At 27.6% G+C, this 57,671-nt stretch carries 56 protein-coding genes and 1 tRNA gene (1 of these 57 running past the window's edge); 23 read left to right on the forward strand and 34 right to left on the reverse strand.

Features of this window, described 5'->3' with window-relative positions; genetic code table 11:
* Positions 1–325 precede the first annotated feature (325 nt).
* From rplU to selD, 6 genes are all read left to right on the forward strand, one after another.
* Positions 326–637, forward strand: a complete 312-nt coding sequence (gene rplU, locus QZ288_RS04680) for a 50S ribosomal protein L21 (protein ID WP_295155643.1) — start codon at positions 326–328, stop codon at positions 635–637.
* Complete coding sequence (locus QZ288_RS04685) at positions 637–993, forward strand: ribosomal-processing cysteine protease Prp (protein ID WP_295155646.1); 357 nt, start codon at positions 637–639, stop codon at positions 991–993. The genes rplU and QZ288_RS04685 overlap by 1 nt, the downstream gene beginning before the upstream one ends.
* The gene (gene rpmA / locus QZ288_RS04690) at positions 983–1,237 is read left to right on the forward strand and encodes a 50S ribosomal protein L27 (RefSeq protein WP_295155649.1); all 255 of its coding nucleotides are present in this window, start codon (positions 983–985) and stop codon (positions 1,235–1,237) included. The genes QZ288_RS04685 and rpmA overlap by 11 nt, the downstream gene beginning before the upstream one ends.
* A 165-nt stretch (positions 1,238–1,402) precedes the next feature.
* Positions 1,403–2,149 carry a BsaWI family type II restriction enzyme gene (locus tag QZ288_RS04695; protein ID WP_295155651.1) on the forward strand — a complete coding sequence of 249 codons (747 nt, stop codon included), beginning with the start codon at positions 1,403–1,405 and terminating at the stop codon, positions 2,147–2,149.
* A gap of 3 nt (positions 2,150–2,152) precedes the next feature.
* Positions 2,153–3,388: an adenine methyltransferase gene (locus QZ288_RS04700; RefSeq protein WP_295155653.1), complete on the forward strand. Its 1,236-nt coding sequence runs from the start codon at positions 2,153–2,155 to the stop codon at positions 3,386–3,388.
* A 59-nt stretch (positions 3,389–3,447) separates the two neighbouring features.
* Complete coding sequence (gene selD / locus QZ288_RS04705; protein ID WP_295155656.1) at positions 3,448–4,512, forward strand: selenide, water dikinase SelD; 1,065 nt, start codon at positions 3,448–3,450, stop codon at positions 4,510–4,512.
* Positions 4,513–4,588: 76 nt separating this feature from the next.
* Here selD and ppdK read toward each other — a convergent pair whose 3' ends face one another.
* Positions 4,589–7,582, reverse strand: a complete 2,994-nt coding sequence (gene ppdK, locus QZ288_RS04710; protein ID WP_295155660.1) for a pyruvate, phosphate dikinase — start codon at positions 7,580–7,582, stop codon at positions 4,589–4,591.
* 240 nt (positions 7,583–7,822) lie between these two features.
* Between ppdK and QZ288_RS04715 the strand changes: the two genes are divergently transcribed.
* Together QZ288_RS04715 and QZ288_RS04720 are read left to right on the forward strand one after the other, a co-directional pair.
* Positions 7,823–8,389: a hypothetical protein gene (locus tag QZ288_RS04715; protein ID WP_295155662.1), complete on the forward strand. Its 567-nt coding sequence runs from the start codon at positions 7,823–7,825 to the stop codon at positions 8,387–8,389.
* Between the two features lie 19 nt (positions 8,390–8,408).
* Positions 8,409–9,794 carry a sodium-dependent transporter gene (locus QZ288_RS04720; RefSeq protein ID WP_295155665.1) on the forward strand — a complete coding sequence of 462 codons (1,386 nt, stop codon included), beginning with the start codon at positions 8,409–8,411 and terminating at the stop codon, positions 9,792–9,794.
* 60 nt (positions 9,795–9,854) lie between these two features.
* On the opposite strand, the gene QZ288_RS04725 is transcribed toward QZ288_RS04720, so the two are convergent.
* Positions 9,855–11,027 carry a toxic anion resistance protein gene (locus QZ288_RS04725; protein WP_295155668.1) on the reverse strand — a complete coding sequence of 391 codons (1,173 nt, stop codon included), beginning with the start codon at positions 11,025–11,027 and terminating at the stop codon, positions 9,855–9,857.
* Between the two features lie 57 nt (positions 11,028–11,084).
* Positions 11,085–11,621 (reverse strand): 5-bromo-4-chloroindolyl phosphate hydrolysis family protein, encoded by a 537-nt coding sequence (locus QZ288_RS04730; RefSeq protein ID WP_295155671.1) that lies wholly within the window; start codon positions 11,619–11,621, stop codon positions 11,085–11,087.
* A gap of 209 nt (positions 11,622–11,830) precedes the next feature.
* Between QZ288_RS04730 and QZ288_RS04735 the strand changes: the two genes are divergently transcribed.
* Together QZ288_RS04735 and QZ288_RS04740 are read left to right on the forward strand one after the other, a co-directional pair.
* Positions 11,831–12,367 carry a hypothetical protein gene (locus QZ288_RS04735; protein ID WP_295155673.1) on the forward strand — a complete coding sequence of 179 codons (537 nt, stop codon included), beginning with the start codon at positions 11,831–11,833 and terminating at the stop codon, positions 12,365–12,367.
* Between the two features lie 67 nt (positions 12,368–12,434).
* Positions 12,435–12,507, forward strand: a tRNA-Asn gene (locus QZ288_RS04740).
* Between the two features lie 33 nt (positions 12,508–12,540).
* Here QZ288_RS04740 and QZ288_RS04745 read toward each other — a convergent pair.
* From QZ288_RS04745 to QZ288_RS04760, 4 genes are all read right to left on the reverse strand, one after another.
* Entirely contained in the window at positions 12,541–14,223 is a 1,683-nt protein-coding gene (locus QZ288_RS04745) for an AarF/ABC1/UbiB kinase family protein (protein WP_295155676.1), read from the reverse strand.
* Between the two features lie 84 nt (positions 14,224–14,307).
* On the reverse strand, positions 14,308–14,619 hold the full coding sequence (locus tag QZ288_RS04750) for a phasin family protein (RefSeq protein ID WP_295155679.1): 312 nt from the start codon (positions 14,617–14,619) through the stop codon (positions 14,308–14,310).
* A gap of 117 nt (positions 14,620–14,736) precedes the next feature.
* On the reverse strand, positions 14,737–14,952 hold the full coding sequence (locus tag QZ288_RS04755; protein ID WP_295155682.1) for a hypothetical protein: 216 nt from the start codon (positions 14,950–14,952) through the stop codon (positions 14,737–14,739).
* Positions 14,953–14,965: 13 nt separating this feature from the next.
* The gene (locus tag QZ288_RS04760) at positions 14,966–15,706 is read right to left on the reverse strand and encodes a TM2 domain-containing protein (RefSeq protein WP_295155685.1); all 741 of its coding nucleotides are present in this window, start codon (positions 15,704–15,706) and stop codon (positions 14,966–14,968) included.
* Positions 15,707–15,826: 120 nt separating this feature from the next.
* Between QZ288_RS04760 and QZ288_RS04765 the strand changes: the two genes are divergently transcribed.
* A complete protein-coding gene (locus QZ288_RS04765) occupies positions 15,827–16,567 on the forward strand; it encodes a DNA methyltransferase (RefSeq protein ID WP_295155689.1) in 741 nt (246 codons plus the stop codon).
* Positions 16,568–16,663: 96 nt separating this feature from the next.
* On the opposite strand, the gene QZ288_RS04770 is transcribed toward QZ288_RS04765, so the two are convergent.
* From QZ288_RS04770 to QZ288_RS04820, 11 genes are all read right to left on the reverse strand, one after another.
* Positions 16,664–20,143 (reverse strand): tetratricopeptide repeat protein, encoded by a 3,480-nt coding sequence (locus QZ288_RS04770; protein ID WP_295155691.1) that lies wholly within the window; start codon positions 20,141–20,143, stop codon positions 16,664–16,666.
* A 105-nt stretch (positions 20,144–20,248) separates the two neighbouring features.
* Entirely contained in the window at positions 20,249–20,671 is a 423-nt protein-coding gene (gene atpC, locus QZ288_RS04775) for an ATP synthase F1 subunit epsilon (RefSeq protein WP_295155694.1), read from the reverse strand.
* Between the two features lie 16 nt (positions 20,672–20,687).
* Positions 20,688–20,993 (reverse strand): hypothetical protein, encoded by a 306-nt coding sequence (locus tag QZ288_RS04780; protein WP_295155697.1) that lies wholly within the window; start codon positions 20,991–20,993, stop codon positions 20,688–20,690.
* A gap of 17 nt (positions 20,994–21,010) precedes the next feature.
* The gene (locus QZ288_RS04785) at positions 21,011–21,427 is read right to left on the reverse strand and encodes a thioesterase family protein (protein WP_295155700.1); all 417 of its coding nucleotides are present in this window, start codon (positions 21,425–21,427) and stop codon (positions 21,011–21,013) included.
* Between the two features lie 579 nt (positions 21,428–22,006).
* The gene (locus QZ288_RS04790) at positions 22,007–22,561 is read right to left on the reverse strand and encodes a DUF2271 domain-containing protein (protein WP_295155702.1); all 555 of its coding nucleotides are present in this window, start codon (positions 22,559–22,561) and stop codon (positions 22,007–22,009) included.
* 47 nt (positions 22,562–22,608) lie between these two features.
* On the reverse strand, positions 22,609–23,118 hold the full coding sequence (locus tag QZ288_RS04795; protein WP_295155705.1) for a nitroreductase family protein: 510 nt from the start codon (positions 23,116–23,118) through the stop codon (positions 22,609–22,611).
* Positions 23,119–23,204: 86 nt separating this feature from the next.
* The gene (locus QZ288_RS04800) at positions 23,205–23,795 is read right to left on the reverse strand and encodes a hypothetical protein (RefSeq protein ID WP_295155708.1); all 591 of its coding nucleotides are present in this window, start codon (positions 23,793–23,795) and stop codon (positions 23,205–23,207) included.
* A 17-nt stretch (positions 23,796–23,812) separates the two neighbouring features.
* The gene (locus tag QZ288_RS04805) at positions 23,813–24,469 is read right to left on the reverse strand and encodes a TIGR00730 family Rossman fold protein (RefSeq protein WP_295155710.1); all 657 of its coding nucleotides are present in this window, start codon (positions 24,467–24,469) and stop codon (positions 23,813–23,815) included.
* Between the two features lie 25 nt (positions 24,470–24,494).
* Positions 24,495–24,821 carry a YbjQ family protein gene (locus QZ288_RS04810; protein WP_295155713.1) on the reverse strand — a complete coding sequence of 109 codons (327 nt, stop codon included), beginning with the start codon at positions 24,819–24,821 and terminating at the stop codon, positions 24,495–24,497.
* 15 nt (positions 24,822–24,836) lie between these two features.
* The gene (locus tag QZ288_RS04815) at positions 24,837–25,163 is read right to left on the reverse strand and encodes a YbjQ family protein (protein WP_295155716.1); all 327 of its coding nucleotides are present in this window, start codon (positions 25,161–25,163) and stop codon (positions 24,837–24,839) included.
* Between the two features lie 109 nt (positions 25,164–25,272).
* On the reverse strand, positions 25,273–25,926 hold the full coding sequence (locus QZ288_RS04820; RefSeq protein WP_295155719.1) for a Crp/Fnr family transcriptional regulator: 654 nt from the start codon (positions 25,924–25,926) through the stop codon (positions 25,273–25,275).
* A gap of 189 nt (positions 25,927–26,115) precedes the next feature.
* Between QZ288_RS04820 and QZ288_RS04825 the strand changes: the two genes are divergently transcribed.
* From QZ288_RS04825 to QZ288_RS04840, 4 genes are read left to right on the forward strand one after another with little or no spacing between them, the layout of a single operon-like run.
* Positions 26,116–27,645 (forward strand): sodium:solute symporter, encoded by a 1,530-nt coding sequence (locus QZ288_RS04825; protein WP_295155722.1) that lies wholly within the window; start codon positions 26,116–26,118, stop codon positions 27,643–27,645.
* Positions 27,646–27,654: 9 nt separating this feature from the next.
* The gene (locus tag QZ288_RS04830; protein WP_295155725.1) at positions 27,655–28,803 is read left to right on the forward strand and encodes a cyclically-permuted mutarotase family protein; all 1,149 of its coding nucleotides are present in this window, start codon (positions 27,655–27,657) and stop codon (positions 28,801–28,803) included.
* 1 nt (position 28,804) lies between these two features.
* Positions 28,805–29,440: an SGNH/GDSL hydrolase family protein gene (locus tag QZ288_RS04835; RefSeq protein WP_295155728.1), complete on the forward strand. Its 636-nt coding sequence runs from the start codon at positions 28,805–28,807 to the stop codon at positions 29,438–29,440.
* Between the two features lie 33 nt (positions 29,441–29,473).
* The gene (locus tag QZ288_RS04840; RefSeq protein ID WP_295155731.1) at positions 29,474–30,631 is read left to right on the forward strand and encodes a cyclically-permuted mutarotase family protein; all 1,158 of its coding nucleotides are present in this window, start codon (positions 29,474–29,476) and stop codon (positions 30,629–30,631) included.
* 55 nt (positions 30,632–30,686) lie between these two features.
* On the opposite strand, the gene QZ288_RS04845 is transcribed toward QZ288_RS04840, so the two are convergent.
* From QZ288_RS04845 to QZ288_RS04880, 8 genes are all read right to left on the reverse strand, one after another.
* Entirely contained in the window at positions 30,687–30,905 is a 219-nt protein-coding gene (locus QZ288_RS04845) for a putative Se/S carrier-like protein (RefSeq protein WP_295155734.1), read from the reverse strand.
* A gap of 2 nt (positions 30,906–30,907) precedes the next feature.
* A complete protein-coding gene (locus QZ288_RS04850) occupies positions 30,908–32,023 on the reverse strand; it encodes an aminotransferase class V-fold PLP-dependent enzyme (protein ID WP_295155737.1) in 1,116 nt (371 codons plus the stop codon).
* A gap of 14 nt (positions 32,024–32,037) precedes the next feature.
* On the reverse strand, positions 32,038–32,616 hold the full coding sequence (yedF, locus tag QZ288_RS04855) for a sulfurtransferase-like selenium metabolism protein YedF (RefSeq protein WP_295155739.1): 579 nt from the start codon (positions 32,614–32,616) through the stop codon (positions 32,038–32,040).
* A gap of 96 nt (positions 32,617–32,712) precedes the next feature.
* Positions 32,713–33,204 carry a CvpA family protein gene (locus QZ288_RS04860; RefSeq protein ID WP_295155742.1) on the reverse strand — a complete coding sequence of 164 codons (492 nt, stop codon included), beginning with the start codon at positions 33,202–33,204 and terminating at the stop codon, positions 32,713–32,715.
* The gene (locus tag QZ288_RS04865) at positions 33,204–35,156 is read right to left on the reverse strand and encodes a methyl-accepting chemotaxis protein (RefSeq protein WP_295155745.1); all 1,953 of its coding nucleotides are present in this window, start codon (positions 35,154–35,156) and stop codon (positions 33,204–33,206) included. Before QZ288_RS04865 ends, QZ288_RS04860 begins: the two co-directional genes overlap by 1 nt.
* A gap of 14 nt (positions 35,157–35,170) precedes the next feature.
* Positions 35,171–37,105: a methyl-accepting chemotaxis protein gene (locus tag QZ288_RS04870; RefSeq protein WP_295155749.1), complete on the reverse strand. Its 1,935-nt coding sequence runs from the start codon at positions 37,103–37,105 to the stop codon at positions 35,171–35,173.
* A 175-nt stretch (positions 37,106–37,280) separates the two neighbouring features.
* A complete protein-coding gene (locus tag QZ288_RS04875) occupies positions 37,281–38,678 on the reverse strand; it encodes an MATE family efflux transporter (protein WP_295155751.1) in 1,398 nt (465 codons plus the stop codon).
* An 87-nt stretch (positions 38,679–38,765) separates the two neighbouring features.
* Positions 38,766–41,111, reverse strand: a complete 2,346-nt coding sequence (locus QZ288_RS04880; protein WP_295155754.1) for a chemotaxis protein CheA — start codon at positions 41,109–41,111, stop codon at positions 38,766–38,768.
* 147 nt (positions 41,112–41,258) lie between these two features.
* Between QZ288_RS04880 and QZ288_RS04885 the strand changes: the two genes are divergently transcribed.
* The 3 genes from QZ288_RS04885 to QZ288_RS04895 are packed head-to-tail and all read left to right on the forward strand — an operon-like array spanning position 41,259 to position 44,243.
* Positions 41,259–42,566 (forward strand): UDP-glucose/GDP-mannose dehydrogenase family protein, encoded by a 1,308-nt coding sequence (locus tag QZ288_RS04885; protein WP_295155756.1) that lies wholly within the window; start codon positions 41,259–41,261, stop codon positions 42,564–42,566.
* 2 nt (positions 42,567–42,568) lie between these two features.
* Positions 42,569–43,093 (forward strand): metallophosphoesterase, encoded by a 525-nt coding sequence (locus QZ288_RS04890; protein WP_295155759.1) that lies wholly within the window; start codon positions 42,569–42,571, stop codon positions 43,091–43,093.
* Entirely contained in the window at positions 43,080–44,243 is a 1,164-nt protein-coding gene (locus tag QZ288_RS04895; RefSeq protein ID WP_295155762.1) for a DUF6348 family protein, read from the forward strand. The genes QZ288_RS04890 and QZ288_RS04895 overlap by 14 nt, the downstream gene beginning before the upstream one ends.
* On the opposite strand, the gene QZ288_RS04900 is transcribed toward QZ288_RS04895, so the two are convergent.
* Positions 44,236–44,913, reverse strand: coding sequence for a hypothetical protein (locus QZ288_RS04900; protein WP_295155765.1), 678 nt, complete (start codon positions 44,911–44,913; stop codon positions 44,236–44,238). The two genes, QZ288_RS04895 and QZ288_RS04900, sit on opposite strands and share 8 nt — an antisense overlap.
* A 254-nt stretch (positions 44,914–45,167) precedes the next feature.
* On the opposite strand from QZ288_RS04900, the gene QZ288_RS04905 reads away from it, so the two are divergent.
* Both QZ288_RS04905 and QZ288_RS04910 read left to right on the forward strand, forming a co-directional pair.
* Positions 45,168–45,668: a hypothetical protein gene (locus QZ288_RS04905; RefSeq protein WP_295155768.1), complete on the forward strand. Its 501-nt coding sequence runs from the start codon at positions 45,168–45,170 to the stop codon at positions 45,666–45,668.
* A 71-nt stretch (positions 45,669–45,739) separates the two neighbouring features.
* Positions 45,740–46,090, forward strand: a complete 351-nt coding sequence (locus tag QZ288_RS04910; RefSeq protein ID WP_295155771.1) for an META domain-containing protein — start codon at positions 45,740–45,742, stop codon at positions 46,088–46,090.
* Between the two features lie 35 nt (positions 46,091–46,125).
* On the opposite strand, the gene QZ288_RS04915 is transcribed toward QZ288_RS04910, so the two are convergent.
* From QZ288_RS04915 to QZ288_RS04945, 7 genes are all read right to left on the reverse strand, one after another.
* Complete coding sequence (locus tag QZ288_RS04915) at positions 46,126–46,284, reverse strand: hypothetical protein (protein WP_295155774.1); 159 nt, start codon at positions 46,282–46,284, stop codon at positions 46,126–46,128.
* A 12-nt stretch (positions 46,285–46,296) separates the two neighbouring features.
* Positions 46,297–47,319, reverse strand: a complete 1,023-nt coding sequence (gene mglC, locus QZ288_RS04920) for a galactose/methyl galactoside ABC transporter permease MglC (protein ID WP_295155777.1) — start codon at positions 47,317–47,319, stop codon at positions 46,297–46,299.
* Between the two features lie 30 nt (positions 47,320–47,349).
* Positions 47,350–48,855, reverse strand: a complete 1,506-nt coding sequence (gene mglA / locus QZ288_RS04925) for a galactose/methyl galactoside ABC transporter ATP-binding protein MglA (RefSeq protein WP_295155780.1) — start codon at positions 48,853–48,855, stop codon at positions 47,350–47,352.
* Between the two features lie 90 nt (positions 48,856–48,945).
* Positions 48,946–49,992, reverse strand: a complete 1,047-nt coding sequence (locus QZ288_RS04930; protein ID WP_295155782.1) for a galactose ABC transporter substrate-binding protein — start codon at positions 49,990–49,992, stop codon at positions 48,946–48,948.
* 113 nt (positions 49,993–50,105) lie between these two features.
* The gene (locus QZ288_RS04935) at positions 50,106–51,110 is read right to left on the reverse strand and encodes a galactose ABC transporter substrate-binding protein (protein WP_295155785.1); all 1,005 of its coding nucleotides are present in this window, start codon (positions 51,108–51,110) and stop codon (positions 50,106–50,108) included.
* A 116-nt stretch (positions 51,111–51,226) separates the two neighbouring features.
* Positions 51,227–52,258, reverse strand: coding sequence for a galactose ABC transporter substrate-binding protein (locus QZ288_RS04940; protein WP_295155788.1), 1,032 nt, complete (start codon positions 52,256–52,258; stop codon positions 51,227–51,229).
* An 83-nt stretch (positions 52,259–52,341) separates the two neighbouring features.
* Positions 52,342–53,346 carry a galactose ABC transporter substrate-binding protein gene (locus tag QZ288_RS04945; RefSeq protein ID WP_295155791.1) on the reverse strand — a complete coding sequence of 335 codons (1,005 nt, stop codon included), beginning with the start codon at positions 53,344–53,346 and terminating at the stop codon, positions 52,342–52,344.
* Positions 53,347–53,744: 398 nt separating this feature from the next.
* Between QZ288_RS04945 and QZ288_RS04950 the strand changes: the two genes are divergently transcribed.
* The 3 genes from QZ288_RS04950 to htpG all read left to right on the forward strand — a co-directional run.
* The gene (locus tag QZ288_RS04950; protein WP_295155793.1) at positions 53,745–55,055 is read left to right on the forward strand and encodes an NCS2 family permease; all 1,311 of its coding nucleotides are present in this window, start codon (positions 53,745–53,747) and stop codon (positions 55,053–55,055) included.
* A 255-nt stretch (positions 55,056–55,310) separates the two neighbouring features.
* Positions 55,311–56,372 (forward strand): 3-dehydroquinate synthase, encoded by a 1,062-nt coding sequence (gene aroB, locus QZ288_RS04955; protein WP_295155796.1) that lies wholly within the window; start codon positions 55,311–55,313, stop codon positions 56,370–56,372.
* 225 nt (positions 56,373–56,597) lie between these two features.
* Positions 56,598–57,671, forward strand: the 5' portion of a protein-coding gene (gene htpG / locus QZ288_RS04960) for a molecular chaperone HtpG (RefSeq protein WP_295155798.1). 849 nt of this gene lie beyond the right edge of the window; 1,074 of the gene's 1,923 nt are visible here — the first part of the coding sequence; it begins with the start codon at positions 56,598–56,600; its stop codon lies off the right edge, out of view.

A 57,671-nucleotide genomic window follows, 5' to 3' on the forward strand; every position in this document is an offset into this window, starting at 1 on the left:
TGCTGTGGTTCCAGCTACAAAATGTTCTATTAATTTTAATTGTTTTTCTTTACTCAATTTACTTCGTTTCATACATAAAATATAATAATTTTATGTTATCTGGGTCAGCCCCATTTTTTATATATTAAAATTTTTATTATACGGTTATGTTTTTATATTTTTTATTATAAGTTTGTATTTTACAGCATTAAAAAAATATAATTTTTATATTGAGCAGATGATAGTTTTTTATTTTTGTACTTGACAAAATTAATTTAATGTAGTAGTATATATTACTCATAGTGTTGTAAAAAATAAAATATATATAGATTGGAGATAATTGATAATGTATGCAATTGTAGAAGTAAAAGGAAAGCAATACAAGGTAGAAAAAGGTCAGGATATTTTAATAGAATATCTGGGAGATGAAGCTAAAGATGCTCCTGAAATAAAAACTCTTCTTCTTAAAAAAGATGATGAAAGCGTTTTAGTAGGCACACCTTATGTTGATGGCGTAAAAGTAAGTTCTAAAATAGTAGAAATGATGAAAGGCGATAAAGTAGTTATAGGAAAGCATAAGAGAAGAAAAGATTATAGAAGAAAAACAGGGCATAGACATAAATATCATAAAATTACTATTGAAGATATATCTGTTTGATGGCTTCTTTCGTTTCTGTAGTCTATAACAGCGAATGCGTTTTAGAATGCATAATAATAGAGGGGCATGCGGGTATTAAGAAATCTGGCGAAGGTTATGAGGTTTGTATAGCTTTGAGTGCTCTTTCTCAGGCTTTGTACAGGGCTTTAATCCATACAATAGGCGATGATTTTTTTAGAAATAAAAAGTATAATGGTTTTTTTAGTTTAGAGCTTATAAATTGGAATAAACTTGAAAGCGATAAGAAAAAAGAATATAAAATAGTTAGTAATGGATATTTGATAGGTATAAAATCTTTAATAAAAGAGTATCCTGATTTTATAAAATATAAAGAGGAGTATAAAAATGGCACATAAAAAAGGCGGCGGAAGTTCTAAAAACGGACGCGATAGTCAATCTAAACGCTTAGGCGTTAAAGTTTACGGCGGACAAAAAGTTGTATCAGGCAATATCATAGTGAGACAGAGAGGAACAAAATTTCATGCAGGGAAGAATGTTGATATAGGCCGTGATCATACTATATTTGCTACTGCTTCTGGTTATGTTAAGTTTCATACTAATAAATTCGGAAAGAAAGCCATTTCTGTTATTTCTGAATAATAAAAAATAATTTATATAAACAATTTAATATCTCATCTGATTAGTATTTTTCAGCTGAGATATTTTTTTGTATTTTTTATAATAATATTTTTATAAATTAATATTTGAATTTTTTATTTAATAGTATACTATATTGATACTAAAAAAAATTATAAGATTAAATCTATGCTTAATAAAGAAGAACTTAAAGAAATAGAAAATATAAAATCTAAATATTATATGATGCCGTTAATAAATAGGCTTAATATTTATGCTGAAAATAATAATTGGGTATCAGCTTTTAATTATTTATATAATGTTATCATAGATTCCAAAGAAGATGTTGATGAATTATTAGAAAGCAGAGTTAAAAATGGAGAAATAAAAGATAAAAGTCAGGCAAGAAAATCCATAGTTGGAAATGAATTTCAATTAATATTGATATACACATTTTTAAAATGTAAGGAAAATAATTTAATAAAAGACAATATTTTTATAACTTCTAAAAAAAATAAATTAGATTCTCTAAATGATTTATATACAATAAAAGTTGGAGAAGAAATTCAAAAACCAGATTGCGATATTATCATATATAAATTAGATGATTTTAATGATTTGAAATCATGTTTAATATTGTCATTAAAAACATCATTAAGAGAAAGAGCAGGTCAAACATATAAGTGGAAATTATTAATGGAAATAGCAATAGATGATAATAATAAAATTAAAGATAAATATGAACTAAAATATAATCCTAAAATAAAACCTTATGTAGGATTTGTTACTGTAAATTTCTATAATGAAATAAATAATCCTCAGCAAAGAGGAATGTTTAAATTTTTTGATAAAACTTTTATAGCTAAGCAGTTAGATGACTATAACTTTATATCTCCTTTATCAAGTATAGCAGATTTTATTAATGGTGATTTTTAGATAATGTATAATTCTTATTATAATAATAAATATGATTTTAAAAATATTACATATTCAAAATCATTTCCTAATTTGCATAAATATCCTGCAGCAATGCTTCCTCAAATAGGCGTAGAAATATTGAAAGAATTAAATATAAATAGCGGTAAATTATTAGACCCATATTGCGGAAGCGGTTCATCATTTATATCCGCTTTGGAATCTAATATATTTGATTTTGAGGGATATGATTACAATCCTCTAGCTATATTAATATGTAAAGTTAAATTTACTAAAGTTAATATAGATGAATTAATCAAAGAATATAATTTAATAAAAGAAAATATTTATAATGATAAATATTTTTATAGTATAAAAGATGAGTTAGAAAATTATATTCCTAAATTTAAAAATATAGATTATTGGTATTCAAAAAATATACAGATTAAATTAGCATTAATAAAATATATAATTTTTAATATAAAAAACAATGATATTAAAAACTTTGTGCTTCTTACATTTTTGGATACAGCTAGAACTTTTTCTTATACTAGAAATAATGAATTCAAATTATATAGAATTAAAATAGATGATATATTAGATTTTGATGAAGATGTTTATTCATATTTTATTAATAGACTAAGTAATAATATAGAATTCTATAAAAATTATTATTACAAATATTTTAAAAATAAGATTAATGCTTTATTTTATAATGAAGCATTTTATAAAAAAAATAAATATTTTGATGTTGTATTAACTAGCCCGCCGTATGGCGATAGCAGAACAACAGTTGCTTACGGGCAGTTTTCTTTTTTTGCTAATATATGGCTTGGAAATGATGAAGCTAGAAAAATAGATAATATGTTAATGGGCGGTAAAAATAAAAAACAATTGCTAAATGATTCTATTATAGCAGAACAAATTTATAATATTGATAAAATAGATAGTAAAAGGGCTTTTGAAGTATCATCATTTTATATAGATTTAAGAGATTCAATCAAAGCTGTTTCAAGCAGTATTAATGACGGGGGCTATGCAGTATATATAGTTGGAAATAGAATTGTAAAAAATGAATATTTGAATACAGATAAATTTATTGCTGAAAGTTTTGAAAGAGAGAATTTTAAGCATTTATTTACATATAGGAGAAATATTAAAAATAAGAGAATGCCTTTAAAAAATTCGCCTACAAATAAAAAAGGATTATTATCTAATACAATGACAGAGGAATTTATTGTTGTATTGAGAAAAACTTAATTTGACATTTTATTTATTTTAGTATAGTTTTTTATTAAATTAAAATTACAGGTATTTATATGGATAATACAAAAGAAAAAAAAGGACAAATAGAATTATTATCATGTGCTTTGGAGGGCGGATGTTCTGCTAAAATTCCTCCCGATTTGCTTGAAAAAACTCTTGCCCCTATTATGCAGATAAAAACTGATTCTAATTTACTTTCAGATATTGATATAGGAGATGATGCAGGAGTTTATAAAATATCAGATGATAATGCATTAATATTTACAGTGGATTATTTTCCTCCTGTTATAGCAGATCCTTATGAATTCGGACAAATAGCTGCATGCAATTCTATAAGCGATATATATGCTATGGGGGGAGAACCTAAATTAGCTTTGAATATTACTATGTTTCCTAAAGATGACTCTTTAAATATATTAGCTAATATGCTTAAAGGCGGGCAGCATAAAGCTTCAGAGGCAGGAGTATTAGTAGTAGGCGGGCATACCATAACCGATACAACTGTAAAATACGGAATGGCTGTTATTGGTTTTGCTGATCCTAATAAAATTACTGCCAATTCGTCTGCAAAAGAAGATGATATCATAATACTGACTAAACCGCTTGGTACAGGAGCTTGTTTGGCTGCTATGCGTCAGGGACTTATAAAAGATAATGATATAGAAGATGTTTTTTATTCTATGAAAACATTAAATAAAAAGGCATGTTCTATTATGAATAAATATAATGTGAAATGTGCTACCGATATTACAGGGTTTGGGCTTATGGGGCATACTTATAAAATGGCTAAAGCAAGCGATGTAAGTATAGAAATTCAGGCATCAGCTTTGCCTATGTTTAATAAAAGTTATGAAGTATTAGATATGGGCTGTATAACTGGTGCTGCTTTTACGAATATGCGTTATGTTGGGGATAATATAAAAACAGATGATAATGTTGATTATAATTTAAAAATGCTTTCTTTTGATCCTCAAACTTCAGGCGGACTATTAATATGTGCTGATAAAAATAATACAGAAAATATGCTTGCGGATTTATGGCGTGAAGGTGTTGACAATGCCTGCATTATAGGAAAAATAAATAAGAAAAAAGAAAAATATATATATCTGTTAAAATAAAAAAAATTATTAATAAGGGCTTACTTTTATTAAGTAAACCCTTATTAAAAATTATTTATATAAATATTTTATCAAGTTATTTTTTCTTGCCTGAAGTCTTTTTAACTGCAGCTTTTTTAACAGCGGATTTTTTTGCAGGAGCTTTCTTAATTACAGCTTTTTTAACGGCAGATTTTTTATCTGCAGCTTTTTTAGAAGCAGTTTTCTTAACAGCGGATTTTTTTGCAGCTGTTTTTTTAGCTGGTTTAGATTTTATTATGCCTTGTGCAGCAGCAAGTCTTGCTATAGGTACTCTGTAAGGAGAACAGCTTACATAATTTAATCCTATATCATAGCAGAACATAACTGTAGCAGGATCTCCTCCATGCTCGCCGCATATACCAACTATAAGTTTTTTATTAGCAGATTTTCCTTTAGAAACACCAATTCTAACAAGCTCGCCTATACCTTCCTGATCTAATGATTGGAAAGGATCTTTTTCGTATATTTCTTTATTAACATAGTCTTTTAAGAATTTGCCTGCATCATCTCTTGAGAAACCGCCGCCCATCTGAGTTAAATCATTAGTACCGAATGAGAAGAATTCTGCCTCTGCAGCAATTTTATCTGCAACTAAAGCAGCTCTAGGAACTTCTATCATAGTACCAACTTTATAATCAACTTTAGAACCGTCTTTTTCAAATACTTCTTCAGCTATCTTTACAATTCTATCTTTTATAATTTTAAACTCTTTGAAAGTGCCTACAAGAGGAATCATTATTTCAGGATGAACATCCACTCCGTTTTTCTTAACTTTAACAGCAGCTTCAATGATAGCTTTAGCCTGCATATCATAGATTTCAGGATAGCTAATACCAAGTCTGCATCCTCTATGACCAAGCATAGGGTTAAATTCATGTAAAGAATCTCTGATAGCTTTTAATTTATCAAAACTTACATTCATTTCATTAGAAAGTTCCTCTAATTGAGAATCTTCATGAGGAATGAATTCATGCAAAGGCGGATCAAGAAGTCTTACAGTTACAGGATATCCATTCATAGCGGTAAATATTCCTATAAAGTCCTCTCTTTGCATAGGAAGAATACTTTCTAAAGCATCATCATAAAGTTTTCTAGGCTCTCTATATATAGGCTCAAGTTCTTCTATAGTTTTTGTATCTCCGATTTTTTCTGCAGCTTCTAATTTTTCTTTTAATTGCTTAACTTCCTCAGCAACAAGTATAAGCTGTCTCACACTTTTGATTCTGTCAGCATTAAAGAACATATGTTCTGTACGGCATAAACCAATACCTTCAGCACCGAATTTTCTAGCAATTTCAGCATCATGAGGAGTATCGGCATTAGTATGAACTTCAAATTTCTTTTCTCTTCTTTTATCATCAGCCCATTGCATAAGTTTTTTGAAGTCTTCAGACATTTCAGAATCTTTAGTATCTACTTTTCCTAACATAACCTCGCCTGTAGAGCCGTCTATAGATATATAATCTCCTTCATTAACTATATCATCTCCTACTTTCATGCATTTATTTGAATAATCTATTTCCAAAGCACTGCAGCCTGCTACACAGCATTTACCCATACCGCGTGCAACAACAGCAGCATGCGAAGTAGAACCGCCTCTAGCAGTTAATATACCCTCAGCAGCATTCATACCTTTAATATCTTCAGGACTAGTTTCTATACGAACGAGTATAACATTCTCTCCTGCCTCTTTCATAGCTTCAGCTCTTTCAGCAGAAAATACTACCTTACCGACAGCAGCACCAGGAGAAGCATTTAATCCTTTAGCAAGTATTTTAGCTGATTTTTTAGCATTAGGGTCAAACATTGGGTGAAGTAATTGATCTAAATCAGAAGGATTAACTCTCATCAAAGCTGCTTCTTTAGAAATTATTTTAGCCTCAGCAAGTTCAACTGCTATTCTTACAGCAGCAGCAGCAGTTCTTTTGCCATTACGGGTTTGAAGCATATAAAGTTTTCCTTCCTGTATAGTAAATTCCATATCCTGCATATCGCTGTAATATTTTTCTAATTGATTTTTGTAATTAACCAGCTGCTTATATACATCAGGCATAACCTCTTCAAGAGAAGGATATTTAGATTTTCTTTCTTCTTCATCTATACCATTATTTTTAGCCCATTCCAAACTGCCTTCTAATGTAATTTCCTGAGGAGTTCTGATGCCTGCAACAACATCTTCGCCTTGTGCATTAATTAAGAACTCGCCATAAAATTTATTTTCACCAGTAGAAGGGTTACGGGAGAAACATACTCCAGTAGCAGAAGAATTACCCATATTGCCGAATACCATAGACTGAACATTTACAGCAGTACCTAAAAGATTTTTTATATCATTTAATTTTCTGTATGCTTCGGCTCTAGGATTATTCCAGCTTCTGAATACAGCATTAATAGCATGCCATAACTGTACTTTAGGCTCTTCAGGGAATTCCTCTCCTTTTTCTTCTTTATACATAGCTTTGTACTTTTCTACAACTATTTTTAATTCTTCAACATCTAAATCAGTATCTTTAACTTCTTTTTCAGGTTTTCCTACTTTATCTGCTATAGATTTTTTTCTTTCATCAAGAATCTCTTCAAATTTATCATGCTCAACACCCATAGCAACATCGCCGAACATTTGTATAAATCTTCTATAAGCGTCCCAAGCAAATCTAGGATTATTAGTTTTTTCTATAAGCCCTTCTACAACTTTTTCATTAATTCCTAAGTTAAGTATAGTATCCATCATACCCGGCATAGATATAGCTGCCCCAGAACGCACTGAAACAAGCAAAGGTTTACTAGGATTGCCGAATTCAGCATTCATAGCTTTTTCTAATTTTTTTATATTTTCTTCTACTAATTTGTCTAATCCCTTCGGATATGATTTGTTTTTTGAATAGTAATCGCAGACTTCAGTAGTTATTGTAAATCCTGCTGGTACAGGTACTTTACTTTCTGTCATTTGAGCAAGTCCTAAACCTTTACCGCCTAAAAGAGCTTTAGTTTCTTTAGCTCCTTCAGATTTACCATTACCAAAGAAGTAAACCATCTTTTTTGATGCCATAATAAACTCTCCTATTTTTAAAATATTTATATAAATTTAAAATTATTTGTATTACTATATAGTATAATGTTATTTTTTTTAATGTCAATTTTATCATAAAAATTTAATTATTTTTTTTAGTATATATGTTTTTTATAAAAAATAATATGTGATTTTTATAAATTATATAAAGCAGAAAATATTTCAATTTTTTATTTATATTGTATAATTATATATGATATGAAGAGAGGATTTTTTAGTATGATAAAAAAATTAAATATACTATTTCTAATATTAATCATAACTTTAAATGCCTATGGAGCAGTAGTAATATCAACATATAAAAAGCCTAGAGAAATTAACTATAAATATAAAATAACAGACAGAGGCAAAGTTTTAATAATGCCGGATACTATATTCTTTGATTTTAACAGCAGCGAATTAGACTTAAAAAAATATTTAAAAACTTTGAAATATATAGGAGATATAACTAAAAACACTAATATTATTAATATCATTATAGAAGGGCATATAAGCAGCGATGAGGAAAAAAGGCTTAGTAATAACCAGAGCCGTAATAAAAAAGATATATTATTTCTATATGATAGAAGAGATATTAATGATTTATCTTATACACGCTCATATAATGTATATTTAGATATAACAAATGGAAGTTTGAATAAATTAACCAATTACGGACTTCAAGATTTATTAAGCGAATATAAAGATATAGAAAAAAACAGAAGGGTTGAATTTATTTTAATAGAAAACAGCAATGATATGAATATATATACTAATTATATAAATAATTTAATAATGCTTAAATAATTTTATTTCAGGTATGACTATGCATAATAATAGAGAAAAGCTTTCAAGCAGATTAGGTTTTTTATTAGTTTCAGCAGGCTGTGCTATAGGGCTTGGCAATGTATGGAGATTTCCTTATACTGCTGGTAAATACGGCGGGGCTCTTTTTGTATTTCTTTATTTAATTGCACTTATAATATTGGGGCTTCCTATACTTATAATGGAGTTTTCTGTAGGAAGGGCTGGAAAAAGCGATTTAGCAGGATCATACAGAATGCTTCAGAAAAATGGTCATAAATGGCATATTATAGGATATGTTCAGATATTAGGATGCGTTCTTCTTATGATGTTTTATACTACTGTGGCAGGCTGGTGCTTATCATACTGTTATTTTACAGCATCAGGCAAACTATATGGGCTTAATCCTCAGCAGACAGGAGAGTTTTTTAATTCTGTTTTAGCTTCTCCTTCAACTTTAGTGTTATGGATGACTATATCTATCATAATAGCCGCTTTTGTATGTATAATGGGGCTTGAAAATGGAGTTGAAAAAGTTACTAAAGTGATGATGACTTTGCTTTTGCTTATTCTTTTTGTGCTTATAATAAGGGCTGTTACATTACCTAATGCAAAAGAGGGATTGAAATTTTATTTACTGCCTAATTTCAATAAAATGTTCAGCGGAGGAATTAAAGGATTTTTCTCTGTGGCTTATGCTGCTATAGGGCAGGCATTTTTTACTTTGAGTTTGGGTATTGGAGCTATGACTATATTCGGAAGCTATATAGATAAAAGCTATTCTCTTACGGGCGAGTCTATTATGGTGGTAGGGCTTGACACTCTGATAGCTATTTTATCAGGACTTGTTATATTTCCTACAACTTTTTCTTTTGGAATTAATCCAGGCGAGGGTGCAGGTTTGGCTTTTATAACATTGCCTAATATATTTAATTCTATGGTTTTAGGCAGGCTTTGGGGAGCATTATTCTTTTTATTTTTATCAATGGCGGCATTAACAACTATAATTGCCGTATTTGAAAATATTATTGCATTCATTATGTCAGAAACTAAAATGTCACGTAAAAAAACTACAATAATAGCTGCTGTAAGCATATTTATATTAAGTCTGCCTACTGCTTTAGGATTCAACTTATTATCATTTATAAAACCTCTTGGCGGAAACAGTACTATAGCGGACGGACTTGATTTTTTGGTGAGCAATAACTTTTTACCGCTTGGAGGAATAATAATATTAATATTTTGTACTAGAGAATTAGGGTGGGGCTGGGATAACTTTATTAAAGAGGCTGATGTAGGAAAGGGATTAAAATTTCCTAAATGGGCTAGATTTTATGTATCCTATATTCTTCCATTTATAATACTTGCTATATTTATAATCGATTATGTGAATAAATTTTTAATTTGATAATTTGCATTAATAACAAAAAATACTCATCTATATTTTTTATATACAGATGAGTATAAATTAATTTTTAGATATATTTAATATTTTTGTTTTAAGTTCATTTTCTATATTTCTAAGTTCAGCTTCTGCAGATTTTCGTTTTTCTCTGCCTTCTATTTGTATTTTCATAACTTCATCTAAAGTAGAAATTAACTGTTCATTTGTATATTTTAGAGTTTCAATATCAACTATTGAGCGTTCAGATTCTTTTGCAGTTTCTGCTGTAGAAGTTTTAAGCATATCAGCATTTTTTCTCAGCAATTCATTTGTAGTATCGGTAACAGCCCTTTGTGCTTTTGCTGCTTCATTAGAATGATGAAGTCCTATAGCAAGAACCATTTGATTTTTCCAAAGAGGTATTGTATTTGATATTGTAGATTGTATCTTTTCCGTCATTATAACATTATTATTCTGTACTAAACGAATTTGAGGTATAGTTTGTACAGAAATAGTTTTTGTAAGTTCCAAATCATGTATTCTTTTTTCAAATCTATTTGCCAAATCTTTAGTATCTCTTGCAATTTGAACATCTTGAGGCGAACTGCTTGCCATAGCCTTTGTTTCTAATATGGGTATTTCATTTGTTATTAGATTATTAAGCTTTTGCTTTCCTGCTTCTATATATATTTCTAATTCTTTGAGATATTCTAAATTGTAATTGTACATTTGATCCAAAATACTTATATCTTTAAGAAGATTTCTCTGATGAGCTTCTAAAGTTTTTACTATGCTGTCAATATTAGTTTCAACATTTGTATATTTAGTTTTTAATTTTGAAATATTATTTCCTGCTTTTTTGAAAAATCCGAATAAGCCTTTTCCTTTAGTCTCATTTTCTATATTAAATCCTTTAAGCTCTGTTATCACATCTGTAATTGCATCGCCTATCTCTCCTAAATCTTTATTCATAACATTACTCAATGTATTTTCTGAAAACTGCATCATTTTATTTTGGGCAGCCGCTCCATAAGACATTATTGAAACAGAATCCTGCAAATTAATGCTGTTTGCTACTTCATCTATTTTTTTTAATTCATCTTGAGTAAATTTATTATTTGAAATACTATTTATATGATTAAAAACTTCTTTTGCCGCATTTTGAGGCTGATTATCTATAATAGGCTCGCTTTGTATATTATTAGCTTTATTTAATTGATTATTGTTTTCTAAATTATTATTATTATTATTATCCATAAAACTGCTCCGTTATTATTATTTTGTTTTTATTATTATTTTTTATAGATATATTCATTATAAACCTTCTTTTTCAAGCATAGTTTTAAGTACATCTATATCGCTGTTTATATCTATTAATTTATTCTGATTCATATCTAAAAGCATTTTTTTTAATGCTTCATTCAATTTTATTATAACATCTTCTATTTCTAAGGCAGTTTTTTCCATATCAGCATTTTTTACAGGAAAATTGCAAAAGTCTATATATGAATTAAGCATTTTTATAGCTGTAGGAAGATGATATTCATTTATTTTTTCTAATTTTTTTTCACCTTCTTTATTGACTTTAGAATAATTTACCATTTCTCCTAATATTTCTATCATATTTTTTAAAGCAGGCGTAAGTTCTGCATCATCTATTTTTTTATAGAAATCTGTGATTTTTTCTATATTTCTTTCTGTCTCTAAAATTATTAAACTGTCTTTATTTGAATAACTATTTTTAGTTTCTTTACTATTATAATTATTATTTATATCATCTTCTCTAGGGAAATTCTTTTGTATATTTTGTCTTAGCTTTTGAAAAATTATATCATCTTCATATCCCTGCATATATACTCCAAACATATATTCTACAAGCATACAGTATAAATAATTAACATATTATTTGCAAGAGGAATATTAATTATTTGCTGTTTAATCAGTATATATATACAATTTAATTTTTTACTTTTTTAGTTTTATTAGATTTTAATTATGACGATAATAAATAAAATGTTAAATTATATTTTAGTATAGTTTTATTTTTTATAGGAGATAATATGAAATTAAAAATAATTATATTTTTATTGTTTATTTTCAATATATCAGTATTTTCACAGGAAGGAATATCTATACCTGTTGTGCCTAGTAAAGATCAGGAATTGGACAGAGTTGTGGGATATGCCAGAACATTATCAGAATTTGACGGAAGTATAAATGCATATACCAAATTAAAAGCATATTTAAATCTTTTAGATTCTAAAGGAATATCAGCATTAAAATCCCATCCTTCATATCCTATACTTGGAGATGTATATATGTATGGTGCAGCTTATCTTTCTAAAGAGTTTAAAGAAGATAAAATAATAGAACTTTATGAAAAAGCTTTAGCATTGAGGGCAGATCCGAATTCTAATTATAGGCTTGCAACAATATACAAAAAAAAATTTGATGCTGCTGTAAAGAAAAATGATATACAAAAAGAAAAAGAATACGGAAAAAAAGTATATAATCATTTAAATGCTTATATGACATTATCAGGAAATAAATCAGCAAAATATAAAGAAATTCTTCAGTATTTTAGTGCTTACAAATAAAAAATATTATTTTATATATTGACATTTTTTTTAATTATGCTATAATATTCAAACATTAAAAAAACAATCCGAGATAGCTCAGTCGGTAGAGCAGGTGACTGTTAATCACCGGGTCGCAGGTTCGAGCCCTGTTCTCGGAGCATATTTAAACTCCCTTTTATCAGGGAGTTTTTTTATTCATTATTTTTCTTAATATACTTATTCACAAATCTGCTTATAATCATTATAAAACCCATTATAGCCGATACTCCAAAACCTATCATTCCTATGACAGATGTTCCATTAAATAGGGGAGGAATATCACTTGCTATGATTAAGGCACTAGCCATAATTAATGATGCCAAAACTATAGAATAGCTTAACCTATCAGCCAATCCGTCTAAAGTATTGGATAATGATTCTAATTTCTTATGTTCGAGCTGAATTTTCATACTTCCTTTTTTTATAACAGAAACTAAATCTCCTATATCAACAGGAAGTTCTTTTAATACATTAGCATAGTCATAAACTAATTTCTTAAACTGCTTTAATAAATTATCAGGCTTCATCTGTTCTTTTATGTATCTGAAAGCAAAAGGCTTAATATGTTCTATTAGTTTTACATCTTTATCTAAATTTCTAGCAACTCCTTCAAGTACTATTAAAGATTTTATTAAAAGCATAATATTGCTTGGAAGAGTTAATTTAAACTCTCTTATTATATATATAAGCTCATTAAATACATCTTCTATATTAATATTATCTAAAGGCATATCAACATATTTACTTATTAAAATAAATATTTCCATATTAAATTCATCCATATTTTTTATTTCAGTATGATAACATAAATCAAGTATAGCTTTAGATAATTCTAAATAATCGGCTGAACTTATGCTTGTTATTATAGAAGAGAATGCCTCTTTAGAGTTTGGAGGAATAAATCCTATCATACCGAAATCCAAGAAGCATAAAACATTATTTTCTAAAGCCATTAAATTTCCGGGATGAGGATCTGCATGGAAAAATCCAAGCATAAATATTTGCTCTAATACAGAATCAATACCAATAGAAACAAGTTTTTTTCTGTCATATCTTTGATCATCTGCAGATATATCTGATATTTTTATACCATCTATATATTCCATAGTCAATATGTTTTTAGTGCTGTATTCTTCATATATTTTAGCTATTTTTATATTTTTGTTATCTTTGAAATATCTTGCAAATTTAAGAGTGTTATTTTTTTCAAAATTAAAATCTAATTCCTGCAAAAGCTGTGATTTAAAAGCTGCTATTAGTTTCTGAGGCTGCATCAAAGCAAATTCTTCATTATATTTTTCTATTATATTTGAAAGCCATGTGATAACCTCTATATCCATAAGTATATTTTCTTCTATATTCGGTCTTTTTACCTTTACAGCAGCTTTTTCGCCATTTTTTAATACAGCAGTATGAACCTGAGAAATAGATGCACTTGCTTTAGGCTTCATATCAAATGTTTCAAAAACTTCATCTATTTTTTTGCCAAGTTCCGTTTCTATTATATCTATAGCCTCATTTTCATCAAAAGGTTTTACATGATTTTGAAGTTTGCTAAGCTCATCTATTATATCTTTAGGCAGTATATCATTTCTATTCGATAATATTTGTCCTAATTTAATAAAAGTAGTGCCTAAATCTTCGCAAGCCATTCTTATCCTTTCGCCCCTGCTATATTTACGCAAATCTACGCCATTATGCTTTATATTGATTTTATTTATTGGATTTTTTATAATTTTTAATATTGGAGTTATGGCTATAATATCTCTAAATCCGTAAGCCATTATTATAGAAATTATTTCTCTAGCTCTATTTATAAATTTCATATTATTCATTTTCATTTCCTATAAAAAAAATGCATTATTAAAAGTATATGAATAATTTTAACAATGCATTTATAATTAAATTCCTATATACAGTTATTGCTGATTATTTTTCAAAGATTCTTTTAATTCATCTAATTCTTTTTTCATAGAATCATAATCTTCTTTTTTTACATATCCCATTTCATCAATTACTTTTTTTACTCTCTCATCTATAAATTGAGTTACCTCCTTTTTTGTTTCAGAAGCTTTGCTTACCATTTCTTTTACAAATTTTTCTCCCTCTTCGGCACTTATATTTTTTTCTTTAATAAACTCGCGTGCTGCTTCCTCTAATTTTTCTTTTCCCTTAAGCATCATTCCAATGCTTGAATAAAATCCTGTTTTAATATCATCTGATAATGACATAATACCCTCCTTTGTTTTTATCAGTAATTTTTATCATTATAAAAAGTCAATTTAATATATAAAACCTATTATATTCCATAATATAAAAATAATTTTATATAAAAAATAATTTGCTTTTTATTGTTTGTCTAAAGCATCAAAATAGCAAGCCATAAAATCACCATCGCCATTTTCAAAATCATTAACCATAATTGAAACCTTTTTATTAAGCTCCTTTATCATAATATATGCTATTTCCTGAGCTCTGCTTTCTGTTATATCAGAATTATTTTTTTTAATATTTTTTATAACTTTATTTATATTTACTCTTTTATATACTCCGTCGCTATCCACTTTAATCTCCTTTTTAAATATAGCCGTCTTTTTTTAAATTTGATTTAAGTACATCTATATCGCTTACAATATCTATAATATCTTCTTTCTCCATATTTTCTAATATTGTTTTTAAATATTTTATAACCTGTTCTATAGATTCTTCTATATCAGATTTTATCATATCGGATTTTACTGATTTTGAATATGATAAATCTATATAAGAACTAATAAGCTTTAATGTTGTAGGTATATTATATTCAAGCATTTTTTCCAAATGTTTTATTTTATCATCATTTAATGATTTATCAATAATGCATTTGAATATGCTGTTTAACTGTTTTACTTTAGATGAAAAATTATAATCATATATATGACAGCAGGAATCATTAATTTGATTATAATATTGAAGTGCATTTTCAATAATAATATTTTCATTTTTTTCTAAATTATCTGCTTGTAAATCATTTTCATTAACATAACTGTATTCTATATCTATAGCATCATTAAATTTATTATGTTCATTTATTTCGTTATTATTATTATTTAAAATTTCTGCATACTCTTCATTGTATATTAAATTAAAATCTTCTTCACTCATAAATATAAATTTGAGTAAATCTATAATGCAAAGCAAATATGGTATTCCAGTCCAGAAAAATAAAATATATAATATTCCTCTTTTATTCTGCCCTAAATAAAATTTTTGTATTCCTATTCCTCCGAATATTAAAGAAAGTGCAGAACATATTATAGCTTTAATTCTTTTTTTCATTTATAATGAACCTAAAATATTTATTGATATATAATATCAAAGTATTAATTTTTGACAAGTAATTTTTTATAGTTACTTGATAATAAATAATTATATTATATTATTTAAGAAAATTATAATATGAAAAAGAAATTAGAATTACAAACAACAACTTTATGGGATTATCCTTCGCAGCAGTATTTAAAAAGCGAGGAAGAAAAGCATAAGCATTATATAGGAGCCACTCCTGCATATATAATATGGAATTTGATTAATAGGTATACAAAAGAAAAAGATTTAATTGTAGACCCTATGGCTGGAAGCGGTACGGCTATTGATGTAGCAAGAGAGCTTGGAAGAAGGGCTTTAGGGTATGATATAAATCCAAAAGCATTGCAGAGAAAAGATATTTTTAAAGCTGATGCCAGAAAAATACCTATAGAAGATGAAAAAGCAGATTTCGTATTTATAGATCCTCCATATAGTACGCATATTAATTATTCTGATGAGAAAAACTGTATTGGAAAACTTACAGCAAAAGAGAATGAATATTATGAGGCTATGGAAAATGTTATCAGCGAGATATTTAGAATAATGAAAAAAGATAGGTATATGGCTTTATATGTTTCTGATTCTTATGAAAAGGGCTTTCCATTTATGCCTATTGGTTTTAAACTTTTTGAGATTATGAGCAGATATTTTATGGCTATAGATATAATATCTGTTGTTCGGCATAATAAAACTCTTAATAAGGGTAATTATCATATAGCAGCGGCAGAAAATAATTTTTATTTGAGGGGATTTAATTATCTTTTTATAATGTACAAAAAAAGCAGTAAAACTATAGATAGAAACGGAAAAGTACATCTTAGAAAATTATAATCATTTTTTTTATGTTCATTTTAATAAATAAAATAAAAAGGAATAATAAATAAAAAGGAAGGTATATTTAATATCTCCCTTTTTATTAAAATTTATTTATTTCAAATAATTCATATCTTTAGGAATATAATCATCTATTATAGTAGACTGCTTTAAATCTCTTCTTCCCTGCATAGACATTATATTATAAGCACCAGCACCTACATTTTGATTATCAAGAAGTATTGTTCTTTTTTCAATTCTTTCCAAATCTATATTAGAAGTTCTTATCTGGTCAAAATATTCACTAGCTAATACAAAATGCTTGAATGCCTCCTGTTCATTAATAATAGTATTTGTTACAGCGGAGTTATAAGCATAAGCTACGCCAATATTATTGTAAAGACTAGCTAAGTAACTTAAAAGTATAAAATCGCTTTCAGTACGCATTTCTAATCTTCCAAGTTTTTCTTTTTTTGCTAATATCTGACTTAAAGCATTTCTATAAAAACCATTAGCTAGATTCGCTTTATCCAAATGTAAAAGTGAATTTCCTAATGCATAAGATACTACGCTGTTGCTAGGATTTTTTTGAAATAATGCATTAAATCCTTCAAATGCTCTGTCATATTCGCTGTCTAAATAATACAGCCAAGATAAATTATATAAAAGTTTATCGCTTCTAAAATTAGGGGCTAAATTATTATATGCCTTTTGATAATGTTCTTTTGCTTTAGGATAATCTTCTTCTTTATAGAAGTATACATTTCCTAAATTATAATTGGCGTCAGGATATGTTTCATCTATAGCCAAAGCTTCATTAAAGTTTTTAACAGCATTTCCATATTCTCCCAAATTATAATATATCTGACCCAGCATATTATATACATATTCTTTTCCTCTGTAGAAAGGATTAGCTTCATATAAAGGCAATGCTGCTGTATTAAGTATTTCCATAGCCCTTTCATAATGTTTTAATCTTGTTTCATAATCTGCATAACCTACTATAGATTCCAAATTATTAGGATATGCAGTTAAAAGATTTTCAAATAATACTCTTGAGCCGTAAAAATCATCTTTATCAAGTAAATATTTTGCCAATTTAGGATAAACTTCATCATCAATATATCCTGACTTTAATAAGTTTATATGATTTTGAAGAGCTTTTACTTGATTATAATTATCCTGATATATTTTTATAAGCATAGCTCTTTTTCTAGGAATAACTCCGTCGCCGAAGAAATTAACCATATCTCTATAATTATTGTATGCTGTATCATAATATTCAGGCTCCCTCATATTTCTTGCTCTGCTTATCATAAGAAGCCCGCGTTCATCATATATTGTTTCTTTTTCTTTTTTCTTATCAGTATAAACAATCATATCATTATAAAGTTCTTCGCCCAAAATATAATCTTCTAAAGATAATTCCTTTTCTCCTTTTTTTCTATAGTAGAATCCGAATGTTATTCTAGTTTCAAAATCTCTAGGCTTAATATTTAAAGCCCCTTGTATTTTATTATATGCTTCATTAAATGTTTCTCTTGCAATATAGGCTCTTGCATATTTATTATACCATTTTATCTGTTTAGGTTTATATCTTTCGCCTTCAGCAAAATATCTTTCTCCTTCATGATAAGCACCTCTTGATATGCTAAGTAAACCTTCGCTATAATATTTATTTGCCATTACAGGCTTATAAATAAATTGGAAAGAAAATAATACTATAGCTATAAATAATATCAAAAATATTGCAGCAACCCTGATTATTTTAGCATAGTCTTTTAATGAATTAGGTATAGGTATTAATTCCAATACATTTTTTCTGCCTTCTTCTTTAAGACTTAATCCCAATTCTTTATTTAATAATTCAGTAATATTTTCGCTGGACTCTCCTCTTTCCAATGCATTAAGCAGAGTTTCCATAGAACTTCTGTCTAGTTTTTCATTAAGTATTGCATCCAAAACATGATATTTTGTAATAGGAGGCAGATATTTAATAGAGTTAATAACTTTATCATGATCTATATCATTATCAACATCTTCGTATTTAGAATCAGGCAATGAATTAGCAGTTTCAGGAGCAGGAAGGGTAGTGCTTCCTGCAACTATATTATTTGAAGGAGTACTGCTGTATTCTTCTGTATCATCTAAGTCTATATTATCCAAATCTAAATCATCTTCATTATTTTCTTCTTGAGTTTTCTCTTCTTCTTTCTCGTATTTAACTTCCTCTTCTTCAGTAATATCATCTAATGACAAATTATCTAAATCATCATTATTTTTTTCTTGTTCTTCGTTTTCTACTTGTTCTTCATTTTCTTCTTGAACTTTATCTTCTTCAGTTTTCTCTTCTTCTTTCTCGTTTTTAACTTCTTCCTCTTCAGTAATATCATCTAATGATAAATTATCTAAATCATCTTCATTATTTTCTTCTTGTTCTTCATTTTCTACTTGAACTTTATCTTCTTCAGTTTTCTCGTCTTCTTGAGTTTTCTCTTCTTCTTTCTCGTTTTTAACTTCTTCCTCTTCAGTAATATCATCTAATGATAAACTATCTAAATCATCTTCATTATTTTTTTCTTGTTCTTCATTTTCTACTTGAACTTTATCTTCTTCAGTTTTCTCTTCTTCTTGAGCTTTCTCTTCTTCTTTCTCGTCTTTAACTTCTTCCTCTGTCTGATTATTTTCTAGTATATCATCATCATCATTTAATATATTTTCTAAATTATCTAAACTAGAATCTTCATCTTCTAATATATCATCTAAATTATCAGATATGCCTTCAATATCTAAATCATCTGTATTAGTTTCATTATCAATATTTTCAACATCTGTGTTAGATAAATCTGCAGTATTTTCATCTGCAGCAGGCAAACTGTCAGGTAAAGGCAAATCATCTAATGCAGGTAATTTTTCTGAATGAATATCATTATGCTTTTCATTATCTTTAATATCCATTGCAATTTTATCTTCTAATTCTTTGTCTTCAGGTAAATCTAAGTCATCAATATCAGCAGATACTTTATCATCATCTAAATCTTCAGGCAGTCCCAAATCATCTATATCGGCAGATACTTTATCATCATCTAAATCTTCAGGCAGTCCCAAATCATCTATATCAGCAGATACTTTATCATCATCTAAATCTTCAGGCAGTCCCAAATCATCTATATCGGCAGATACTTTATCATCATCTAAATCTTCAGGCAGTCCCAAATCATCTATATCGGCAGATACTTTATCATCATCTAAGTCTTCAGGCAGTCCCAAATCATCTATATCGGCAGATACTTTATCATCATCTAAGTCTTCAGGCAGTCCCAAATCATCTATATCAGCAGATACTTTATCATCATCTAAACCTTCAGGCAGTTCTAAATCATCTATATCAGCATCATCTAAATCTAAACTATCCAAATTGTCAATAGAAGGCAAATCATCATCTTCTGCAGGTAAAGAATTTGCCATATGTTCATCTGTAAAAACTGACTTAAAATTATTATAGTCTTCTTGTGATATTTCTTTTGGTAATGCTTTATTTCCTATTAAGAAAGCAATACTTCCTAGTTTTTCTAAATCTTCTATTTTAGGCATATTTAATCATCTAATATAAATTTTCTAGTTAACATATTAATTATAATTAAGCTATAAAAATATGTCAACTAAATTATCGGATAATATTAAAATTACAATAGCATATTATTTAGAAGAAATTTCTATTTGTTTATTAAGTTTTGAAATTTTTTCAGCATTTCTTCTTGCTTCTTCAGCATTAATTACCATCTGTTTGGATAATCTATTTATTTCTTCTTTAATTGCTGCTAAATCTATATCTTTTGGATATAATGCTGTTTCTACTAGTATCCCTATAACATTATTAGTAACTTCAGCTATTCCATCTTCTACATACATATTAATAAGTTTATTATTTTCATTGTATATCCTAAGTTCTCCGTATCCTATACGGACAATATAAGGACAATGATCTGAATATATAGAAACAGAACCATCATGCGAAGGTATTTCTACATGATCTACATATATAGACCTTAATATAGGACCGCTTCTTGTAATTACAGAACAAGTTAAAATTTTTTTATTTTTTTTAACAGCAGCAGACATATAAAAACTCTCAAAATTAAATTATATTTTTATATTTTAAAATAAAAATTATAAATATCAATGAAATAATAAATAAAATTAAAAGTATTAATGAAATGAAAAATAAGAATCTCACAACTATTTTTAAAGAATTTATTTCTGAATATACATATTGAAATTCTTTTTTAATTTTAGATTCTATTTTTTCGTATATTTCTTTTTCTTTTTCATCTATTTTATTATATAATTTTTTTGCCCTATTTTCCATAGCCGTAGTTTTAACTAAATCTCCGACCATATTAGCAGATGATAAAACAGTCAATACAACATTAATCCAGCTCATAATTACCTCTATTATTATTAAATACCCTTACTCATTATATTATATAAATTTTCATCAGGTTTAACTATTTCGCCTCTTTTATTTACGAAAGGATGTAATGTATAGCCTTTGCTGTATATTATATTTTCATTTTCTTTACTTCTTATTTCATATTTAAGCTTTAAAGAAACATTTTTTAGTTTTTCTATACTTGTATAAACTACTATAATTTCATCATATCTTATAGAAATCTTATAATCAGCAAAAGCCTCTTTTACAGGAAGCATTATATTATATTTTTCTTCCATCTCTTTATATGAAATTCCTAATTCTCTCAAAAGTTCTGTTCTTCCTATTTCAAAATATCTAAAATAATTAGAATGATATACCACACCCATTTGATCTGTATCAGCGTATATTACTCTTATTTCTGTTTTATTAATATGATGAGCCATAAATAACTCCTAATAAATATTGTTAAATATTATAACATATAATAACACATAATAGAAAAATATAAAATATTGTTTTTTTAGTTAAATTGATTTATAAAAAATGATATTGTAAATATATTTTTTATGTATTGCAGTTTTTTATGTTTGTTATAGACTGTAAAAATCATTTTTTATTATTGTTAATAAAAATTAAATACTTCCTGCCAAAAAAACTATTTTTAAATCTCTTCGAGTTCTTATAAAAACTTAATTATAACTTTACTATTAGCTTCCATAAATTAATTAATATATTTATAAAAATATTGTTATTCAAGATATTGTTTTTCTTTTAATAATTTTTGTTAAATTCTTTAATCATACTTACATACTTATGATATGCATTAATTCTTATTTAATTGTAATAAATAACTGTCATAAACTGTCATAATTATTTCTTAACAATTACTTATTATCAGTATTAATAAAATTTATAATTATTATTTATACTTTATAAATCAATTTTATATATACTTCATCATAAAATATTATAAGAGTTTTATATTATAGTGATTATATATAAATAAAATAATAAATTGCTATTTAAGGCATAAAACTCACATTAACATTTTTTATTATGTCCATATTTTGAGCTTCAGGCTTTGAATATTTTGCTGACGCTTTTTGAGAATTAGCCTGATTTCCTATATTTATAACTGAAGTATAAAGTACATTATTATCCTGATATATAGTAGCTTCAACAACTATTCTATAAGTACCGTCTTTTATAATGTTTCCTTGATTGTCTTTTAAATCCCATACTATATTAACTTTTCCATGATTAGGCGTAGATTTTGATACCGCATCAATTATTCTTTTATTCATACTTGAAACATTAGCTTTTTTCTGCCAATTATTTAATGATAAAGGTCTTTTCTTCCAGCCTTCTTTTCTGCCTGTAAAATCTGTAATATATATTGTAGCTATATAATTACCATTATTATCCTCTGCCCAAATGCCTATTTGATTACTTGCAAATCCTTTTCTTTTAGTATAATCAAAACTTATATTAACTTTTTTAGTATTATTTTGAGCATAATTTTCATTTATATATGATACTGCAAAAATCATAAATAGTATAGTAAAAAGTTTTTTCATAAATAAACTCCTATAAATAATTTTTATTTTATATATATAATTCTATATTAATATTTTTCATAATGTATTTTATTAGGCTCGAATCTGTCAGGCATTTCAGGCACTACATCTGAATATCCTATAACAGCCAAACCTAAAGGCTTAATATGTTCAGGTATATTAAATAACTTTATAATTTCATTCATTCTATTTTCACGCGGTGCAATCCCAATCCATACGCTGCCCAAATCTTTAGCCTTTGCTGCAAGCATAAGATTCTGCAAAGCTGCCGAACAGTTCTGCTGCCAATAAAGTTTTCCAGATTCGTCGGATAAATCTCCGCATACAATTATAGCCAATGAAGCGGTTTCAAGCATTTTAGCGTAGGGGTGAAAGTTCATAATTTTATCTAATGAATCTCTGTTTTTTACTACTATAAACTCCCAATTTCTTTTATTGTTGGCAGAAGGGGCATACATAGCAGCTTTAATTATATATTCTATCTTTTCATCTTCAACTTGCCTGCCTTTAATATATTTTCTTATGCTTCTTCTTGTAAATAAAATATCTTCTTTCATTTTCTTTAAGCCTTAATTAATTTTTATATAATTATATAATATAAATATAAAAAAATAAAATATACTTCTAAAAATTAAGATATTTTTTATTGTTTTGAAGAATATATCTCTTTTATTTTAATTTCATCATAAAAAGAAATTCTATATGAATAATGCTTTATTACCTTATCTAAAGTATCCAAGTCTGGTTTTATATACAAAGATATGCTTGCAAGCTCAGATGACCACCAAAATACATACTCTTCAAAAGGCTTTTTATTGAATGAATAATGCTTTATATCAGTTTTATTTATTTTGCCGTATTGGAATAACAGATTTTCTTTTATATTATCAATATCTGATAATACTGCAGGATTATAAAAAGACGGATTATTATAAATATCTCCTATATGATTGCAAATTTCTATTCTATAGAGCTGATTATTATGAAAATATAGATAATATGCTAATTTTTCAGTATCATTTTTATATGTATTAAGTACAGTATTATTTTTTAATTCAAATGATTGGAAAAAATCAGCATATACATTTAAATTATAATTAGTAATTTTATTATCAGCCTCTTCAATAGTCATTCCGAATTTTAAATCTTTATAACCATTCAAATTGAAAAGTTCAGGCAGCTGTGCAAATAATAAATTTACATTTATTAATAAAATTACTATTATATATTTCATTTTTATTTATTTTATTTTTATTTATTATAAAAAGAATTTATTATATTTAAAGTTTCCTGAGGAGTTTCAGCATATTTTATTAAATCTAAATCCTCAGTATCTATATAATTTTCTCCAATCATATATTTTTTTATCCATTCTATTAAGTCAGTATAATAATCTGAGTTCATAACAATAAGAGGCATTCTTTTAAGAACTTTAGTTTGTATTAAAGTTAAAGTTTCAAACATTTCATCCATTGTACCGAATCCTCCGGGAAATATTATTACAGCTTTAGCATACTTTAAAAACATAACTTTTCTTGCAAAAAAATACCTAAATCTAATTTCCTCTTTTACATAGGGATTAGTTTTTTGCTCAAAAGGAAGCTCTATGCATAATCCTATAGATTCTGCATTAGCATCGAAAGCCCCTCTGTTTCCAGCTTCCATTATTCCAGGACCGCCTCCTGTTATTATATCATATTTATTTTCACCCAATAATTTAGCAGTTTCATAAGCCAATTTATAACAGGGATGATCTTCTGAAGTTCTTGCACTTCCGAACATAGAAACGGCATTTTTATAATAAGACATACTATCAAAGCCTTCTACAAACTCTCCCATTATTCTAAATATACGCCAAGACTCATTAAGCATATCAGAATTTTGAAATTCATAAGTTTCTTTTCTCATTAATAATTTCTGCCTTTTGTTTTTGTTATTTTAATATAATTGCAGTTCCGTAAGCAATAACTTCTGTAGTTCCTTCCATTACAGATGATGAAGAATAATGTATTCCTATTACGGCATTAGCATTTAGTTTTTTAGCCTCTTCTATCATTCTATTAGTAGCTATTGTTCTCGCTTCATTAATCATTTCAGTATAGCTTTCTACTTCTCCGCCTACTATGTTTTTAAGCCCTGCAAGAAAATCTTTACCTATATGCTTAGCTTGTGCAACATTTCCTTTAACTAAGCCTAATAACTCATAATTATAATTACTTGGAAGATAATCAGCTGAAATTAATTTTATATCATCACTCATTTTTATACTCCTATACTATTTTAATATAATTGCAGTTCCATAGGCAATAACTTCTGTAGTTCCCTGCATTACAGAAGATGAAGAATAATTTACGCCAATTACAGCATTAGCACCTAGCTTTTTAGCTTCTTCTATCATTCTGTTAGTAGCTATTGTTCTTGCTTCATTAAGCATTTCAGTATAGCCCTGAACCTCTCCGCCTACTATATTTTTAAGCCCTGCAAGAAAATCTTTACCTATATGCTTAGCTTGTGCAACATTTCCTTTAACTAAACCAAGTATTTCATAACTATAATTACTTGGAAGATAATTAACTGTAAACATTTTTATATCAGTGTCCATTTTTATTCCTTTTTGTTTAACTTTTATATACTTATTGTGTTAGTTGTCGGAAATGTGTAAAGGTACTTTAATATTTTTTTGAATATGCACATTTAAGAAGAATTTGTTTTTATATATTTATAATGCTTATTTTGTTTTTATCCAATTTAATAATATTTTCTTTTGATAATTTGCTTAATTCTCTTGATAATGCACTTCTGTCTGCAGATATGAATTCGGCTAATTTATCCCTATTATAAGGTATTAGTATATTTGATGATTTTTGAATATTTGACATATATTTCAAATACATTATTATTTTATTTCTTAAGCTTTTCTGACTTAGAATATCATTTTTAAAAGCAAGAAATTTATTTTTATCTGATATTATCCTAAGAAGATTTTGTATAAGTATAATATTATTTTTATTAGAATAAAATATATTTTCTATATCTATTTTTAATATTTTACTGTCATTAAGCGATATGGCTTGTATAGAAGATATTTTATTTGCAGAAAATGCAATTGCCTCAGCAAATATATCGCCTTCATTTAATATATTTACTATGTTTTTTTTAGCATCATCATATTCTTTTGAAACTTCTACTTTTCCTTCTAGTATAATATATATGCTTTCAACTATATCGCCTATATTTACTATTATATTTCCCTTTATAAAAGATTTTTTTTGTGCTTTTATATTATTTAATATATTAGCTATTTCATCTTTTTCTATATTATCAAATATACTAGATTTAATTATAGTGTTTATATATTTATTCATATAATACCGAAAATAAAAATAATATTGTTTGAAAATACTAACATTTTTCATTAAAAAATCAATATACATATTAAATAATTATATTTCATAATTTATTTTTTATATTTTAATTTTTTATTGATTATATAAATTTATTTGACTATACTATAATTGTTCACGTAAACAATTATAATTATAGGAGAATTAAATATGGCTTGGCATTGGTTTGATTGGGTAGTGATATTTTTATATTTTGTCGCTATGTTTTTTATAGGGGTTTGGTTTTCAAAGAGGACTAAATCTACTCAGGATTATTTTAATGCGGGAGCAAGAGTCCCTGCTATGGTAACAGCAATGAGTATTTATGCAACTGCTTTATCTTCAATTTCTTTCATTGCCGTACCAGCTTCGGTTTATAATAACAGCTGGCTGCTTGGTATGGCTCCTACAGGAATCATATTGATTATTATATGGGTAGCAATTGTATTTGTACCATTCTTCAGAAGATTAAATGTTACTACAGCGTATGAATATTTAGGATCTAGATTTTCTTATAGCATAAGGCTTTTGGGAAGTTTATCTTTTATCATCTTTCACATCATAAGAATGGCTATAGTCCTTTATTTACCTACTTTAGCTATGGTAAAAGCATTGCCTACTGTTAATCCTGTTCTTGTAACAATGTTAGTCGGATTATTTTGTGTGGCATATACTTCTATAGGAGGAATGGAGGCAGTATTATGGTCTGATGCTATTCAAACTTTAGTATTAATCTTCGGAGCATTTCTCATTATCATAGTAGGATTTTCTTCCGTTGGCGTATCTGAAGGCTTCTCTATACTTGCCAAAGATAATAAGATGATGACCCCTGACTTTTTCTCTTTTGATTTTGCTAAGCAAAGTATATGGTCTATAATAATAGGTTCTTTTTTCGGTTCTATTTATCAATATATAGGCGGACAAGATGTGGTTCAAAGATACAATACTACAAAAAATGAAAAAGAAGCTCAAAAAAGCTTGTTTTTAAATATCCCTCTTGCAATAACAAGTTCGATAATATTTATAGGTATGGGTTCGGCTCTTTGGATATTCTTTAATTCAGGTAAAAATACACTTCCTTCAAATATAGACGGAAATGCTATACTTCCATACTTTGTTATGGATTATCTGCCTATAGGAATATCAGGCTTAGTGCTTGCAGGTATATTTGCAGCAGCTCAATCTACAGTTTCCTCAAGTTTAAACTCAGTATCTACTTGTCTCACTAAAGATATATTGGAAAAATTAAAACCTAATCTTACAGATAAATTTAAACTAAACTTTGCAAGAGCTTCAAGCTGGATTGTGGGTTTTATAAGTACATATTTGGCAGTTAAATTTTTAAAAGGCGGGCAGGGCGATATTTATTTATATTTTCAGGCAATTACAGGACTATTAGGAGGTCCTATAGCATCTATCCTCATAGCAGGTATATTCTTTGATAAAATTGAAACTAAAGCGGTGTGGACAGGATTTATAGTTTCTACTATTGTAGCTTTTTACTTGACAGATCCTGCAGGCATAGTTTCAAAATTAATACCAGCATATAGTAAACCTCAAGTATTTGAAATGTTAATTTCTTTCATAATAATAGGCATTGGAGTGGTTGTTTCTATATTGGCTTCTTTTGTATTTGGAAAACCAAGCGAAGACAAGATAAAAGGTTTAACATATTCTACAGTTGTTAAAAATAATAAATAAGGTTTAATTATGCGTTTATTGATTTATTTATTATCCGTCATAGTTGTTATAGGATGTTCTTATGAAGAAAAGAATAATATACTATCTGACTCTAAAATGGATAAAAAAATAGTTTGGGAAGTAGGAGGACATTTGCCTGCACAAACGGGAATGGAAAAGAATATAGGAGTTTCCGGACTTTTATACGGTTCTCTTCAAGATAAATATATAGTAGCAGGAGGAGGCGGAAACTTTCCTTATGAATCTACTCTCAATGGCGGGGCTAAAAAATTATATTCGGATATTTATATGTTGGAAGATAATAACGGAGCATTGCAAGTTATAGAGCATATTAATTGGGAAAATGAAATAGGTCATGGTGCTTCCATAACTACTAAAGAAGGGATATATTATATAGGTGGGGCATCTAATCCCCAAGCTGATGACGATATATTATTTATTAGTTTAAAAGATAATAAATTGAGCGTTGAAAAAGTAGGAGATTTGCCTTTCACTTTTCAAAATGGAGCTGCAGTAGAGAAAGACGGAAAATTATATATAATAGCTGGAAGACAAAATGGAAAAGCAGCTAATGAAGTTTATCAATATGATTTATCTACTAAAGAAACTAAAAAATTATCTCCTGTGCCTAATCAGGAAACAAGAACTCAGCCTATTGCACAATTATTAAATGGAAGCATATATGTATTCAGCGGGGCTGATTCTATAGCATATACCGATGGATATAAATATGATTTTTCCAAAGATGCTTGGGAGCAAGTTTCGGATATTTCAATAACGAATAAAGAAAATATTACTTTAGCAGGAGGAGTTTCAATAAAATTAAATGAAAGTGAGATGGTGGTTATGGGCGGAGTCAATAAAAATATTTATGATAATGCAGTTTATAATTTGAATAATCTTAAAGGTGAAGAATTATCGGATTTTAAATATAAGTATTTTACATCAGACCCTTATGAATTTAAATTGAATAGTGATATATTGATTTATAACTCTAAAACTGATAGTTGGAAAACATTAGGAGAAGTTCCTTTCAATCCTACCTGCGGACAAGGTTTAATACTGATAGGAAATAAAATATATTTTATAAGCGGTGAAATCAAAGCAGGTATCAGAACAGACAAAATGTATATTGGTACTATATTGAAAAGGATGTAAAATGAAGAATGTATTATGCTATGGAGATAGTAATACTTTTGGATATATTCCTGTACAAGAAGGACGCTATTCTTATGAAGATAGATGGACGGGAATATTACAAAAATTGCTTGGACAAGAATTTAGAATTATAGAAGAAGGATGCGGAGGAAGAACTACCGTATTTGAAGATCCTATATATCCTCATAAAAACGGAAAAGATTATATTCTTCCATGTATAGAAAGTCATAAGCCTTTGGATTTAATAATTATAATGCTTGGTACTAATGATCTTAAAACGAGATTCAATGTTTCGGTGAAAGATATAGCTCAAGGAATGAAACAGCTTGTAAATATGGTTAAAACTTATGAATATGGAGTAGGATGTAAAATACCTGAAATTCTTATAGTATGTCCTATAAGAATAGGAAAAAATGTAGAAAAAGAAGAGCTTTCTGGTTTTTCAAAAGAGGCTATTATGAACTCTAAAAAATTACCTAGTAAATATAAGTTTGTGGCTGAATTTCATAAATGTCATTTTTTAGATGCAGGAAAGTTTGCAGATCCAAGTACAGAAGATTCCATACATTTAACTAAAAAAGGGCATAAGGATTTAGCGAAGGCTATTAGTATAAAGATTAAGCAAATATTTAAATAAGTTTTTTATAATAATTATTTTTAAGGAGAAAAAATGAAAAAAATATCTTTAATATTATCACTTATATTATTGTTTACTTTTGTGAATTGCTCAAATACAAAAGTAAGCAATAATAATGTACTTAACTCCAAAACAGATAAAAAAATAGTTTGGGAAATGGGTGGACATTTGCCTGCTCAAACTGGAATGGAGAAAAATATCGGCACTGCAGGATTATTATACGGCTCTTTACAAAATAAATATATAGTTGTAGGAGGCGGTGCTAATTTTCCTGAAGAATCTGTACTTAGAGGCGGTGCTAAAAAACTTTATTCTGATATTTATATGCTTGAAGATAAAAACGGAGTATTAGAAGTTGCCGAACATATAAATTTAGAAAATGAAATAGGTTATGGTGCTTCTGTAACTGTTGAAAACGGAATATATTATATAGGCGGTTCTTCAAATAGTGAAGCTGATGATGATATACTATTTATCACATTAAAAGACGGTAAATTAAATGTTGAAAAAATAGGAGATTTGCCTTTCACATTACAAAATGGTGCTGCTGTTTATAGGGATAATAAATTATATATAATTACTGGAAAGCAGTCTGGAAATGGAAGCGATAAAGTTTATGAATATGATTTAACTGCTAAAGAAACTAAAGAGTTAGCCCCTGTACCTAATGAGGCAAGCAGAACTCAGGCTGTTGCTCAAATTTTAAAAGATAATATATATGTATTTAGCGGCGGAGATAAAACAGCATATACAGACGGATATAAATATGATTTTGCAAATAATACTTGGGAGAGAGTATCTGATGTAGCTTTAAATGGAGGAGAAGGAATATCTTTGCTTGGTGCAGTATCTGTTAAGCTTAATGAAACAGAAATGCTTGTTATAGGCGGATTTAATAAGGCTATTTATGATAATGCTGTTTATAATTTAGGTACTCTTCAGGGAACTGCTTTAGAAGGCTTTAGGCAGGGGTATTTCGGAGCTGATCCTTATGAGTTTAATTGGAACAGCAATATATTAATTTATAACTGTGAATCTGATGCTTGGAAAACGATAGGGGAGGTTCCTTTTGATGCTCCTTGCGGAGAAGCATTAGTATTGATAGGAAATAAAATATATTCAATCAATGGTGAAATTAAACCCGGTGTTAGAACTGATAAAATGTATATAGGCACCATTTTAGCTAAATAGTATAAAATTTTTTATTTTTAGAATAAGGCTTGCTGATTTATTTGGCAAGCCTTTATTATTCTGTATCTTTAATTGTTACCAATAATCCTGCAGACTCCAATAAAAATATTATATCCTCTTTTTTATAATCGTCTATATCTATAGCCATATTGCATACTCCGAATATATGTTCAGGAGCAGGACGAACTATAACTTCTATTCCAGCATCTAATAAAATTTTTTCAGCTTTGATTAAATCTCTTGGTGTTTGTAAATAACAAAAAGTTCTTGACATAATTAATTTCCTAATGCATTTATTAAATATTCTAAATCTTCTTTAGTTGTATAAGGAGAAAAAGAAAACCTTATAGCTCCGTTATCATTTTTATAAAAATTATGTGCCAAAAATGAGCAGTGAAATCCGTATCGGCATTCTATATTATAATTTTCATATAATGTATGAGTTATATTAGACATATTAATATCATTGTTAATAGTTTTTATTGAAAATAGAAAGCCCTGAATATTTATATCTTCTGACCATATAACTTTATATTTATTCATAGCTTCTATTTTTTTTATAGTATCAGCTACATCATTAATATCTATATTCCAATTAGGTCTGTTTTTTAATGCTGCTAAAAGCCCTATTATTCCTACTGTATTCGGAGTACCTGATTCATATATTTGAGGTATGTTATACGGAGTTTCATATCCGTCGCCGAAACCTCCGCCGAAATATGCAGGATTTAATTTATCAGGATTTTTTACATAAAAACCTCCTGTACCTGCAGGACCAAGAAGTCCTTTATGTCCTGTGAAAACTATGAAATCAGCATTCCAATCATCAGCTTTTATATTATGTATTCCTATTGATTGTGTGGCATCTACAAGTAATGGTATATCTCCTATAGTTTCTTTTATTTTTTTTATAGGCTGTATGATACCGCTTATATTACTCTCCATATTAACAATAACTAATGATATTTTTTCTTTTTTTATTATATCAGATAAAGAATCTGTATCTATTATGCCATTATATAGAGAAGGTATAATACTATATTTTACATTTTTATTTTTGCTTAATTTATATATAGGTCTGAGTACTGCATTATGCTCCAATGCAGATATTAATATATTTGTATTATTTAAATTTAATCCTATGAGTATATCATTTATAGATCTTGTGGCTCCTGATGTAAATATTACATTAGAATCATTTTTTGTACCTAAAAAATTATAAGCCAATAATTCACGGCATTCTTCTATTTTTTCTGTAGTTTCTTTTCCTCTTATAGTATTTACTCTTCCGTAAGTGCCGCCTATATTCATTAAAAAATTATACATTTCCTCTGCAACTTCTTTAGGCTTTGGAAAGCTAGTTGTAGAGTTATCAAAATAATAATTTTTCATAATTCATTAATATTTTATGCTCTTATAATAGCAGAAGCATTAGCCATAGCCTCAATAATTCCAAGCATATTAGTCTGCTCCTCTATCTTAATATCTTTTAATTCATAGAATTTAACACAAGTACCGCAGAAAAATATCTTTATTCCTGAATTTCTTAATTCCTGCAATAATGTTTTATAAGGCTCTTCAGTGCCTAAATAAACTCCTCCATTATAGCAGTATAAAGCCTCTGGTTTAGGGCTTGCATCTTTCAAAGCACCCAAAAATGATTTTAAAAGAAGTTCCCCAAGTTCATCATTGCCAAGCCCCATTACTTTTTTATCAATAACAGCTATAACAGGTCCTAAATGTTTTTCTTCATTATTTGAATTGCTGGAAGATGATAAATCTTTATTTTTAATAATTTTGAAATTTAATCCTTCATTAGTATATTTTATGCCGTTATTATTTAAAAAATCCGTAATATTATGAAATGCAACTTCATCATCTATTAAAACTTCTATTTCTTCATTTAAATCAGCATTTGTTATTGCAGTTTTTGTAAGAATTAATGGTTTTGGGCACGGTATTCCTCTAGCATCTACTGTTTTCATCTTTATTTCCTTGATATTTCCTTTATATAAGATAAATCTATAATAAAATAATATATTAAAAAATACTTATTGTCAATTATATAATAAAGCAAATGATTAGTAAGTTTTAATAAAATAAACTATATAATTATCATTAATAAATGATGATGAAAAAATATTTCTGAATATATAAAATATATAATTTATTATAATTGATTTATGTAAAATTTCTGTATATTCAGGATATAAGTACATAATTATATTCGCTGCAAAATAAATAACGGCACCTGCAGTAAATAATAAAATAACAGCACATGCTAATCTGTCTATCCAAGATAGATAAATTACTTTTAAAATATCTTTTATGCTTTTTTCAGCTTTAGAAAGTATTACTCTTATGAGAGAGTAGGCTGCTATTAAAGATATAATTTTAAGTATAATGGAATGATTGAAATATTTTGACATATGATTATATATTAACGGTGCTATTATAAATGTTATTATTATTGCTATTATCGGCGTAATAACGGATATTAATCCTTTATATAAACCATATATTAAAACAGCTGTTAATATTACAATCAGAAATATATCAATATTATTAAGCATTATGATTTCTTTAATAAAGATATTACAGGTGCGAATGTAAAACTGCTTTTATTTCTATGAGTATTAATAATATTTGATAAGGCTTCTATATCAGTATGAGAAAAAGAAGAATAGCTGCCTATCTTTTTAGTAATATCATTGAGTTCATCTTTAGATTTTATTATATTGTTAAAATTATTAAATATTTTGTATACATCCTGATTTTGATATTCTATTTTTGCATTTAAATTGTTCTGAACTTCAAGCATAGCTGCAACATTTTCTTTTATAGACAGAACTATTAAATTTTGATTAACTAATATACTTGACATAACTTCATTATACTGCTCTAAAGATTTGAAATGGCTCAACTTTTTTGAATCGGTGCTGATATTATTTTCTATTTCTAAAATAAACTTATCAATAGTTTCTGATATTCTATTAATTTCTTTTGAAATTATATTGCATCTGTCTTTTATATAGAAAGAAGAATTTTCTATAACAACAAGCCCAGCAAATATATCTGTAAGCATTTTTTCTATTGCATCTGTACCTTTTGATATTTCAAAAGATAAAGTACCTATTTCTTTAGCTACTACCGAGAAACTTTTACCCAAAAATCCTGCTTTTGATGCCTGAATACCCGCATTTATAGATAAAAGATTAGTTTTATTTGTTATAGATTTAATATATTCTATAGTATTATATATAGATTCTGTTATATTATTTATATCTTTAAATTGATTTGACGATTCTATTATTGCATTTATAAATTTGCCTGATGTTTCATTAAGACTTTCCTTTATAAGTCTTAATTCATTTTTTAAAGATAATATCTGATCATTGGAGAAATCGGATTCTTTCATATTGGAGATAGTTTGATTTAGTATTCTAAAATGATCCTGCATTTGAGATTTATATTTATCAAAGAATGTAAATATTGTATTTGTATACTTTAATCCGTCTTTAATTATATTTTTCTTGCTGTTTTTTGCATCTATTAATTTATCATTTGCCTCTAATATAGAATATATTTTAGAATTAATGATATTATAAGCATCCTTAGTTTCTCTGTCTATTTCAAATACAAACATAGATGTATCCATTAAATTTCTATCTATAGTATTTAATTCTTCTGAAATTCTATCTATATTATTTAAAGTTTTAAGATTTAGATGCAGTTTATTGTTTAAAATGCTTTCTTTTTTTATAGAATCAAGTGCATTTTTGGCAAAAGATGCAAATATTGATATAGATCTGAATGACGATGAAATTACAATAGCAAGTCCTATTCTGTCAAATTCTGCACTGTTTGAAATTCTATCTATATATAGCTGTCTTATTATAAGTATAAGTGCCAAAGTGATTGATACAGCCATAGCAGCATTATCCCTATAATTATAACTCATTATCATATCTGATACAGTGGATATGAACATAATGAAAAATACAAATAGTATAATATAATTTTTGAATGTATAATAAAATCCTGTAGGCTTTATAAAGTATGATGAACTTGATGAATCATAATAATTAATTGTGCAAGTAAAAAATTGATTAGGATATACTATATTTGCTATTATTAATGTTATAGATAATAATATTGTAATTACAAATACTGTATTATTTAAAATTAATAAATTTTTTGTTTTTGATGTAAAACTTTTAGAGTTTATTGGCATAAGTATTACAGCAGCCAATATTAAAATATTATTACTTAAATATAAATTCAATGATAGGTTTTTATTTATTCCGTATAATTCTAAAAATATTATGATAAGAGATATTATATTATAAAATAGTATGAGTATTAATGTAGCAGAAATAACAATATATGTTTTCTTTTTTGTTTTAATAGATAATAATAAATAAAGCATAATAAATACTGACATTAAAGAAATACCAATAATAGGTACTAATAATCTTATTACAGTTATATTATATCCGCTTATCAAATTTGAAAATATATCCATATTTATTCCTTTAATTACATAACTTTAGAATATTCATCTACTTTACTCTCTAAATCATTAGTATATTCCATAAATTTCTTCATTTCGCTGTCAAGTTTGCTGGTTATAGATTCTAAATCATCTGAAGTGGCAAGCAGTTTATTCATATCTCTCATCAAACTTTTAACTTCTGTATTTTCTATATATGCTTTTTCTGATATATCCATTATATAATCATTAATTTCTTCCACTTTACTTTTAATATTTAAAAAGTCATTTTCTTCATTAATTATTATATTTGTCATATTTGATATAGAATCATGCATTTTATCAGTGCTTTTAATAATATTCATATTATAATCATTTTGTTTTTCCATATTTCTATTGAATCTGTTAATTCTATCATAATGATGTGAAATTTCTTCTGATAATAAAGATATATTATTATTAATATTATTACTTGAATAATTAAATTTTTTGAATATATCTTCTATTTGAAATAATAAGTTTTGCATCCTATTAGTTGCCTGAGAAGTTTCATTTACCAATTCTGTAACCTCTTTAGATACAACTAAAAAGTTATTATGCCATTCTCCTGCTTTAGAAGCCTGTATGCTTGAGTTTATTGCAAGAGTTTTAGTTTTATCCGACATATTTGTCATAAATGATATAATTCTATTTATATGAAAGCTTAATTGATTGAAGCCGTCTGATTTACTGAATTCTTTAATAAAGTTATTTTTTTCTGTATCCAATTTGCTTTGAAAATCTTCAAACATATTAACTATATTTCTGCTTTCTGACTGAAGTCCGTATATTTTTTCTACAGATTTCTGCAATTTAACATTAGATTCTTCTAAAGTTTTCTTTTGTAATTCTACTGAAGCCTGCAGATTAGGATATGTTTCTATTAATTCATTTATTTTTTCTATATTTATTTTTCCGTCATTTATTTGGAAATTTTCTATTGTTATAAATTCATTTGTATAATCTATAACCCTATTAATATCAGATTTTAAATTATTAATAGTAGAATATGTATTTTCTACTTTATTTACTAATTCATTTACAGAATTTGAAAATTTTTCTTTTAATTCAGATAATTTTTCAGATGTATTAATAGCTGTATTAATTATTATAGAGTCCTGAGCCTTTACGCTTTCCAAATCATAAGACTGAGTTGTTTTTCTATGTACAGCAGAAATAAATCTGCTTACTGATGAATGTATCATTATTACATTAAATATTGCATATACTAAAGTTGTTCTTGTAAATGTAATATTATTTAGTATAAGAAAATTGCTGGAATATTTTTTATATATTGATATGCCGTTAAAGTCATCAAAAAATGCCAAAGATATTAAAGATATTAATATTAATAAAGTTATATTGCCTTTGATTTTTTTATTAATAGTTATCTCATATATTAATGCACATATTATAATAAAACTGTATATAGTAAAAATAAAATCTCTGAATATATATGCCGCCCCTAATTCTCCTCTGCTTTTTATACTGTAAATCATAGTTTCGTTTAATGAAGTTATTTGTTCTTTTGTGGATATAAAAAGCTGCGGATATAATAAGGCAACAGCACATAGTAGTATAAATATAAATACTGCTGCAATATATAATTTATTCAATACAAAATGAAATTGTTCGCTTAATACTAATTTGGTTCGTATATATATAAGCCAAGGAATAATAGTTAGAGAAAATGCCAATTGTTCAAATTTATATAGATTTAATGCTAATTTATTATTCGGTGCATATAGAGATGTTATAACATTTGCAGCTTCCATTGCTGAAAATATGAAGCATAAAAAACCTAATGCTAATATAATTGCCTGAGTTTCTTCGTATAATTGAAAGTATATATATGCATATAGTATTATACCTACTATTGATATTATAGTGGCTATAACAGGGATTCCCAATTCTAATGTTAAAAGAGAAAAATTGTAACTCATAAATCCTCTATAAAAAAATAAAAAAAATAAAAAAATATTTTTAATATTATAAGCTAATTTTTATATTTATAAAGCATAAAAACATAAAAATCAACTAAAAAATAAAATATCGTTTATATAATCGGAATTAGTTTGTTAAGTATTTACTAATTGCTTTTTATTTTTATACAGCTATTTAAGTTAATTTCCTAACCCATCTTTCTTTTTTTAACATTAAAATACCAACTGTAATTTTTGCAAAATCTGTTAATTTAGCTATTCCAAACATAGCGACAGGACCTACAGAAGTAAATTTAGCAAGAATCAAAGCCAAAGGTGCAAACATTAATAATGATACAGGTACATCCACTGCAAAGCCGAATATAGTATCTCCTCCAGCCCTTGAAACTGCAAACTGAGCATTAAGATATGTCCATACAGGCATATAGCAGGCTATTAATATTACTAGATTTCTTGTTATTGCCTGAGCATCTGCTGTAAGTTTTGAAAATATAAATGGAATAAGTAGGGCAGACGACATCTGTACTAAACCGACGGCTAAGCCCGCTATAACCGAGCCGTTTAATATCCATCGGGCTTTATTTTTTGCATCTTCCAATTCTCCGCGTCCTAATGTTCCCCCTACAACTACCATTGTAGAAACAAATATACCTTGAAAAACTAAATAAAATATATTTGCTATTGTAAAGCCTGAAGCCATTCCTGCAACTGTTTCCGCACCGCCTCTGCTGTTATATAATGCTGTCATAAACATTTCGCTTAATCCCCAGCTTATTTCACTTAAAAATATCAAACTTGATTTTCTAAGCATAGAATAAAATATATTTAATTTTACTTTTAATATTTCTCTAGTTCTTACATAAAATTTTTCTTTATGAAGCTTTATATATACTATAAACAAAATCATTTCTATTGTTCTTGCCGTCAATGTAGCAATTGCAGCTCCTGTTTCTTCGAGTCTTGGGGCTTTGAAATTTCCGTATATAAGTATATAGTTCCCAAAAGTATTGCAAAGAGTTGCTATAACAGATATTATAAGAGGAATATGCGGTTTTCCTATTTCCCTATAAGAAGTACCTATAGCACCTGATATGGATATTGGTATAAATGTAAATGCTATTATACTCATATATTTTGTACTTGACAGCAGTATTTCTTCCTGATTGGCATTTCCTCTAGTCATAAGACGCATAAATATTTCAGGGTTTATAAGCATTAATATCATATAAGAAATAGAAATAATTAATGGAAGTATAATTTTAAATCTAAATGCCTGCTGCATTCCTTCTTTATTATCAGCCCCATTATTTTGAGCCATATATATACCGCCTGCACCATAGCATGTATTGAGTATGACTAAATATATAAAATTTAATTGATTAGATACATTTACAGCAGCCATTTTTATATCGCCAAGTTCTGCCACCATAAAATTATCTATTAATGATACCATACCCATTATAAGCTGCTGCAGCATTACAGGTACTGCAATAGATATGCATAATTTATAAAAATCAAAATTTCCAAAAAGAGTTTTTCTGCCGTTTTTAAAATTTATTGAATTGGTATTCACAATATAACCTCTTTATAAAAATTAAAGTATAAATTCGTTCTATTAATAAAATTGAAAGTAATATATAATTATTTTGATATTATATGTTTATTGCTGCGGTATTTCAGGTATCTCATTATTTTTAATTTTTTCAATAAAGCTTCTCAAATCATTTTTACTGCCTTTAACATTATTATTAATTTTTCCTCTCTCAATGATCCTCTTAGTACCAAGACTTACGATAGTCTGAATATCTAAAATGAAGCTTACAGTACCATCGCCCAAAACAGTAGCACCTGCCAAACCTTCTGATTTAGTTATATTATCTTTAAGAGTTTTAATAACTATATCCTGTTCTCCTATTAGGTTATTAACAAGAAGTGCAGCTTTTTTTCCTTCTGAAGAAAGTATAACAGCATAATATGATTTTATATTATCATATCTTGAAGGCAGTCTGAATAATTCTTTAATGCTTAGCACATTTATAACATCATCTCTTACTTTAATAACTTCTATGCCTTCCAGCTCTTGAATATCTTTAACATCTATTTTTACAGTTTCTAATATACTATTAATAGGAACAGCATAATATTCCATTTCAGCATCAACAATAAGAGCCTGAATAATAGCTACAGTAAGAGGAATTCTGAGAAAGAAAGTAGAGCCTTTTCCAAATTCAGTTTCTATACCTACAGTACCGTTAATTTTCTCTAAACTCTTTTTAACAACATCCATACCAACGCCTCTTCCAGATACATTGGTAATTTTTGCAGCTGTAGAAAATCCGGGAGCAAATATATATTCAAGCATTTGTTTTTCTGAAAGTTTAGCATCGGCAGATACAAGTCCTTTTTTAACAGCACTTTCAAATATTTTCTGCGGTATCATTCCTTTACCGTCATCAGCTATTTTTATAATTATCAAGTTGCCTTCATGAGAAGCACTTAAAATAACTGTACCTGTTCTAGGCTTTCCTGCTTTTTCTCTGTCTTCAGGGGATTCTATACCATGATCCATAGCATTCCTTATAATATGCACTAACGGATCTACCAAAACTTCTATAACTGATTTATCTAACTCAGTTTCTTCACCATACATCTCTAACTTCACTTCTTTGCCTAAATCTCTCGATAAATCTCTTATAAGACGAGGGAATCTATTGAATGTTTGGGCTATAGGAAGCATCCTTATCTTCATTACAGTTTCCTGAAGCTCATTCGTTACCCTTGTAAGAAGCTGATATGAATTTCTAAATCTATCCAAAGTATTTTTAAAATCTTCTTCCATTTTTAAGATTTCATTTAATTTATTATTGAAATTGTCAATATATGTATTTCTGATTTCTTTAGCTTCTTTTTTTTGTAAATGCTCTTCAAATTTTCTGAGTATTTGAACAATTGTATCTCTATAATATCTTTTTACTTCATTTATTCCAGAACCTATTATTTTTTGATATGAAGTAAGATCATCATCATATTGTACATAAGAACTTTTATTTGTTACAAGCTCTCCTACCTGATTCATCATAGCATCTATTCTGTCGCTTTCTACTCTTAGGAAAGAACTTTGTCTTTCTTTATGATCTTTTCCGCCTTTTCCTGCATCAGTTTTCTTAGCAGTTTCTTTTGATTTCTGATTTTTTTCCTGAATGAATTTTTCATATTCCTCAAGTATTATTTCTTCAATAGATATTTCTTTAGTAACATCAGGAAGTGTAACCGCATCTATTATATCTTTATCTTCTTTGACAGCAGCAATTATATATGTAACATGTTCATAAAACTCATCGCCTTCCAAAGATTCAATAGGGGGTATGCTTCCCATTATTTCGCATACATCTTTTAATGCAACAAATACCTGAACTCCTCCTACAGTTTTCATAGGGCTTTCAGGATCAAAGCTTACATGTACTAATTTTGTTTTTACATTCTCTTCTGCATTATCTCTAATTATTCCTAATAAATCGCTGTCATTTGGAAGAAGTTCATATTTATTAACTTTTTTTTGAGTTTCATTAGATGATGTCTGGGCTTCTTTACTGCCTGCTGCAGAAGGAGGCTGCCCTAATTTAAGATTTTTAAAATCTTCCAGCTTTTTTATTTCTGCTTCAATATCTCCTGAATATTCACTCTCTTCGCTTGCAGTATTAATAAGGTCTTTTAATATATCTATGCCTTTTAAAAGTATATCTATAGTTGCATCATCTACTTCTATTTTATCATTTCTTATTAAATCAAGTAAATCTTCAAATCTATGGGCATATTTCTGAGTTTCGACAAGCTCTACTGCACCTGCACTTCCTTTCAAAGTGTGAACTGCTCTGAATATTTCCTGTATGGCATCAACATTATTTCTTTCATTATCTAAAACAAGAATATTTTGCTCTAATCTGTCAAGCATCTCAAATGCTTCTTCAAAGAAATCCTTAAGCAGACTTTTTATATAATCATCCATCTATGACCTCATAAATTTAAAATCTTACAATATTGTATCGTAAAATACAAAAATATCTATAGTAAATAATATTCTACTTGAAAAAATAATAATTCATTATATAATGAAATTCGTTAAATGTCTACTTTTTATTTAAAGGATTTTGAAATGAGGATATGTATAGTAGGTACGGGTTATGTAGGACTTATTACAGGGGTATGCCTTGCTGAAATGGGTAATTATGTTATCTGTATTGATAGCGATGAAGATAAATTAAAAAAACTTAAAAATGGTATTGTGCCTTTATATGAACCTGGTTTGGAAGAGCTTATATTTTCAAATATTTCCGAAGGCAGATTAGAGTTTACAAATGATTTGGATTATGCTGTAAAAAAATCTAAAGCCTGCTTTATTGCTGTGGGAACTCCTTCAGGAGATGACGGAAGCTGTGATTTGAGTTTTGTATTATCAGTTGCTAATAATATAGGCAAGGCTATGAATGAGTATAAAGTAGTAGTTAATAAATCTACTGTGCCTGTTGGAACTCATAAATTGGTAGAAGATGAAATAAAAAAGAATTACAGCGGCGAATTTGATGTGGTTTCTAATCCTGAGTTTTTAAAACAAGGTGCTGCTGTAGATGATTTTTTAAAACCTGATAGGGTAGTTATAGGTTCTGATTCTGAAAAAGCTATAGATATTATGAGAGATATTTACAGTCCTTTTACGAGAACAGGAAACCCTATAATAATAATGGATGTTCGTTCTGCTGAAATGACTAAATATGCTGCTAATGCATTTTTAGCTGCTAAAATATCATTTGCTAATGAGATTTCAAATATATGCGAAAAAGTCGGAGCAAATGCTGATTTGGTGAGAATTGGCATATCAAGCGATAAAAGAATAGGCAATCAATTTTTATTTCACGGATTAGGATACGGAGGAAGCTGTTTTCCTAAAGATGTTCAGGCTTTGATAAAAACTGCATCAGATTACGGAATAGATTCTGATTTGCTGAAAGCTGTTCATCAGGTTAATGTAAATCAGAGAAAAGTTTTTGTAAATAAAATTATGAAATATTACGGCAATAATATAAAAGGCAGGACATTTGCCTTATGGGGATTAGCATTTAAGCCTAGAACTAATGATATGAGAGAAGCTCCTGCTATCACTATAATAAATATGCTTTTAGAGGCAGGTGCTGATATAAGAGCTTATGATCCTAAGGCTTTTGATAATGCGAAGGCTATATTCGGAGATAAAATATATTATGCTGAAAATTCTTATGATGCATTAAAAAATGCTGATGCTTTAATTTTGGTTACAGAATGGAATGAGTTTAGAAGACCTAGTTTTGATAAAATAAAAGAATTATTGAAAGAGCCTTTAATATTTGACGGCAGAAATCAATATGATAAAAACAGAATGAAAGAAAGAGGCATTAAATATATTTCTCTTGGTACAGCAGATAATTAATAATGATATATTTTACTTCAGATACTCATTTCTTTTATATGCATAGCGGCAGAAAGAAATTATTTGATGATTATGATTCTATGCATAGGCATTTGATTTATAAGTGGAATGAAAAAGTATCTGAAGAAGATGATATATATATAATAGGAGATTTTTCTAATGAAAGCGGGTATTTAAAAACTTCTAAGTTATTAAAATTTTTAAATGGAAATAAATACCTTATAAAAGGAAATAATGATAGATTTGCAGATAATGTTCAATTTGACAAAACTTTATTTAAATTTATAAAAGATTATTATGTTTTAGATATAGAAAATTATAATAATATTATTAAAAAAGCAGTATTATTTCATTATCCTATATTAGAGTGGGAAGGATATTATAATAATACTATATTAATACATGGACATTGGCATAAAAATAAAAAATATAATAAATTAGCATTTAATACAGCTAGTGATCTTCATAATTTCAGTCCATTGTCTATTAATGAAATATTAGAAATGGTGCAAAATGAACACTTATAAAGATATACTATTAAATAGGCTTCATACTACTATAAATCATAAAAATAAAATAGAAAATGACTGCATTAAATTTCTAAGCTATGATATTACTATTGAGCCTAAAATAGTTCAGATGGAAAAGAAAAACAGTATATTATGCACCATATATTTTTATGTAAAAGCACCTCTATTTGATAATATTTTTTTTGAATCTTCTTCAAGTATTGCTTCAGATGAATATAAGGCAATAGAACTTTCTTCTGATAATTTTGTATATTGTGCTTTGCATGGAATATTAGATTTTTTATCAGGTATTCATCATCATGAAATAGAAACTTCTATATTAGGCATTAAAAAAAATTTTACAGTATGCGAGAGTCCTATAATTGGTCTTGGAAATATAGAAAACAAAGAAGATTTTTATGATGATTATGTGGAATTTGATGAAAAAGAAGGATATTCTAGTTTTTTATGGAATTCTATACATAAAGAAGTACCTTTTATACTTGAAAATAATAGGGTAAATTTTATAAAAACTTATGCTGCTAAAATGCCTAATGGAGATATAATAACTGAATGTACTATAAATAATGTTAATAATAAAACATTAGAAAACTGCGTTCAAAATGAAATTATTAAATGGGATAATAGCGGGGAATTTTTTTCTATAAAGCAGTTTTTCTTTATACTTCAGTCTGATTATACATATACAAAATATCCTTATACAAAAGAAGAAATAGAGTATTTTGTTATTGAATATGTGCTTGAATTTGAAAAGTATAATTTTAACTATAGTGAATTTATAAAAAATATAAAAAACATAATATCTGATACAAATATAAGAGAAGAAATAATAAATTTCGTTCCTGAAATATGTGCAGAATATGCTTTTAGAGATGTGATTTTTAATGAAAGGGCTGATGTTAATATAGGAAATAATAATTATAATATTTTAAAAACGCAGTTTACAAGCTATAAATATATTGAAGACGCTTTGATAGACAGATTTTCAAATAAAATATTTAAAACAGAAAGCTTTAATGAATTGGTTCATATAAGCAATTCTTATAATATAATATACGAAACTATGAGAAATAATCATAATATAAAAATGGAAGATATATTTGTTTCTGTTACTTTCAACTTTACCAGCGAATATAAATTTATCTAACTTCTAAAGCGGATATATAAAATCCTATCTGAACACCCAAATCTATAGATGAAAACTTTACTGTATCAGGAGCTGATTTTATATCTTTTATTACAGGAAAATCATAATTAAAATAAAAACTTAAACTAACTCCGCCTAATACAGTGAATGATTTTACACCAATAAGAAATTTAATATAAGGTATAACTATATCATCAAATCTCTGTTTCAATCTGCTGTAATTAAGAGTTTCTATTATATAATCATATCTAAGGCTTCCTCCCAAAGGAACTTTTATTCCTCCTCCAAATCCAAGCATAAATATATTAGCAAATATTCCTTCAATATACCCGCCCATATTCAAGCTGTCAAATACATGAGTATATTTTTTTCTTTCTTCATAATTGATAAATCTGTAAGTATCCCTATAATATCCTAAATCCATTCCCAAGCCTAATATAATATCTTTATGTAAAATAAAATTATATACAGGCTGAACTAAAAATCCCACTTCAAATGCTGATTGAGATTCATAGCTATTTTTATTTAATGCTCCGCCATTATTTTCTATATAGTATTTCGGCAAACTCCCAGATAATGGAAGTATATATCCTAAACTAAAGAATCCTAATTGCGGAAATGCTTTTACAGATGTAATAAATAATACTAATAAAATAATTATTTTTTTCATTGCTGTATTCATTATATATTTATTTATATCCTTTATATATTTATTAAATTATAAACTTAATTAATTTAATGTCAAATTATAATATATTATAAAATTAGTTTTTCAAGTATTAAAATATTTATTTTTTAAAAACATTGAAATTAGTTTTATTTTTTATTATATTATATATGTATTATAAATAAAAAAATTATATAATTTTTTATTATTGTCGATATTAGAAAAAAGTATCAACTATTGTATTTTGGAGATTAATTATGCCTGCAGTAATCATAGAACATGATGAATATCCTTCTGTAGTTGTTATAGAATATAACAGTATATACAGAAATGAATTACAGAATTTTATACATAATATAAAAATCAAAGATAATAAAGAAGAAGTTTATGTAGAGCAGTATTTCAATAAGATACTTTATAGTAATAATACAAATATAGGACTTTTAACTATAGACGGAAGAATAAACGGATATTATTATATAAATAAAGAAGGCGTTTTGAAATATATATATATGAACTATCCTTATAGAAGAAACGGTTTTGCAAAGCTTCTTCTTACCCATGCCATTAAGACTAATCCCAATATACAGTTTGAGAAGAATTCTAATCAGGCTTATACAAGACTCATTAGTTCTCCTATATTTGAAGATGTACTTAAAGGTAATTCTTCAGGAGCATTTGACAGCGGTTTAGGAGGACTTGATACATTTGAGGATTTAAGCGGCGGAAGTAAAGAAGGGGAGCTTACTTTATTTTAATTTTTAAAAAAATTTTATATATAAATGCTATATTATTATTATTAATTTCATGTACTCATAATACTGCTTCTTTGATAAAAGATTCTGTAGTGATAGAAGAGTCTATAAAAGTTTATCATCTTATTAGTATGCATCCTTCTATGAATATTACGATTAGTATAAATGATAATAAAATATGCGGTAAATCTGCCGTAAATGATTATTGGGCTAATTGCAAAATAGACGGAGATTTAATTTATATAGATATGATAAAAACAACAAGGAAAACCGATACAGCTGAAAAGAGAAGAATAGAGGGCGATTATTTATCTATACTTCAAACAGCATATTCTTATAAGATAGAAAATAATAAACTTATTATATATACAAGATTTATTGATGAGCCTCTTGTTTATGAAGAGTGTAAAGAGATGAAATATTAAAAAAGGCTGTACTATTATTAGTGCAGCCTTTTATTTTATTTGTATATTATGCTGGTAATATATCCGATAAATTCTCCGATTACAAATATCATAAATACAAAACCTAAAAATATAAGAGCTTTTAAAGTTCTTTTCTTAGTTTCTTTTTTATTAAACTCTCTTCTAAAAGGATCATTATTATTATCATATTCCATATAATAAACTCATCATACTTTTTTCAAATATTTTTGCGTATCAACTGCAACAGCTGCAATTATGATAGTACCTTTAATTATATACTGCATATATGGAGAAATACCAACGAATGACATACCATAATTAATAACTTGGAAAATTAATACTCCTGATACTATACCCAAAATAGAGCCGATACCTCCTGAAAAAGAAACACCTCCCACAACGCATGCAGCTATGGCATCAAGTTCATAACCATTACCTAAGTTATTAGTAGCAGAACCAACTCTTGCTACCTCCAAAGAACCTGCTATACCGTATAAAGCACCAGCCATAGTATAAACTATCATAAGAGTTAAAGGTATATTAACACCGCTTACAGCAGCAGCTTCAGGGTTTCCTCCTACTGCAAATATATTCTTACCCAATTTAGTTTTATTCCAAATAACCCACATAGTTAAGGTTATAATGACTGCAAATACAATTAAGTATGAAATAGTGAAATTACCTAATTTTATGCCTCCTTGTGCAATACTAGTAAATCTAGGGTCAAGTCCTCCGATAGGCTGAGCACCATAAGGAGGTCTGTCAAAATATGTACTAGTTACACCATAAAGTATAAGCTGCATACCTAAAGTAGCTATAAAAGGTGTTACATAAAGTTTAGAGATTATGAAGCCGTTTATAAGCCCAAATACCATAAGTATAAGCATAACTAAAAGTATAGGCAGTATAACAGGAAGCATAGGCAGGTCAGGATACATTCTAGTAGGATTAGAAGTAGACTGCAAAAGCGAAGCACTTACAACAGCAGCAAGCCCTACAGCTCTTCCAGCACCTAAGTCATTGCCCTGAGTAACAAGAAGAGTACCTATACCCACAGCTATTATCATACGGGTAGATGCCTGAGCAAATATATTAAGAAAATTGCTTAGTCTAAAGAAAGTAGGTTCTTTAATAATTATACCTATGAGTATAAGAAGTAATGCTGCAAATATAGCATTGTTTAAAATAAATGATTTAATAGTTTTAATATTGATTTTATTTTTGTCCATAATTGTTCCTTTACTTGTACTTAATTAAAATTATAAATATTTAGCAGACAATGCCATAATTTCTTCTTGATTAGTATTTTTAGTTTCTACAATACCTGCTACTTTTCCATTACTCATAACCATAATTCTATCTGTTATACCGAGTAATTCAGGCATTTCGGAACTAACTACTATTACAGCTTTACCAACTGTAGCTAAATCTATAATAAGCCTGTATATATCATATTTTGCCCCTACATCTATACCGCGTGTAGGTTCATCAAGCATCAGTACATCAGGCTTGCTTAAAAGCCATCTTCCCAAAATAACTTTCTGCTGATTTCCTCCTGACAATGTTTGTATAGCAGTTTTTTCTGAAGGAGTTTTTACCTGCATACTGTCTATAACCCATTTGGTATCTTCCTGCATTTTTTTATTATCCAAAAATCCGAATTTATTTCTATAATTATCAATATTGGCTATAGTGGAATTAAAATTGATAGAAAGCATTCCAAATATTCCAGTCTGCCTTCTCTCTTCTGTAACTAAAGCAAAACCATTTTTAATAGCTTTTCTGGTATTTGAATTATTAACTTCTCTGTCCATTTTCAAAACATTTCCAGATGATAAAGTTCTCATACCAAAAATACTTTCAAGTACTTCTGTTCTTTTAGCTCCCACAAGTCCTGCAATACCCAATACTTCGCCTTTTCTTACACTAAAATTAACTTCTTTAAGCGAGGGCTGATAAAATGCCGTAAAATCTTTTATTTCTAAAATATTTTCTCCAGGAGTATTTGTTTTTTCAGGAAAACGATTAGTTAAATCTCTTCCTACCATTTGCTTAATAATCATATCTGTTGTTAATTCTTTGGAAGGAGTAGTATCAACATATTTTCCGTCTCTCATTATAGTAACTTCATCAGAAATTTGAAGTATTTCTTCCATTTTATGAGATATATAAATCATACCTACGCCTCTGCTTTGAAGCTTTCTAATTATTTTAAATAATTTAGCTACTTCTTTTTCCGTAAGAGAGCTTGTAGGTTCATCTAATACTAATATTTTTGAATTATATGAAACAGCCTTTGCTATTTCTACCATTTGCATTTCTGACACAGATAATGCAGATACTTTTGTTCTAGGGTCTAAAGGTATTTCTAAATCATCAAAAATTGCCTTAGTATCATCATACATTTTTTTTTCATCAATAATAATGCCGTATTTTGTAGGGTATTTTCCAAGCCATATATTATCTTGTATATTTCTCTGACGAACCTGATTGAGTTCCTGATGCACCATTGCAACACCATTATTTAAAGCCTGTTTTGGTGAAACAAAATTAACTTCTTTACCGTCTAAAAATATATGTCCTTCATCTTTACGGTATATGCCGAATAAACATTTCATTAAAGTAGATTTTCCAGCACCGTTTTCCCCCATAAGAGCCACTACTTCGCCTTCTCTTACGGTAAGCTTGACATCATCTAATGCCTTAACTCCCGGAAAAGACTTTGAAATACCTTTCATTTCAAGAACTATCTTTTTATTATCCATATATTTACAACCCTTTTAAAACTAATAAAATTATTAAAATATATAGGGATATTAATATAATTTAATATCCCTAATATTATAAAAATTTAATTATTTATAAGCTTCTTCAGCTACATTTACATTATTTTTAGTTATAGGTACATAAGGAACGCGTACTGCTTTAACATCGTCTAAAGTCCAAGCAGTGCCTTCTAATGGATCTTTGCCTGCAGCAACATTCAAAGTAATGTCTACTAAAGCCTGAGATTGTCCGATTGGATCATTAAGAACAGAGCCTACTACAGTTCCTTTTTTGATTTCATTTATCATATCAGGAATAGCATCAACACCTACTATAGGTATATATTTTGTAGTGTCGCCTTCTTTATTGTATCCTAAAGCCTGTATAGACTGTAAAGCACCTAAAGCCATAGCATCATTATTACAGAAAATATATTCAAGTTTATCTCCATATTTTTGTATCCAAGCATCAACTATATCTTTAGCTTTTGCTGTATCCCACATAGCAGTTTGTTCTTCTAATCTTTCAACTTGAAGCCCATTATTAGTGATATATAAAGTAACATGGCTTGTTCTAGCTTCAGCATCTGGGTGTCCTGGTTCGCCCTTTAATAAAGCATACTGTATAATACCGTCGCCGTTTTTATCCCAATTAGGATTAGCTTTCCAAGTATCTACAACAACCTGACCTTGCATATCGCCTGATTCTTCAGGAGTAGTGCCTACATACCAAGTTTTATCATAGCTGAATATAGCTTCAGAACTAGGCTGTTTATTGAAAAATACAACTGGTATTTCTTTTTGTTTAGCTTTATCTATAATAGTCTGAGCTGCCTGAGGATCTACTAAGTTAATAGCTAATGCTTTTGAATCTTTATTCAGCATAACATCAACTTGATCATTTTGCTGAGCCTGATTATTCTGCGAATCATTGATTATTAAATTAGCTTTTCCTTTGATTTTACTTTCAATGTTTCTTCTGTAGAATGACATAAAGTTATCATCATAACGATAAATTGTTACTCCTATAGTAGGACCGTCATTAGCTGCAGATTTAGAATCTCCGCCGCCGCAGGATATTGTAAAAATTGAAGACATTACTAATAATGCTCCAATAACGATTAGTGATTTTTTCATATTAGAAAACTCCTTAAATTAATTAATATTCTCTTCATACTAGTATATAAATTTATTTTCTTAAATCAAGTAAAATCGCTTTTTATTAATACAAAGATATTATGCATAATAACTTATTCATTTATATTATCAATTGTAATAGCTTTATATGGAATTTTTACAGATTTTGCATCATTTAATCTCCAGGGTGTGCCTGATATAGGATTATGCTGTCCTTTAAAAAGATTTACTGCCAAATCTGAAATAGCTCTCGCTTGTAAAACTTCATCATTAATAACTGTCCCAACCATTGCCCCATTTTGTATCTCTTTTATGCTTTCAGGTTCAGCATCTATTCCTACTATAGGTATATATTTATCTAAATCGCCTTTATTATACCCTAAACTTTGTATAGCAGATAAAGCTCCCAAAGCCATTTCATCATTATTAGCTATAATATATTCTATTTGAGATTTATAATCTGCCATCCAAGAAGACATTATTTCGCTTGCTTTCTCTCTATCCCACATAGCTGTCTGTATATTTAATATATCAGTTTCTAAACCATTGTCATTCAAAAATGATATAACATTTTCAGTTCTTATTTCAGCATCTATATGTCCGGGTTCTCCCTTTATTATAACGCATTGTATTTTTCCGTCATTATTTTTATCCAAAGCAGCATTATTATTCCAATCATTTAATATTATCTCGCCTTGCAAGTCCGATACCTCTTTGCTTGTTGTTCCTACATACCATACCTTATCGTATGAAGACATAATATCAAAATCAGGTGCTTTATTAAATAAGATTAATGGTATATTATTTTCTTTGGCTTTATTAATTACATTTTCTGCTGCCTGAGGATCTACTAAATTTATAACTAATACTTTTACGCCTTTTGATATATAATCATCTATTTGTTCATTTTGAGTTATTTGATTATTTTTAGAATCGCTTATAATATATTTTGCTTTTCCTGAAAGAAATTTCGATATATTATTTTTTATAGAGTTAGCAAATAAATCATCAGTTTTATATATGGTAATACCTATAAAGCCGTCTTCATAATTTGAATTATTTGAACATGATATAAACAATAATATTAAAAGAATCATTAGAAAATTTTTTTTACTCATATACTACTCCTATAATATTTTAATATTAATTTATAATATAATTACTATTTGTAAACTTTATTTTAAATATAAAATACTATATATAGTTTCTTAAATTAATAAAAAACAAATTTCTATTATTTGTAAGCCTCCGAAGATTCGTCTATATTTTCTAATGTTATTGCTCTGTAAGGTTCTCTGACAGCCTTTGAGTCATCTAATTTATATTCTGTTCCTGCAAGCACATCATTGCCTTTTGCTATATTAAGAACCATATCAACTATGGCTTTAGCCTGATCTTTAGGACTTTGTAAAACTGTTCCGACTACACTGCCTTTTTTTATTTCTTCAATAATTTCAGGAATAGCATCAACGCCTACTATAGGTATGAATTTATTACTGTCTCCTATATTGTATCCCTGTTTCTGAATAGATTTTAAAGCTCCTAGAGCCATAGCATCATTATTAGAGAATATAAACTCTATATTATTGCCGTATTTTTCTATCCAAGAATCTGCAGCTGTCTGAGCTTGAAGTATATCCCAATTTGCTGTTTGTTCATCTAATTGTTCTATAGCTATTTCATTATCGCTTAATACAGCTTTTATTCTTTCTGTTCTGGCTTCTGCATCAGGATGTCCTGCTTCTCCTTTTAATATAACATACTGTATTTTTCCATCTCCATTTTTATCCCAAGCAGGATTTGAATTCCAAGCTTTAACTACTATATCGCCTTGTATATTTCCTGATTCTTCGCTTAAAGTTCCTACATACCACGCTTTATCATAAAGCATCATATCCTCTTTACTAGGCTCTTTATTAAAAAATATTACAGGTATTCCTGAAGGTTTTATTTTATTTATCATAAAGCTTGCTGATGAAGGATCTACCAAATTTATAGCCAAAGCATCAACTTGTCTTTGTATAGCGGCATCCACCTGATCATTTTGCTTTACTTGATCATTTTCTGAATCATTCATTATGAATTTTGCTTTTCCATTAAGCATAGTTTCAATATTTCTTCTCATAAATGATATAAAATTATCATCATATCTGTAAATAGTGATTCCGACTTCTATTTCATTATTTTGTTCTGAAGTATTGCCGCAGCTTATAATTAGTAAAATAAATAATAAAAATACTATAAAAGTAATTACTGCTCTATTCATAAAAAACTCCGATTTTTATATAGCTATATTTTAGTTTATTAAAAAAAATATATAAGTCAAATTAAATTATTAAAAAATATATTTTATTTATATATTTTTACAGCTGTATCTAAATTGGATCTTGTTATCGGTATATATGGTATTGTAATATATTTATTATTATAAAAATTAAGATGAGTACCGTCTAAAGGCGATCTTCCGTTTATTAAATTTTTGGACACAGATGATAATGCTTCAGCCTGAGCAGAAGGGTTTTGCAGTACAGTGGCAAATATACCGTAATTTTCTATTTCTTTCAAACATTCAGGAATTCCGTCTATTCCTACTATAGGAATATAATTCAGCATTCTGCTGCTATTGTTATAACCGAATTTTCTTAAAGCATCAAGTGCTCCTAATGCTAAATAGTCATTATTGCATATTATATATTCTATTTTTGAGCCGTATTTATCTATTAAAGTTTCCATAGCTTTTGATGATGCATCTCTGCTTGAAACAGAAATTTCTGATAGTATATGTAATTTTATATTATTAGATGCTATATACTTTTTCATATATTCAGTTCTATTTATAGTATCATTATCATTTAAACTGCCTTTTATTATAACAGCCTGTATTTTTCCGTCCTGATTTTTATCCCAATTAGCCCTTTTTTTCCAGCTTTCAATTATTACTCTTCCCTGAGAATTTCCTGCTTCTTCGCTTTTACCTCCTATATACCAAACTTTATCATAACTATTCATAGCTTCCAAGCTAGGTTCTCTATTAAAAAACAAAATAGGCATATTTCTTATACTTATCTTATCTATAATATTTTGTGCCTGAGATTTATCTACTAAATTTACAGCTAATATATTTACATTTTTTTGCAGTAACATTTCTATTTGAGCATTTTGAGTTGCTTGGCTATTATAAGAATCAACCATTAGCAATGAGGAGCTTTTATTTATACTGCTTTCTATATACTGTTTTAAATATTTTATATAATTATCATCGTATCTGTAGAATGCTACTCCTATACTTGATGATTTCTTTTGAGAATATAAAAGTACAGAAAATAATAATAATAAAATAAATATTTTTTTCATTTAATAGTCTCCTAATAATTAATTAATTATATTTAATTAGATTTTATTGTCAAGTATGCTTTTATTTTTTATATTAAATTATTTATTATATGTTTTTTTATTATTTATAAAATAATAATTTTTGCAATTATAAAAATTGTAAATGTAGGGCATTTATAAAAATAGACTTATAATACTTATTAGAATAAAAAAGCTCAATATAAAAATTATGAGTTTCTTACATTCATTTGCAAAATGGCAGGAACAATTAAAATAATTTTATTTATATATGACAGCTGCTTTTATTTTTATTAGAATAAAATATTGCAAAAATTATAATACCATATATATTATATCTTTCTTAATTATTAATTTTTATTTGTAAAATTAATAAAAAAACTGCATCAAGGAATATATCTATGAAAAACTTTTTTAAACTCAAAGAGAATAATGCTAATATTAAAACAGAAATAATAGCAGGCTTTACCACTTTTATGACTATGGCTTATATACTTGCAGTCAATCCTGATATATTAAGTTCTGCAGGAATGGATAAAGGGGCAGTATTTACAGCTACAGCATTATCTTCAATAGCTGCAACATTAATAATGTCATTGCTTGCTAATCTTCCTTTTGCTTTAGCTCCGGGTATGGGATTAAATGCATTTTTTGCCTATACGGTTGTGCTTGGTATGGGATATAGCTGGCAAACTGCTTTAACTGCTGTATTTATAGAAGGTATTATATTTTTAATTCTTACTATCTTTAATGTTAGAGAGGCAATAGTTAATAGCATACCTGTAAATATGAAAAGAGCTATTTCGGTGGGTATAGGATTATTTATAGCTTTTATAGGGCTTCAGAATGCTAAAATTATAGTAAATAATGATGCTGTTTTACTTGGGCTAGGAGATATTACTTCAGGAAGTGCCTTGCTTGCTATTATAGGGCTTTTAATTACTGCAATTCTGCTTTCATACAATGTTAAAGGTTCTATTCTTTTGGGAATATTTATTACTGCAATAATAGGCATACCTATGGGTATTACTAAAATTTCTCCTGATGCAGGATTTATACCGCCTTCATTAGAGCCTATAGCTTTTAAACTTGATTTCAAAAGTATATTTAATTCTAATGTATTTATAGTGCTTTTTACTTTTCTTTTTGTGGATATGTTTGATACAGTTGGCACATTAGTAGGAGTTTGTACAAAGGCAAATATGCTTACAAAAGAAGGAGAAGTTCCTAGATGCAAACAGGCTTTATTTGCTGATGCTGTGGGTACAGTTATAGGAGCTTGCTTGGGTACATCTACAGTTACTACTTATGTAGAAAGTGCTTCGGGTGTTGCTGAGGGCGGAAAAACAGGATTAACTTCCTTTGTTGTCGCTGTATTATTTGCAGTTTCATTATTTTTATCTCATATATTTTTGGCTATACCTAGTGCGGCTACTGCTCCTGCTTTGATTATAGTAGGATTATTTATGATGACTCCTATATTGGAAATTAATTTTAATGATTATACTGAGGCTGTTCCTGCTTTTATATGTATAATATTTATGCCTTTCAGCTATAGTATAGCAGAGGGTATTACTTTCGGAGTATTATCATTTACTATATTAAAATTTGTTTCAGGCAGGACTAAGGATATATCATTACTTACTTGGATATTATCAGCATTGCTTTTAATAAAAATATTTATGCCTATGATTCAGAGCATTATAATGTAATTTTAAAATTTATTAATGTAATTTTTTAAATTTATTATTGAATAATGAAAACTATGAGTTTATTTTATAGTTTATTAAGTTATAAAAACTGCAGGAGTATTATATTAAAAAAATAATACGGCTTATTAAAACAATTTTTGTTAACAGCAATAAAAAATTATTTGCATTTTATTTTTAATATTATATATTGAATTATTATTGTTTAATAAAAAAACAAATAATTTATTTTAATATTATGAAAATGGATTTTAGTATATGAATAAAGCAGAAGTAAAAATAAAAAATGATTTAAATATTAATTATGATATTTTAGTTAGGAAAGGATTAATAAAAGATACAGGAAAATTAATAAAAAATATACTAAAAGGAAATAGGGCTTTAATAATTACAGATGATATAGTAAATAAACTTTATGCTGATATTGTAAAAGAAAGTTTAGAAAAAGAGAATATTATTACTTCTTTATGCGTCCTTCCAAATGGGGAGGCAAATAAAAATATAGAAAGCATTAATAATATTTTTTCTTCATTAGCAGAAAATGAATTAAGCCGTAAGGATATAATAATAGCATTAGGCGGAGGAGTAATAGGAGATATGGCTGGATATGCTGCCGCTGTTTGGATGAGGGGTATTGATTTTGTGCAGATTCCAACTACTTTGCTTGCATGCGTTGATTCTTCTGTAGGCGGAAAAACAGCAATTAATATAAAAGAAGGTAAAAATCTAGTAGGTGCATTTCATAGCCCTAAACTTGTTATAATAGACAGCAATACTTTATTATCTCTTCCCAAAAGAGAATTTAACGGAGGAATGGCTGAAGTGATAAAGCATGCATTCTTATTTGATGAAGCACTTTTGGAATTGATAGAGGCACATATTCATAATAATACCAATTTAGATATTGACTTTATACTTAAAAGAAACTGCGAATTAAAAGCACATATTGTAGAGATAGATTATAAAGAGCAGAAAGAAAGAATGTTTTTAAACTTCGGGCATACTATAGGGCATAGCGTAGAGAATGCAGCAGGCTATGGGGTACTGCTTCATGGCGAGGCTGTTGCTATAGGTATGGTTTTTGCTATAGAATATGGTATTAAAAAAGGAATAACTAAAGATAAAAATATATTGGAAAGAGCTAAAAATATATTAAGTAAATTCTCTCTTCCAATACATATACCTGATAATATAAATCTAAAAGATTCCATTAAATTAGATAAAAAAAGAAGCGATGATAAAATTAATTTTGTATTTTTAGAATCCATTGGAAAGCCTTATATAGAAAAAGTTAGTATTAATGATATTATAAATTATTAATTTTAAGATTTTTAACTCATCGCTAATTAATATATTTTATATTATTTAATATGCTGTTTTTTTACATATTATATTAAAAAATATAATATTAAAACAGTTGATTTTTTTTATTTTTTATTATAATATATAGGCATTCAATTTTTAGACTTTATATATTCGCTTTAATACTTTTTATATTTAATCTTTAACCTGTAAGGAATTTTTTAAAAATAAAGGAGTTTTATTATGGCAGAAAAGCAAATACTTAATTTTGAAGCCGAAACAAAGCAAATATTAAATTTAATGGTGCATTCTATATACACTCATAAAGAAATATTTTTAAGAGAGCTTATATCAAATGCAAGCGATGCATTAGATAAAGCAAGATTTGAATCTATAACAAATGCAGATAAATATACTGATATAGATAATTTAAGAATAAAAATAGAAACAGATGAACAAAATAAAATTTTAACTATAAAAGATAATGGAATCGGTATGACAAGAGAAGATGTTATAAGTAATATAGGTTCTATTGCAAGAAGCGGCACTAAAGCATTTTTAGAGAAAATACAAAAGGATAAAGAGGCATCAGGCAAAAACGGAATAGATTTGATAGGGCAGTTTGGAGTTGGATTTTATTCTGCTTTTATGGTGTCTGATAATATTATAATAGAGACAAAACATACTGACAGTGAAAAGGGCGTTCGTTGGGAAAGTAATGGAGACGGTTCTTATTCTATAGAAGATATCGATAAAGAGGATAGAGGAACTACTATAATTTTAAAATTAAAAGGAAAAGATGAAAAATTAGAAGAAGACGGCTTTGTTGATGATGATTACTGCAATAGATATACATTAGAAAATTTGATACATAAATATTCAAACTATGTTCATTATCCTATTATTATGGATATGCCTATACCTAAAAAAGATGATAATGAAGTTCAGCAGTATGAAGAGAAGACAATTAATTCTATGATAAGTATATGGCAGAAATCAAAAAGCGATGTTAAGCCTGAAGAATATAATGAATTTTATAAAGAGCATTTTCACGATTATGCAGATCCTTTTGAAGTTATACATACAAAGGCAGAAGGAACTATAGAATATACGGCACTTTTATTTATACCTTCAAAAGCACCTTTTAATTTTCTTCACCCTGATTTTGAAAGAGGATTAGAGCTTTATTCAAGAAATGTATTTATAATGAGCAAGTGTAAAGATTTGCTTCCTGAATATTTAAAATTTGTAAGAGGATTAGTTGACTCTCCTGACTTCTCTCTAAATATTTCGAGAGAGATTTTACAGCATAGCACT

The sequence above is a fragment of the uncultured Brachyspira sp. genome, from assembly GCF_910578695.1.
GTDB lineage: Bacteria > Spirochaetota > Brachyspiria > Brachyspirales > Brachyspiraceae > Brachyspira.

Excerpts from the sequence above, each read along its gene's own strand:
- rplU (WP_295155643.1), top strand. The coding sequence starts at position 326 with ATGTATGCAATTGTAGAAGTAAAAGGAAAGCAATACAAGGTAGAAAAA.
- QZ288_RS04685 (WP_295155646.1), top strand. The coding sequence starts at position 637 with ATGGCTTCTTTCGTTTCTGTAGTCTATAACAGCGAATGCGTTTTAGAA.
- rpmA (WP_295155649.1), top strand. The coding sequence starts at position 983 with ATGGCACATAAAAAAGGCGGCGGAAGTTCTAAAAACGGACGCGATAGT.
- QZ288_RS04695 (WP_295155651.1), top strand. The coding sequence starts at position 1,403 with ATGCTTAATAAAGAAGAACTTAAAGAAATAGAAAATATAAAATCTAAA.
- QZ288_RS04700 (WP_295155653.1), top strand. The coding sequence starts at position 2,153 with ATGTATAATTCTTATTATAATAATAAATATGATTTTAAAAATATTACA.
- selD (WP_295155656.1), top strand. The coding sequence starts at position 3,448 with ATGGATAATACAAAAGAAAAAAAAGGACAAATAGAATTATTATCATGT.
- ppdK (WP_295155660.1), bottom strand. The coding sequence starts at position 7,582 with ATGGCATCAAAAAAGATGGTTTACTTCTTTGGTAATGGTAAATCTGAA.
- QZ288_RS04715 (WP_295155662.1), top strand. The coding sequence starts at position 7,823 with ATGATAAAAAAATTAAATATACTATTTCTAATATTAATCATAACTTTA.
- QZ288_RS04720 (WP_295155665.1), top strand. The coding sequence starts at position 8,409 with ATGCATAATAATAGAGAAAAGCTTTCAAGCAGATTAGGTTTTTTATTA.
- QZ288_RS04725 (WP_295155668.1), bottom strand. The coding sequence starts at position 11,027 with ATGGATAATAATAATAATAATAATTTAGAAAACAATAATCAATTAAAT.
- QZ288_RS04730 (WP_295155671.1), bottom strand. The coding sequence starts at position 11,621 with ATGCAGGGATATGAAGATGATATAATTTTTCAAAAGCTAAGACAAAAT.
- QZ288_RS04735 (WP_295155673.1), top strand. The coding sequence starts at position 11,831 with ATGAAATTAAAAATAATTATATTTTTATTGTTTATTTTCAATATATCA.
- QZ288_RS04745 (WP_295155676.1), bottom strand. The coding sequence starts at position 14,223 with ATGAATAATATGAAATTTATAAATAGAGCTAGAGAAATAATTTCTATA.
- QZ288_RS04750 (WP_295155679.1), bottom strand. The coding sequence starts at position 14,619 with ATGTCATTATCAGATGATATTAAAACAGGATTTTATTCAAGCATTGGA.
- QZ288_RS04760 (WP_295155685.1), bottom strand. The coding sequence starts at position 15,706 with ATGAAAAAAAGAATTAAAGCTATAATATGTTCTGCACTTTCTTTAATA.
- QZ288_RS04765 (WP_295155689.1), top strand. The coding sequence starts at position 15,827 with ATGAAAAAGAAATTAGAATTACAAACAACAACTTTATGGGATTATCCT.
- QZ288_RS04770 (WP_295155691.1), bottom strand. The coding sequence starts at position 20,143 with ATGCCTAAAATAGAAGATTTAGAAAAACTAGGAAGTATTGCTTTCTTA.
- atpC (WP_295155694.1), bottom strand. The coding sequence starts at position 20,671 with ATGTCTGCTGCTGTTAAAAAAAATAAAAAAATTTTAACTTGTTCTGTA.
- QZ288_RS04780 (WP_295155697.1), bottom strand. The coding sequence starts at position 20,993 with ATGAGCTGGATTAATGTTGTATTGACTGTTTTATCATCTGCTAATATG.
- QZ288_RS04785 (WP_295155700.1), bottom strand. The coding sequence starts at position 21,427 with ATGGCTCATCATATTAATAAAACAGAAATAAGAGTAATATACGCTGAT.
- QZ288_RS04790 (WP_295155702.1), bottom strand. The coding sequence starts at position 22,561 with ATGAAAAAACTTTTTACTATACTATTTATGATTTTTGCAGTATCATAT.
- QZ288_RS04795 (WP_295155705.1), bottom strand. The coding sequence starts at position 23,118 with ATGAAAGAAGATATTTTATTTACAAGAAGAAGCATAAGAAAATATATT.
- QZ288_RS04800 (WP_295155708.1), bottom strand. The coding sequence starts at position 23,795 with ATGAAATATATAATAGTAATTTTATTAATAAATGTAAATTTATTATTT.
- QZ288_RS04805 (WP_295155710.1), bottom strand. The coding sequence starts at position 24,469 with ATGAGAAAAGAAACTTATGAATTTCAAAATTCTGATATGCTTAATGAG.
- QZ288_RS04810 (WP_295155713.1), bottom strand. The coding sequence starts at position 24,821 with ATGAGTGATGATATAAAATTAATTTCAGCTGATTATCTTCCAAGTAAT.
- QZ288_RS04815 (WP_295155716.1), bottom strand. The coding sequence starts at position 25,163 with ATGGACACTGATATAAAAATGTTTACAGTTAATTATCTTCCAAGTAAT.
- QZ288_RS04820 (WP_295155719.1), bottom strand. The coding sequence starts at position 25,926 with ATGAATAAATATATAAACACTATAATTAAATCTAGTATATTTGATAAT.
- QZ288_RS04825 (WP_295155722.1), top strand. The coding sequence starts at position 26,116 with ATGGCTTGGCATTGGTTTGATTGGGTAGTGATATTTTTATATTTTGTC.
- QZ288_RS04830 (WP_295155725.1), top strand. The coding sequence starts at position 27,655 with ATGCGTTTATTGATTTATTTATTATCCGTCATAGTTGTTATAGGATGT.
- QZ288_RS04835 (WP_295155728.1), top strand. The coding sequence starts at position 28,805 with ATGAAGAATGTATTATGCTATGGAGATAGTAATACTTTTGGATATATT.
- QZ288_RS04840 (WP_295155731.1), top strand. The coding sequence starts at position 29,474 with ATGAAAAAAATATCTTTAATATTATCACTTATATTATTGTTTACTTTT.
- QZ288_RS04845 (WP_295155734.1), bottom strand. The coding sequence starts at position 30,905 with ATGTCAAGAACTTTTTGTTATTTACAAACACCAAGAGATTTAATCAAA.
- QZ288_RS04850 (WP_295155737.1), bottom strand. The coding sequence starts at position 32,023 with ATGAAAAATTATTATTTTGATAACTCTACAACTAGCTTTCCAAAGCCT.
- yedF (WP_295155739.1), bottom strand. The coding sequence starts at position 32,616 with ATGAAAACAGTAGATGCTAGAGGAATACCGTGCCCAAAACCATTAATT.
- QZ288_RS04860 (WP_295155742.1), bottom strand. The coding sequence starts at position 33,204 with ATGCTTAATAATATTGATATATTTCTGATTGTAATATTAACAGCTGTT.
- QZ288_RS04865 (WP_295155745.1), bottom strand. The coding sequence starts at position 35,156 with ATGGATATATTTTCAAATTTGATAAGCGGATATAATATAACTGTAATA.
- QZ288_RS04870 (WP_295155749.1), bottom strand. The coding sequence starts at position 37,105 with ATGAGTTACAATTTTTCTCTTTTAACATTAGAATTGGGAATCCCTGTT.
- QZ288_RS04880 (WP_295155754.1), bottom strand. The coding sequence starts at position 41,111 with ATGGATGATTATATAAAAAGTCTGCTTAAGGATTTCTTTGAAGAAGCA.
- QZ288_RS04885 (WP_295155756.1), top strand. The coding sequence starts at position 41,259 with ATGAGGATATGTATAGTAGGTACGGGTTATGTAGGACTTATTACAGGG.
- QZ288_RS04890 (WP_295155759.1), top strand. The coding sequence starts at position 42,569 with ATGATATATTTTACTTCAGATACTCATTTCTTTTATATGCATAGCGGC.
- QZ288_RS04895 (WP_295155762.1), top strand. The coding sequence starts at position 43,080 with ATGAACACTTATAAAGATATACTATTAAATAGGCTTCATACTACTATA.
- QZ288_RS04900 (WP_295155765.1), bottom strand. The coding sequence starts at position 44,913 with ATGAAAAAAATAATTATTTTATTAGTATTATTTATTACATCTGTAAAA.
- QZ288_RS04905 (WP_295155768.1), top strand. The coding sequence starts at position 45,168 with ATGCCTGCAGTAATCATAGAACATGATGAATATCCTTCTGTAGTTGTT.
- QZ288_RS04915 (WP_295155774.1), bottom strand. The coding sequence starts at position 46,284 with ATGGAATATGATAATAATAATGATCCTTTTAGAAGAGAGTTTAATAAA.
- mglC (WP_295155777.1), bottom strand. The coding sequence starts at position 47,319 with ATGGACAAAAATAAAATCAATATTAAAACTATTAAATCATTTATTTTA.
- mglA (WP_295155780.1), bottom strand. The coding sequence starts at position 48,855 with ATGGATAATAAAAAGATAGTTCTTGAAATGAAAGGTATTTCAAAGTCT.
- QZ288_RS04930 (WP_295155782.1), bottom strand. The coding sequence starts at position 49,992 with ATGAAAAAATCACTAATCGTTATTGGAGCATTATTAGTAATGTCTTCA.
- QZ288_RS04935 (WP_295155785.1), bottom strand. The coding sequence starts at position 51,110 with ATGAGTAAAAAAAATTTTCTAATGATTCTTTTAATATTATTGTTTATA.
- QZ288_RS04940 (WP_295155788.1), bottom strand. The coding sequence starts at position 52,258 with ATGAATAGAGCAGTAATTACTTTTATAGTATTTTTATTATTTATTTTA.
- QZ288_RS04945 (WP_295155791.1), bottom strand. The coding sequence starts at position 53,346 with ATGAAAAAAATATTTATTTTATTATTATTATTTTCTGTACTTTTATAT.
- QZ288_RS04950 (WP_295155793.1), top strand. The coding sequence starts at position 53,745 with ATGAAAAACTTTTTTAAACTCAAAGAGAATAATGCTAATATTAAAACA.
- aroB (WP_295155796.1), top strand. The coding sequence starts at position 55,311 with ATGAATAAAGCAGAAGTAAAAATAAAAAATGATTTAAATATTAATTAT.